The sequence below is a fragment of the Bradyrhizobium sp. 956_D2_N1_4 genome (assembly GCF_052076025.1).
Taxonomy (GTDB): domain Bacteria; phylum Pseudomonadota; class Alphaproteobacteria; order Rhizobiales; family Xanthobacteraceae; genus Bradyrhizobium; species Bradyrhizobium barranii.
This window is the reverse complement of record NZ_CP197237.1, coordinates 918,883-976,174: the sequence shown is the minus strand read 5'-3', so window position 1 is coordinate 976,174 and position 57,292 is coordinate 918,883. Positions and strand designations below refer to the sequence as shown.

The window sequence follows — 57,292 nt, the reverse complement described above, 5'->3', positions numbered from 1 at the left end:
AGCGTGCCCTGCTTCCATTCCAGCGCGACGCGGCGGTCGGTGAGGTTCACGCGCGCCAGCGTGACGTCGGGGATGGCCGACAGTCCGCGCTCGATCTTGGCCATGCAGCCGGCGCAGTGAACGCCCTCGACCGCGAGATCGATGTGCTTGATACCCTCGCCCGCGGCCCGGACGTAATGCGAAAAATCCCGCGTGACCTGCATGACGAATTCCCTCAGTTCAGGATCACGCGGTTGCGCGACATGAACACGCGTGTTCCCCGCGCCGCGCCTTCGATCACGAGATCCCACTGGCCCGGCGCAACCGACGCGGCATTGCCGCGATAGATGCCGATGCCGGCTTCCGACAGCTCGACTGCGAGATCGGCGCGCTTGTCGGTCGGCCGCTCCAGGCGTCCGCCGAATTTCAACCCGCTCATCGGCTGGCCGCTCGCATCGCGCGCCTCGACCTGAAGCGAGGCAGCGCCATCGGCGCGGCGCTCGATATGGGCGTTGACCTTCCAGTTGCGCGCGGCCTGGTCCTGTGCTGCCGAGATCTCGCGGTCATAGGTGAGGCCCGCGGCATAGGGGCTGTCGACGTCGGTGCCGGGCAGCGTCGCGATCGCGAGCTTCATCATGGTCACGTTCACGCCGATCACGAGCCCGAAGAAGGCGACCAGCATCAGGAACACTTTTGTTCCGGTCAGCGGCTTGGTGGCCATGGCAGTCTCCTGATCCTAGGGCGAGACGAAGTTGTCGGTGGCGGTGGCGACCTCACCGAGCCCGATGTCGGTGACGTGGAAGCGAACGGGAACCGACTTTTCCGGATTGCTCTCCGCCGGCGCAGTGACCAGCAGGCGCAGCTCGCTGGTGGAGTCGCGCGGGATCACGATCATCGGCCTATCCGGCGTCACGGAATCAATGCCGACGACGTGCGTGGTCAGGTTGGCCGGACCGTTCGCGTCGATCGCGATGACGCGGTCATAGCCGCTCTTGTTCAAGAGCCGCACCGTATAGGCATTGCGGATCGAGCCATCGCTGAGCCTGACCGCGACCGGGTTGCGGTCGTGCAGCACGTTGACGTCGAGCAGGCTGCGGGTCGCGAGCGTGTAGATCATGATGCCGCCAACCGCCGCGATGATCGCGCTGTAGGCGACGGTGCGGGCCCGGACGATGCGGTAGAGCGGCGCCTTGCCTTCCTGGCGGCGCTGGATGTTGATGTCGTTGTCGTAGCCGATCAGCCGCTTCGGCCGGCCGATCTTGGTCATCACGTTGTCGCAGGCGTCGATGCAGAGCCCGCACTGGATGCATTCGAGCTGCGGCCCGTTGCGGATGTCGATGCCGGTCGGGCAGACCGCGACGCATTGATAGCAGTCGACGCAGTCGCCGACGTGTTCGCCGAGCGCGCGCAGCTCGATCGCCTTCTTCACCGAAGTGCGCTTCTCGCCGCGGTCGTAGCGATAGGTGACGTTGAGCGCCCATTCGTCGGTGAGCGCGGCCTGGATGCGCGGCCACGGGCACATATAGGTGCAGACCTGCTCGCGCATGAAGCCGGCCAGGACGTAGGTCGTCGCGGTCAGGATGCCGATCCAGATATAGGCGATCATCGGCGCCTGGAACGTGACGAGCTCCTTCACCAGCGTCGGCGCGTCGTTGAAATAGAGCACCCAGGCGCCGCCGGTCCACCAGGCGATCAGGAGCCAGAGCGAATGCTTGAGCACGATCTCGGAGATGCGCTCCAGCTTCATCGGATCGGACGACTTGTCCTTCTTCATCCGCTCGCGCCGGTCGCCCTCGACCAGCCGCTCGACCGCGTAGAACAGATCGGTCCACACCGTCTGCGGACAGAGATAGCCGCACCAGATGCGGCCACCGACCGAGTTCATCAGGAACAGCGCCACCGCGGCGACGATCAGCAGGCCGGTGAAGTAGTAGATCTCCTGCGGCCACAGCTCGATGAAGAAGAAGTAGAAGCGGCTGTTGGGAAGATCGATCAGCACCGCCTGGCTGGGAGCACCGATGCCGCGATTCCAGCGCACGAACGGGAGGAAGTAGTAGACGCCGAGGCAGAACGCCATCAGGCCCCATTTGATCCGGCGGAACGTACCGGAGACGCTCTGGGGATACACCTTCTTCTGGGCTACGTAGAGCGGCCCGTTGTCATCGTTCGATGTGAGGTCGTTCGGGTTCACGGTCTTGTTCATCGCCAAGAAGCTTCTCGAAAAGGTGCGATTAAACCTAGACCCGACGCGAGCGCGTCAGTTGATCCAGCTCAAGCGGGGGCACTTTATGTTCGCCCCCGCATGTCGCGAGCAGGCTATTTTCCACCGCCCAGCGAGTGGACGTAGACCGCCATCGCCTTGATGGTGGCGGGATCGAGCCGCCCTTCCCAGGCCGGCATCACACCGGCGCGGCCCAGGCTGATGGTCTCGACCAGGCTCGCTTCGTCCGAGCCGTAGAGCCAGATCTTGTCGGTCAGGTTCGGGGCGCCCATCTCCGGGTTGCCCTTGCCGCCGTCACCGTGGCAGGCGACGCAATTCTCCGCAAAGATCTTCTCGCCCTTGGCAGCATCAAAGCCCTTGCGGGTCGAGAGGCCCGACAGCGACCGCACGTAATTGGCGACCGTGACGATCTCGTCGCCCTTCAGCACGCCGTCCTTGCCGAAGGCGAGCATCTGGCCCTCATGCGCCTTGGCATGGCCGGAACGCGCGCCGAACTGGATGGTCTGCATGATCTGGTCGAGCGTGCCGCCCCACAGCCAGTCGTCGTCGTTGAGATTCGGAAAGCCCTTTGCGCCGGCGCCGCCGGAGCCGTGGCATGGCGCGCAATTGTCGCCGAACACGGTCTTGCCCTTGGCCCGCGCAAGCGCCAGCAAGGCCGGGTCCTTCTCGATGTCGGCGAGCGAAGCGGCGCCCAGCGCCGCCATCTTGTCACCCCGGACCTTCTCGAGGTTGGCGAGCTCGACCGCGACGTCGGCACGCGAGGAATAGCCGAACAGGCCCGTGGTATTGCTGGAGATCAGCGGCCAGGCCGGATAGACGATCCAGTAGCCGATCGCCCAGACGATGGTGAGGTAGAATGAGATCACCCACCAGCGCGGCAGCGGCGTGTTGAGCTCCTTGATGCCGTCCCACTCATGTCCGGTCGTGGACTTGCCGGTGACGGAATCGATGTCGCTATGATGGTCGGTCATGATCTCTTACTCCTCCCGCAACGGCAGGCGCGCCGCTTCGTCGAAAGCGGCCTTGTTGCGGGGCCATAATGCGTAGGCGATGATCGCGAGAAAGATCGCGACGAACACCGGCGTCCAGATCGTGGTCACCAGACCAGACGCGAGATTGTCGAGTGTCAGGATGGCTTTCATCGGTGATGCCTTCTCAGCGAAGATTGGCTTTCTCGTTGTAGAGCTTGAAGTCGACCAGCGTGCCGAGCATCTGCAGGTACGCGATCAGCGCGTCCATCTCGGTCGGCGTGCCGGCCTTGCCGTCGAAATTGCGCACGACGGCCTTGGCGTAGCGCTTGCCGAAGGCGTCGGAGCCGGCATTGTCGGGATCGGCCTGGGCCTTCAGATCGGCGCCTGCGTTCGCGATCTGGTCGTCGGTGTAGGGCGTGCCGATGGCCTTGAGCGTCTTCATGTGGTCGGCGATCGTATCGGGATCGACCTCGGTCTGGCTCAGGAACGGATAGCCCGGCATCACCGACTGCGGCACGATCGCGCGCGGGTTGGTCAGATGGGTGACGTGCCAGTCGTCGGAATATTTGGCGCCGACGCGGGCGAGGTCCGGACCGGTACGCTTCGAGCCCCACTGGAACGGGTGGTCGTACATGCTCTCGGCGGCGAGCGAGAAGTGGCCGTAGCGCTCGACCTCGTCGCGCAGCGGGCGGATCATCTGCGAATGGCAGAGATAGCAGCCTTCGCGGACATAGACGTTGCGGCCCGCAAGCTCCAGCGGCGTGTAGGGCCTGACGCCGTCGACCGCCTCGATCGTGCTCTTGAGGTAGAACAGCGGAGTGATCTCGACGAGACCGCCGATCGCGATCACCAGCAAGATGCCGACGATCAGGACGATCGAGTTCTTTTCGAAGATTTGATGGCGTGTCCAGAACGACATGGAAGGCTCCTCATTCCGCCGGCTGAAGCGCGACGGGCATCTGGACTTCCACTTCGCCGACGCGAACGGTCATCCAGAGATTGTAGGCCATGATCAGCGCCCCGATCAGGAACAGGCCGCCGCCGGCGGCGCGGATGATGTAGAAGGGATGCATCGCCTCGACGCTCTCGATGAAGGAATATTCGAGGAAGCCGAGCGAGGTGTAGGCGCGCCACATCAGGCCCTGCAGGATGCCGGACACCCACATCGCCGAGATGTAGAGGACGATGCCGAGGGTGGCGATCCAGAAGTGCCAGTTGACGAGCTTCAGACTGTAGAGGCCCTTGCGATTCCACACCCACGGCACCAGGCAGTACAGCGCACCGAACGAGACGAAGCCGACCCAGCCGAGCGCGCCGGAATGCACGTGGCCGATGGTCCAGTCGGTGTAGTGGCTGAGCGAGTTGACCACCTTGATCGACATCATCGGGCCTTCGAAGGTCGACATGCCGTAGAAGGCGACGGAGACGACGAGCATGCGCAGCACGGGATCGGTGCGCAGCTTGTCCCAGGCGCCCGACAGCGTCATCAGGCCGTTGATCATGCCGCCCCAGGAGGGCATCCACAGCATGATCGAGAAGGTCATGCCGAGCGTCTGCGTCCAGTCAGGCAGCGCCGTGTAGTGCAAATGGTGCGGGCCGGCCCAGATGTAGAGGAAGATCAGCGCCCAGAAGTGGATGATCGACAGCCGGTAGGAATAGATCGGCCGCTCCGCGCGCTTCGGGATGAAGTAGTACATGATGGCAAGGAAGCCGGCGGTCAGGAAGAAGCCGACTGCGTTGTGGCCGTACCACCACTGGAACATGGCGTCCTGGATGCCGCCCCAGGCGACATAGGATTTCGAGCCGAACACCGAGACGGGGAGCGCGGGATTGTTGCCGAGATGCAGGACCGCGATCGTCACGATGAAGGCGAGATAGAACCAGTTCGCGACGAAGATGTGCGGCTCCTTGCGCTTGATGATCGTGGCAAGGAAGACCAGCAGATAGGCGACCCAGACGATGGTGAGCCAGAGGTCGGCATACCATTCCGGCTCGGCATATTCCTTCGACTGGGTGACACCGAGCAGATAACCGGTGCCGGCGATCAGGATGAAGAAATTGTAGCCGATCACGACGAACCATGGCGCGAGGTCGCCCGCAAGGCGCACCCGGCAGGACTTCTGCACGACATAGAGCGACGTGCCGATCAGCACGTTGCCGCCGAAGGCGAAGATCACCGCGGAGGTGTGCAGCGGACGAAGCCGGCCGAAGCTGGTCCAGGGCAGATCGAAGTTCAGTGCGGGCCACGCCAGCTGCGAGGCGATGATGAGGCCGACGAGGAAGCCGGCAATGCCCCAGAACATCGCCATGACGGCGGTGAACTTGATCGGACCCATATTGTAGTTGGGGCGGCCGTTGATCTCCGTCGGCGGCAGCGCCGCCGGACGATCGAAGTAGCGGTTGATGATGCCAAAGACCACAGCCAAGCTCGCCGCTGCGCTGAGCGCGGCATGGAAGGCAAAGGCCGAATCGAGCGCCTTGGCTGAGGCGATCACGCAAAGGAAGGCGGTGACTGCGAACACGATAGCCAGGCCGCTTTCACCGATGGTCATGGATTTGGAGATGGAGGGCTGGCTCATGCGGATTCTCTCTGAAAGAACACGCCGCCAGAAACCACATTCGACCTCGCGGCGAATTGATTGAAATCAAGACAGGTGGATTTCTATTCGGGTGAGTGACGCGGCGCCCGTCAGTTGAAGTGCCCTCTCCCCTTGTGGGAGAGGGCAGCGAGGACGGTGCCGCGCACTCACTTGGGTGAGGGGTTGGCTCCGCACGGAGAGTCTTTCGGTGGAGAGAACCCCTCATCCGGCGCTTCGCGCCACCTTCTCCCACATCCGCCTTCGCCAAGGCTTCGGCGGACATGAGGGGAGAAGGAAGAAGTCACTCCTGCGCCGTCGCCTTGAGCGCCTTGATGACGTCCTCGCGGGCGATGATTCCGACCAGCTTCTCGGCGCCGTCGAGCACGATGATGCTCCTGATGCGGTGCTCGACCATGATCTGGAGCACGCGCGTCAGCCGCGTGTCGGGGCTGACATAGATGAACTCGGGCGTCATGACGTCGCCGATCCTGCGGCTCATCAGGTCGCGATAGTGCGGCAGCATCTGGCTCGGCGAGAACGCGAAACACTTCAGGATGTCGAACTTGGTAACGATGCCGACCACCTGCCCGTCGTCCTCGACCGGATAGGAATTGAAATCATCACGCTCGAACATCTCGCTGAGCGCGAGCAGGTCGTGGTCGCGCCGCACCGTCGTGACGTTGCGCGTCATGTAGCTGTCGACGGTCTCTTCAAGAAATTTGTACACGGCGCGTCCTCCTCGATTAGCTTTTGGGCCGGGCGGCCGTCAGTGCGACAGCAGCACGCTGCGGGCGGATTGGGTGACCAGATATTCGGTGACGCCGCCGAGGATCAGCTCGCGAAAGCGCGAATGACCATAAGCGCCCGCCACGATCAGGCCGGCCCCAAGGTCGCCGGCGACCTGCTCCAACTGCGCGGCAGCGGTTGCGTTCCGCACGGCCTCCGAGACGCGTGCGCTCGCGGTAACGCCGTGACGGGCGAGCCAGGCGGCAACGTCGGTGACGCCGGCCATCACCGCCGAACGGTCGTCATCGCGCTCCGGGATTTCGACGATGGTGACGTCCCTCGCCTTGCGCAGCATCGGCAGCGCATCCGCCACCGCGCGCCGCGCCTCCGGCGTGTCCTTCCACGCCACCAGCACGCTGCGCAGGTCGAGCCAGTTGACCTTATCGGGAACGACGAGAAGCGGGCGGCCGGCCTGCATCACCAGGTCCTTGGGGCTCGCGAGCGCGAACGCGTCGGAGAAGGCCGGGCTGTGGCCGCCGCTGACGATGATGTCGGCACATCGTGCCTGCGCCAGCACGAATCGCGCCGGAAAATCCATCGCGCCGCGCCACTCCACGCGGCCGCCGCGCGCCTTGGTGGCGGCGCGGAATTGCGCCTCCAGATCGGCAAGGCGCTTCCTGATCGAGGCTTCCTCCTGATCGATCAGGCTCTGGGCTTCAGCGCCGTCGGTGAAATAGAGCGGCGGCGCGAACTGCCCTGCGGCAACCCCGATAATGGCCGCCTCGAATCGCTCGGCGAGCTCGCCCGCGACCTGAAGGCGCGCCTCGTTGGACTGATCGAGCGCCAGGCTGACCATCACGGTCGCGTAAGTCATTGGGATTCTCCGCACAGCTATGAACTGGCGCGAAATCTAGCCTCGCCGTGACGGGGCAGGATGAGGTAGATCAAATCGCCGGGCGCGACCTTGCGGGAAATCCGCCAATGGAATCAGACATCCGAACTTGCCTCGGGCCGGTCCATGGGCGAAATTGCGGTCATGTTCGCGGCACCACGCCCGCCGCGCGAAGATGGGAGTCATCGATTGTCGCCGACCCGCGTAACGCATCCGCCAGACGACAGTCGCGGCGAGCATTTCCGGGTCCGGATCGAGGGATTCGGCGTCGGCACCTGGGATCTCGACCTCACGACGCGCGAGCTGGAGTGGTCGGAAACCGCGAGGACGCTGCTCGGTATCGAGCGGGGCCAGCCGGCAAGCTACGACCTCTTCCTGTCGCGCCTCGAGCCCGGTGACCGCGCGCGCATCGAGAACGCGATCAAGCAGGTCTCCGAGCATGGCGGCGGTTTCGACGTCTCCTTCAGGATTTCCGCCAATTCCGGCCGCGGCAAATGGATCAGGGCCCGCGCCGGCTTGATCCGAGACGAATCCGGCGTCGCTCGCCATCTCAGCGGCATCTTCCTCGATATCGACGAGGAGAAGCAGGTCGAGGAAGCCCTGCGCACGCGTGAGACCCACCTCCGCTCGATCCTTCACACCATTCCCGACGCCATGATCGTCATCGACGGTCGCGGCATCATGCAACTGTTCAGCACCGCCGCCGAGCGCCTGTTCGGCTGGTCCGAGCAGGAGGCGATCGGCCAGAACGTCAGCATCCTGATGCCGGAGCCCGACCGCACCCGCCACGACAGCTACATCGCGCGCTATCGCAGCACGAACGATCCGCACATCATCGGCATCGGCCGCATCGTGACCGGCAAGCGCCGCGACGGCACGACCTTTCCGATGCACCTGTCGATCGGCGAGATGCAGTCCGGCGGCGAGCCCTATTTCACCGGCTTCGTCCGCGACCTCACCGAGCACCAGCAGACCCAGGCGCGGCTCCAGGAATTGCAGTCCGAGCTCGTCCACGTCTCGCGGCTGACCGCGATGGGCGAGATGGCCTCGGCGCTGGCCCACGAGATCAACCAGCCGCTGGCGGCGATCAGCAATTACATGAAGGGATCGCGGCGGCTGCTGGCCGGCAGCACCGACCCCAACACGCCGAAGATCGAAAGTGCGATGGATCGCGCCGCGGAGCAGGCCTTGCGCGCCGGCCAGATCATCCGCCGCCTGCGCGACTTCGTCTCCCGCGGCGAGTCCGAGAAGCGGGTCGAGAGCCTGTCCAAGCTGATCGAGGAGGCCGGCGCGCTCGGGCTTGCCGGCGCGCGCGAGCAGAACGTGCAGCTCCGCTTCAGCCTCGATCCCGACGCCGATCTCGTGCTCGCCGACCGCGTGCAGATCCAGCAGGTGCTGGTCAATCTGTTCCGCAACGCGCTGGAAGCGATGGCGCAGTCGCCGCAGCGCGAGCTCGTCGTCGCCAACACCCGCGTCGATGACGACATGATCGAGGTCGAAGTGTCCGACACCGGCTCCGGATTTCAGGGCGACGTCATTCCCAACCTGTTCCAGACCTTCTTTACCACCAAGGAAACCGGCATGGGCGTGGGACTGTCCATCAGCCGCTCGATCATCGAGGCTCACGGCGGACGCATGTGGGCCGAGAGCAACCCATCGGGCGGCGCGACATTCCGCTTCACTCTCCCGGCAGCCGATGAGAATTGATCCATGACGACCAAGGGACATGTCTACGTCATCGATGACGACGAGGCGATGCGGGACTCGCTGAACTTCCTGCTGGATTCCTCCGGCTTCGGCGTCACCCTGTTTGACGATGCGCAAGCCTTCCTCGATGTCCTGCCCGGCCTTGCCTTCGGCTGCGTCGTCTCGGACGTGCGCATGCCTGGTATCGACGGGATCGAGCTGTTGAAGCGGATGAAGGCGCAGCAAAGCCCGTTCCCGATCCTGATCATGACCGGCCATGGCGACGTGCCGCTCGCGGTCGAGGCGATGAAGTTGGGGGCGGTCGACTTTCTCGAGAAGCCGTTCGAGGACGACCGCCTCACCACCATGATCGAGACGGCGATCCGCCAGGCCGAGCCGGCGGCGAAGAACGAGGCGATCTCGCAGGACATCGCCGCCCGCGTCGCCTCCCTCAGCCCGCGCGAGCGCCAGGTCATGGAAGGGCTGATCGCGGGCCTCTCCAACAAGCTGATCGCCCGTGAATACGACATCAGCCCCCGCACCATCGAGGTCTACCGGGCCAACGTCATGACCAAGATGCAGGCCAATAGCCTCTCGGAGCTGGTCCGGCTAGCGATGCGCGCCGGGATGTTGAAGGATTGAGGCAAATCGGATTGAGGCAAGTCAAAATCATTCTCCCGGGCCGTGCTAGCCAGATGGGATGATCGAGATCGGCTCGCACCATCAGCGGCTTCCAGTGACGTCATCCGCAAAGCCCACCGTCTACGTGGTCGACGATGATGCCGCCGTGCTGGGATCCCTGCAATTCCTGCTGGAAACCGACGGCTTTGCCGTGCGGACCTTCAGGAATGCCACGGCCCTGCTGAATGCCAGCGGCGCGCCCGGCGCGGACTGTTACGTGATCGACTACAAGATGCCCGACATCAACGGCATCGAGCTGGCCGGCCGGTTGCGCCAGTCCGACGAGGGCACGCCCGTGATCCTGATCACCGGCTATCCCGATGGGAATATCTCGGCCCGGGCGGCAGCCGCAGGCGTCAAGGACGTGATTTTGAAGCCGCTTCTCGACGAAACCCTGGTCAAGTCCATCCGCCACGCCATCCAGGGCGGCCGCGGCAACTGACCTACGGGGTTCTACGTAGGTAACCTCCCTTAAGATATCTCGCGAAATTTTCGAAGCGCCCGAACCCGCGTACCAAAGCGTCATCACAACGGAGATGGCGCAGATGCTGACCGAGACACTCAACACCCAGGCGATCAACACCCAAGTTCGTGCCAAGATTGCCCCTGCCCATCCCGTCTCCGACCAGTTCGGCGCGATCGCCGGCCTCGTCGCCACGGAGTTCTCCTACCGCAAGGACGAGGAGATCTACGGCGAGGACGAGCCGGCCGAATATGTCTACCAGGTCATCACCGGCGCGGTGCGCAGCTACAAGCTGCTCTCCGACGGCCGCCGCCAGATCGGCTCCTTCCATCTTCCCGGTGACGTGTTCGGCCTCGAATCCGGTCCCAGCCACCGCCTCGCCGCTGAAGCCATCATCGACACGACCGTGCGCCTGGTGAAGCGCGCGAGCCTGGAGAAGGCCGCCGGCACCGATGTGCAGGTCGCGCGCAAGCTCTGGGCCATGACCGCCGGCGAACTACGTCACGCCGAGGACCACATGCTGCTGCTCGGACGCAAGACCGCGATGGAGCGCGTTGCAACCTTCCTGCTCGAGATGGACCGCCGCCTTGCGGTAGCCGGCATGATGGCACTGCCGATGTGCCGCCGCGACATCGGCGACTATCTCGGCCTCACGCTGGAGACCGTGTCGCGCGCGCTGTCGCAGCTTCACGCCCAGGGCATTTTGGGATTTTCCGGCGCCCGCCAGATCGTGCTGCGCAACCGCCAGCGCCTGCACAATCTCGACGCCTGATTTCTGTCTTCCCCACCCAATTTGGCCGGCTGAATTCGTTCAGCCGGCCATTCTTTTCGGCGCGATCATGCCGGTGCGCCGGGTTTCCGGCATCACAAAGAGGATCAGCAAAAGCCCGGTCGCGGCGACGCCGGACAGCCCGATGAAGGCGGTGGCATTGCCGAACTTGTCGCTGACATAGCCGCCAAGCGCCGTGCTCAAGGACGCCCCGATGCCGGTCGCCGTCCCGACAATGCCTTGCGCCAGATTGAAATGGCCGCTGCCGAAGGCGACGTCGGCCACGATCAGCGGGATCATCACCGCGAACACCGCCGCCGTGATGCCGTCGAACACCTGCACCGCGACCAGCAGATAGGGATCGCGCACGGTCGCAAACAGAAGGCCCCGGATCGTCAGCGCAGCGAATCCGATCAGCAGCAGCGGGCGCCGGCCCCAGAGCTGGGCCTTGCGCCCGACCGTCGGCGACAGCAGCGCCACAATCGCCTGCGGCACGACGATGCAGAAGGCGACGAGCACGGTTGCCCACTGGCTCGACCGCGCCGTCACCGCGCTCGCCATCAGCGGCATCATCGCGGCGTTCGCCAATTGCAGCAGCAGCACGCTCAGCGCGAAGACGATGAGCGGGCGTTGCCGGATCAGGTGCCAGAGATTGGTGTCGCCTGGAACCGGCGCCTCGCGCGGCATCTCGCCGTGACAGCGCGCGATGTCGACTTCCTCCTCGCGGATGCGCGACAGCGCGATCAGGGTCGGAATCGCGAGCAGGAAGGTGACGAGGAACACCGAGCGGCTCGACAGGAGATAGCCGGCCGTGCCCATCACGGCGGCGGCGACGCCGTTGCCGAGGGACGCAAAGCGCGCATTGCGGCCGAGCCGTTCGCCGATCGCAAGCGGACCGACCAGGCCGAGGCTGATCGCCGCGATCGCCGGCCCCAGCACGCAGCTCGCCGCCGCATGCAGCGTGGCCGCAGCAACCACCACGGGGAAGATCGGCATCGCCGCATAGGCGAGCGCGCAGAAGCCGATGGTCGCTATCGCAAGCGCTGCGACCAGCCGCTCGGACTTCGCGGCATCGATGATCGCGCCACCGGGCATCTGTCCGATCAGCGCGACGATGCCACCGATCGACAGCACGAGGCCGATCTCGACCTGAGTCCATTTCTGCGTCGTGAGGTAGACCGCGATGAAGGGACCGAACCCGGTCTGAACGTCGGCGAGGAAGAAGATGAACCAGTCGAGGCCGCGCAGGCTCTGGCGCGACGGCGCCGGAAGGCCCGCAGGCGGCGGCGCGGCAACCTTGTACCGTTCAACGCGGCTATCGCGATCTGCGTGGTTCCGCTTCCTCGACAACAGCACCGGCGGCCATCCCTCCCCGCGCCTCACTGAATCGCTTGCAGCGGCTGCAGGCTGCCGGACGCGCCGAGCACCACCATCGGCGTGTCTTCCTTGTATTCCGGCGCGGCTGCGACCTGCGCCTTGGTCAATTCCAGCGTGATGCTGTCCTTCTTGTTGGCAATCTTGCCGAACCGCATCGCGTTCCAGTCCACCACGATCTTGCGGCTGCCGACGCCGAGGAAACCGCCGAAATCAATCACGGCGGCGCGCACACGGCCGGCGCGGTCGACGATGATGTCGACAATGCGGCCCATATCCTCGTCGGCGGCGCTGCGCACGTCACGGCCGAGCACGCCATGGGCGTCGCTCGCACCGATGATGGTCACGGACGGCGGCGGAGCGGCGTCCTTCGGCGTGACCGGCACGGTTGAAGCCGGCGGCTGCACCGTGGCCGGCGCGTTCGCTTCGCTGGGGGGCGTCGTTGGGCCCGCGGGCGGCTCCTCCGCGGCACGCGATGCGGCGACCGTCAATCCCGCGACGATCGCCGCGCTCAGAACCAACCATCCGGCGGTACGCATGAACCCTCCTCCCGGCGCGCCGCTAGCGCGCCAGCACGATCGAGACCTGGATCTGGCCGCGCGTGCGCAAGACCTCCAGCGCGACGTCGTCGCCGTGACGGCTGACGCGCAGATCCACGCTGGAACTGCCCAGGCGCAGATCGCGCAGGATCACCTCGTTCAGGAACGCCGGCAGATGCGGATTGCGCAGGCGAATCTCGCCGCGCGCGACGTCGAACTCGATGCCGAGCGCGGCCTCCAGCAGCGTGAATGGCGTCGCGCTGGCCCAGGCCTGCGGCGCGCAGGCGACCGGATAGAGCGTCGGGCCGCGCCGCTTCTCGCGCCGGAAGCCGCAGAACAATTCGGGCAGCCGCCGCAGGTCCATGTAGGTCGCCGCGTCGAACAAACCCTTGAAGAGATGTGCCACCGAATGCTTGAGCCCGTAGCGCGCGAGCCCGAGCGCGATCAGCGCATTGTCGTGCGGCCAGATCGAGCCGTCATGATAGGACATCGGATTGTAGCGCACCTCGCCTTGCGCGACCGTGCGGATGCCCCAGCCCGAGAAGAAGTGCGGCGCCATCAGATCGGCGGCGACGAGACGTGCGCGGTCCTCGCGGATCATGCCGCTGAACAGCACCTGCCCGGCATTGGACGTCCGCACCTTGCAGGGCCGCTTCCTGCCGTCGAGCGCGAGCGCATAGGTACCGAGCTCCTCGCACCAGAATGCCTTCTCGAACCGCTCGGCCAGCGCCTTGGCCTCGGTCTCGAGCTTTCTGGCGAGGTCCGGCTTGCCGAGCCGCAGCGCACAACGTGCGGCGAGCTGCTTGGCAGCAAAGACGTAGCCCTGCACCTCGGCAAGGGCGAGATTGCCTTCCGCAAGCTGGCCATCGGCATGGAAGATCGCGTCATAAGAGTCTTTCCAGCCCTGGTTGGCGAGGCCCTTTTCGGTGGCGCGCTGGTATTCGACGAAGCCGTCCCTGTCGGGGTCGCCCGGGCCGTCGATCCAGGCCAGCCCCGCCTCGATCGCCGGCCACAGCTCGGTCAGGGTCTTTTCGTCGCCGGTGCGCTCGAAATAGCTTCCGGCGAGCAGCACGAACAAGGCGGTCGAATCCACGCTGCCGTAATATTGCGCGAACGGCACCTCGCGGAGCGCAGCCATCTCGCCGCCACGCATCTCGTGCAGGATTTTTCCGGGCGCCGCATCGTTCAGCGGATCGACCGTCTCTGCCTGAAAATGCGCGAGCCGCCGCAGCACGCCCTTCGCGACCCGCGGATCGATCCACAGCATCTGGAGCGCGGTGATCAGGCCGTCGCGGCCGAACGTCGTCGAGTACCAGGGAATGCCGGCATAGGGATAACGCCCCTGCGGCGTCTCCGTCATCAGCATGTTGAGGTCGGCCATGGCCTGGCACAGCACCTGGTTGAAGATGTTGTTCGACGTCTCGATGTTGGCCATGCCCATCGTCGACCGGCGCATCTCGCGGCGATGGGCGAGCAGGCCCCTGAAAAAGCGCGCGGGCTTCTCCGCGATCGGCCGGTTGCAGGACACCGCCACGAACAGGGATTTCGACTGGTGCGGGTCCAGATCGAGCTGCCAGGTCGCGGCATTCACCGACAGCCGCGTCGGACGCGGGTCGAAATGCAGGCCGGTGGTACGCACGGCATCGTCAAGGCCGCGATAGTGGAACAGCACGTCGGTCGGCCCGAGCAACTTGCTGGTGCCGGTCCCGCGGTGCGGGCGCCGCTCGCCGCGCACCTCGAACAGATCGGCAAAATCGCAGTCGAACAGCAGCGTCAGCTCCAGGCTGGCGCGACGGTCGCCATGGTTCTGCACGCCGATGCGCTGATAGGCCGTGCCGCGCCACAGGAAGATCGTGCGCACGATGTGCAGCAGGTCCTTCTGGAGCACGATGCGGCCCTGCCGATAGATATCGGGATTGGTGAGATCGACGGTCAGGGCCGAATTGTCGTCGCGCAGATTCGAGCCGAGCAGCAGCGGCTGGAGGTCGTCCAGCACGAGCTCCAGCCGCGCCAGATAGCGCGTGTCGTGGTTGAACAGGCCGTCCGGCCCGCCCGCGGAGGCGCCGATATCGCCATGGCTGTCCAGCACGATGAAGGTGTCGTCGTGCTTGAGCGACCGACGGGGCCGCGCGGCGGGCCCCGTCATCGGAATGTAGAACGCCTGCTCCGCGACGGCCTCCTCCGTCTGCGCTACCGAGATGATCTGGGTTACGGCTTCGGCTGCCATGAGCTGCTCCCCTGCGGCCTATTTTTCGAACGCGACCAACGCAAACGCAACTGTTGGACTTACGCGGCGAACTTCGCCAGCCGGCTCATCTCCTGCGTCACCAGCTCACGGTAGGGACCGTGGCCCTGCATCAGGCGGTCGGGCGCGCCGTCCTCGATGATCTTGCCATTCTTCAGCACCAGGACGCGATCGAAATTGCGCAGCGTCGCCAGCCGGTGCGCGATCGCGATCACGGTGCGGCCGCGCATCAGGCGCAACAGCGCCTCGCGGATCGCCTCCTCGGATTCGCTGTCGAGCGCGGCGGTGGCCTCATCGAGCAGCAGGATCGGCGCGTCCTTCAGGAAGGCCCGCGCGATCGCGATGCGCTGGCGCTGGCCGCCGGACATTTTCACGCCGCGGTCGCCGACCATGGTGTCGAGGCCCTCCGGCAGGCTATCGATGAAATCGCAGCGCGCCGCGATCGCCGCGCGCAGCACCTCGTCGTCGGTCGCGTTCGGACGGCCGTAGCGGATGTTCTCGCGGATCGAGCGATGGAACAACGATATATCCTGCGGCACGACCGAGATGGCTTCACGCAGGCTTAGCTGGGTCACCTTGGAAATATCCTGGCCGTCGATGGTCACGCTGCCTTCATCGACATCGTAGAACCGCTGCAGCAACGTGAACAGGGTCGATTTCCCTCCGCCCGACTGGCCGACCAGGCCGACGCGCTGGCCGGGCTGAAGCCGCAGGCTGAACCGTTCAAAAATCTTCTCGCCACCGGGATAGCCGAAGGTGACGTTGTTGTATGCGATCGCGGCGCCGCTCTTCATCAGCGGCTCGGCCTCGGGATGATCGCGCAATTCATGCGGCATGAGCAGGGTCGCGATCGCCTCGGTCAGGCGCGCGACGTGCTGGGTGACATCGACCAGCGCCACCGCGAGGTCGCGCGTCGCGTTGAGAATGGAGAGGCCGAGCGTACAGACCAGCACGACATCGCCGGTGGTCGCCTCGCCCTGCTGCCAGAGCGTGATTGCCCAGGCCATCAGCGCCACCGTCAGGACGACCGTTATGCCGGCATGCGTGAGCCGCAGCTTTTCCAGATAACGCAGGCTACGGCCGCGCGCGGTCAGTTCCCGGTTCACCGTCGCGTCGAACCGCTCGTGCTCATGGCTGATGCCGCAGAAGGCGCGGACCAGCGGCATGTTGCTGATGACATCGATCATCTCGCCGTCGACGACGGCGGCCTTGTCGGCAAAGTCGTCATGCAGCGGCTTGCCGGCCGCGGCCAGATGGAACATCGCTATCACCATACCGCCCGCGACCACGATCAGGCCGAGTGCCATATAGGGACTGACGGTTCCAATCAGCCCGATGGCCGCAATTGTGGCGATGCACGGCGGCAACACATTCCAGACGAACATGTTCTCGACCGTGAACACCGCGTTTGAGGTCGCGGTGATACGGCTCGTCAGCATGCCCGGCATGCGATCCGAGAAATAGCTCGGCGCGTGTCCGGTCAGATGACGAAATATGTCACGGCGTAAATCACCCGTGACACGAACGAAGGTGAAGCTCGCGGTCCAGCTCGCGATCCGCCACAGGAAATTGTCCGCCGCGATCAGCGACATGAGTAAAATGAATGCCAGCCATACGCTGCCACCGTGCGAAGTTCCAGCGGACAGGCTGTCGACCAGGGATTTGACGCCGTACTGCGTGCCCACGGAACAGGCAACGGCTGCAACGACAGCGGTCAGGATCACGAGATGCGATGCCGGCCGTCGTCGCAGATAGCGCAAGACAAAGGCAAATGGCCTGCGCGCGTAACCAGAAAGATGATCCATGTGACTGCGACCCCGTCGTATTGATTTCGATTTTTCTATTAGCCGATTGAACATCGACCGCTTCGCCTCGGTTCCCGGGCCGGGCCATCACGACATGCGGATGCGGACGATGTGAGAAGAGGAGATGGCAGCATCGCGGCCGACTGAAGTGTGTCGAAGAAGTAACGTTCGTTGAAGGAACTTCGCAATTGCGAGAACGTTCCCTCGTCTGGCATGCCGGTGCCGAGACACGGCGGGGGTTTAACTTCTATGATCACAGAGGAGATGGCGAGATGCGCATCGCGCAGGTAGCTCCGTTGACTGAGGCTGTTCCACCCAAGCTGTATGGCGGCACCGAGCGGGTGGTGCACTGGTTGACGGAGGAGTTGGTTGCCCTTGGACACGATGTAACCCTGTTCGCCAGCGGCGACTCGCAGACGTCGGCGAAGCTCGACGCACTTTGGCCGCGGGCGCTTCGTCTCGACGGTTCCGTGCGCGATCCCAACGCGCTGCATATGGTGCTCCTGGAGCGCGTGCGGCAGAAATGTGACGACGAGGAGTTCGACTTCCTCCACTTCCATCTCGATTACTATCCGTGGTCCCTGTTCCACCGGCAGCCGACCCCGTTCGTGACCACGCTGCACGGCCGGCTCGACCTGCCGGAGCATCAGCCCGTGTTCAACACCTTCTCGAAAATGCCTGTCATCTCGATCTCGAACGCGCAGCGCAGGCCGGTGCCGCAGGCGAACTGGGTGACGACGATCCACCACGGCCTGCCGGAGAACTTGCTGACGCCGAAGCCGGCGAAGCAGGAATATCTCGCCGTGCTCGGCCGCATCGCGCCCGAGAAGGGCGTCGACCGCGCCATCAAGATCGCGATGCATTGCGGCATCCCGCTGAAGATCGCGGCCAAGGTCGATCGCGCCGACCAGGACTATTACGACGAGCTGATCAAGCCGATGATCCAGAACAATCCGCTGGTCGACTTCATCGGCGAGATCGGTGACCACGAGAAATCCGACTTCCTGAGCGGCGCGCTCGGCCTCCTGCTGCCGATCGACTGGCCGGAGCCGTTTGGCCTCGTGATGATCGAAGCCATGGCCTGCGGCACACCGGTCGTCGCTTTCAACCGCGGCTCGGTGCCCGAGATCATCGATGAGGGCCTCACCGGCTTCGTGGTCGAGGACATCATCAGCGCTGCCGGCGTCGTCAAGCGCCTGCCGCAACTCGATCGCGCGGCCATCCGCAAGCAGTTCGAGAAGCGCTTCACGGCGCGGCGGATGGCGCTGGATTATCTCGCGGCCTATCGCAGCCTGACGGAAGCGCAGGCGCCGCGGATCAAGCTGGTGAGCAGCGCGGAGTAAGGGCCGCTTTCACCTCACGACACACTGTCATGCCCCGGCTTGACCGGGGCATCCAGTACTCCGCGACTTCTCGGCTCAAGCACTGCGGTCTCAGGAATACTGTCATCGCCCGGTCAAGCCGGGCGATGACAGCGAGCGTGCGGAGGGCGATGCCAGCAAGAACGTGGCGGCGGCGGCGCCCTAACTCACCACCGCCCGCTTCGGCTCGACGATCTCGAACATGCGCGGGAATTCGTCCATCAGGCCCATCAGCTCGGCAAGCCGCATCGGGTTGCCCGCGAGCTTGATCTTGCCGGCGGCGACCGCTTCCGGAAAGCTCGTCAGTTTCGCGATGACCTCATCGAGCGTTGCGCGCGCGAGCGTGAAACTGGCGTCCGCGCCTTCCGCCTGCACGCCCTCCGTATAAGTCAGCGCGCAATTCTCCAGGTTGAGCACGAAGATCTCGCCGGTATCGGAAAAGCTCCAATTCAGCACGATGTGCTTGCCCTCGGCCTTGGGGCCGTTGAGCCGAATGCCGAGCACGTCCCAGAGCTGCTCGGTGCGTAGCGCGGCCAGCGTCTCGCGCGGCATTGGCGGACGCGGCGGGGTCTTGGGCATGCCCTGACGCAGCTCCTGCGCGCCGAACAGATAGGCGTTGCGCCAGGTCGAGCTCTCGGCGGCATAACCGAGCTGCTCGAGCGTATCCGCGAGCAACAGACGCGCCGCTTCATTCTCCGGCTCCGCGAAGACGAGATGGCCGAGCGCCTGCGCGACAAAGCGGAACTCGCCTTTGTCGAAGTCCTTGCGTGCGCGCGCGAGGATGGCCTCGGCGCCGCCCATGTACTCGACATACTTCTTGCCGGATTCCACCGGCGGCAGCGGATCGAGATTGACCGGGTTGGCATCGTACCAGCCGAGATATTTCTGGTAGATCGCCTTCACGTTGTGCCGGATGTGGCCGTAATAGCCGCGGCCGTGCCAGGCGCCCTCCAGGCTCTTCGGCAACTGGATCGTCTCGGCGATCTCGGCGGCGGTGAGGCCGTGGTTCATCAGGCGGATGGTCTGGTCATGCGCGAACTTGTAGAGATCGCGCTGCTGGCGGATCATCGTGCCGATCCGCTCGCGCCCCCACACCGGCCAGTGATGCTGGCCGCACATCGCCTCGGCCTTGCCGTCCCAGAGCCGCAAGGCCTCGTTGAGGTACTTCGACCACGCCAGCGCATCGCGCACGTCGGCGCCGCGGAACGGCAGCAGATTGTGGAAATTGTGCGTACAGTTCTCGGCGAGGTTCAACAGTCTGTAGCGCGGGATGAAGAAGTGCATCTCCGCCGGCGCTTCGCTGTTCGGCGCCATCTGGAATTCGAATTCGACGCCGTCGATCACGCGCCTGTCGCCGGTCGCCATGATCAGGTCGGTCGGACGCAGCAGTGCCACGGCGCCCGCCGCCATCGACTTGCCGAGCCCGTTGTCGACCTGCCCCCGCACGCCTTTGGCGAGGAACGGCCCGAACTGGTATTGTGCCCGCCGCAGCATCGCCGGCCCCGCGATGATGTTCTCGGAGACGGCATGCTCCATGAACAGGTTCGGCGCGATGATCGGCACGGCGCCGGTTGCCAGCGCGTCCTCCTCCAGCACGCCGCGCGCGCCACCCCAATGGTCGGTATGGGTGTGGGTGAAAATGACGGCGGCCACCGGCTTCTGGCCACGATGCCTGTAATAGAGATCGAGCGCGGCACGTGCGCCCTCGATCGACGTCAGCGTGTCCACGACGATGACGCCGCTGTCGCCCTCGATCAGCGTCATGTTGGCGATGTCGAGCCCGCGCACCTGGTAGACGCCGGGCACCACCTCGAACAGGCCGTGATGCATGTTGAGCCGCGCCTGTCGCCACAAGCTCGGATTGACGGTCGGCGGCGCCGTCTCGCTGGAGAGGAAGCCATAGGGCTTCAGGCTCCACACCGTCCGCCCCTGCGGGTTGGCGATCTCCGCATTCTCGATCGTACCAAGGAAGCCACGTGCGGCATCGTCGAAATCCCGCGTGTCGGAAAACGGCAGCGCATTCAGCATCGCATCATGCTGCGCGGTGACGGAGGGTGTTGCGTCCTTCGGCTCGTTGCTGGTCATTCTTGTTTCCTCCCGGCCTGTGCGAACATCTAACCGCATCTCGCGGGTGATTGCTATCGGAGGAGACTGCCGAAATCGAGCGAGATGCCTCTTCCCTTCTCCCCTTGTGGGAGAGGTGGCGCGAAGCGCCGGATGAGGGGTATATCTCCGCCCGCAAGACTGTTTGTGCGGAGAGAAACCCCTCACCCGCCTCGCCGCTGCGCGGCGAGCCACCCTCTCCCACAAGGGGAGAGGGTGCACCGTCCGCGTGGCTTACGCAGCGAGCTCTTCCGCCAAGGTCTGGCCCGATGCGGTCGCATCCGCCATCCGCAAATCCCGCGCCAGCACATAGCCGCCGCGTTCCTGCTTGGCCCGATATAGCGCCTTGTCGGAGCGCGACAACAGCGCCTCGGCAGTGCGCCCGTCGTCCGGCGCGACGGCGACGCCGACGCTGACGCCGAGCTCGATCATTTGTCCGTCGATATCATAGGGCGCGCTGATCGACTGCACGATGCGCTGCGCCATCGCTTCCGCATCAGCCGCCGCACGCTGCACCAGGACGAACTCGTCGCCGCCCATCCGGACCACGAGGTCATCCTGCGCGGCGAGCGCCTTGAGCCGCCCGGCGACCTGCTTCAGCAGTGCGTCACCGACGGGATGGCCGAACCGGTCGTTCGCCTCCTTGAAGCGGTCGAGGTCGAGCGTATGGACGGCAATCATCCCGGCCGCCAGCATCTGCGGCAGGTCCGTGGCCAGCACCGAACGATTGGACGCGCCGGTCATCGGGTCCAGGCGCGAGAGCTGCTCGAACTGCCGCTTGAGCGTGATCTGGTTGATCGAGGCATTGAAGCTCAGCCGCACCATCTCGAAGCTCGCGGCCACATACATCAGGATGAGGAGCCCGAGCCCGACATGGCGCAGATCGGGTTGCATGAAGGTCACGATCGCAGCAGGCGCTGCGATTGCGACGAGATCGAGCAGCGCCGCGACGGGACGCAGCGCCAGCCGCGCCACCACGCCGGCGCCAAAGCCGAAGCCGATGCCAATCGCCATCACGGAACAGAGTGCATCACCCAGCACGATGCTGCGCGCGGCAAACACGCCGAGCACGGATGCCGTTGCAACGGTGCCGGCAACATAGCGCCGCTCCCAGCGCGCGGCCTCGGCCCGACCGAGCTGCGGCGGACATGAGAGGCGGCGACGGAAAGCGAATATCTCGAACAGGCGGACAATGGCCACCACCACACCGGCAACCGTCAGGCCGGCCGTCACGATGTCGCCGGTCTCATAGGTCGTGATCGCACCGACCATCGCCTGGCAGGCGGCCGCAAGAATGGTGGGCATCGTCGTGCCGTGAAGGCCCGTGATGACTTCCATATAGACGGCGTCCGAAATCGACGCCCGTCCGGATTCCATTCTGTTGAAGAACATGCCAGCCCCATCCGCTGGCATGCTTCTACCGCAGACCCGTAAAATGGGTTCCCAGCACAGCGATGGCATTTGAGTGTGCGGGTTTACCGCGCGTTAGCCATGTCCCGGTCGTGCATAGGCTAATGCATCCCCAGCACCCGCGGCAGCCACAGCGTCAGATCGGGCCAGTAGGTCACGATGACGAGGAAGCCGAGCATGGTGATGAGCCACGGCAACACGGCGACCGCGAGCTCGGTTATTCGCATGCGCGCTATCATCGAGGCGACGTAGAGATTTAACCCGACAGGCGGATGGCAGAGGCCGACCTCCATGTTGACGTCCATCACGATGCCGAAATGCACGAGGTCGATGCCGAGCTTCTTGGCCGCCGGCGCCAGGATCGGCGCCATGATCAGGATGATCGAGTTCGGCTCCATGAAGTTGCCGGCGAGCAGTAAGAGGATGTTGACGACCAAGAGGAAGCCGACCCAGCCGAGGTTCTGCGCCGCGATCCAGTCGGCCAAGGTCGCCGGCAGGTTCTCGTTGGAGAGCACGAAGGAGAACAGCACCGCGTTGGTGACGATGTAGAGCAGCATCGCGCTGGTGTTGGCGGCGCGCAGCAGCACCCGCGGCACGTCCACGATCTTGATCGCCTTGTAGACAAACACCGCGATGACAAAGGAGTAGACCGCAGCCATCGCGGCCGCCTCGGTGGCGGTGAACAGGCCGCTGTAGATGCCGCCGATGATGATGACGACCAGCATCAATCCCCAGATGCTCTCGCGGAAGGTGCGGACGGTCTCGCCCCAGCTCGCCTTCGGCAGGCGTGGATAGTCGCGCTTGCGTGCGAGCCACCAGGTGACGATGCAGAGCATCGTCGTCAGCATGATGCCCGGCAGCAGGCCCGCGACGAACAGCGCGCCGATCGAGGTATTGGTGGAGACCGCATAGACGATCTTCGGTATCGACGGCAGCATCAGGATGCCGAGCGAGCCGGCAACGGTGATGATGCCGGCGCCGAAATGCATGGGATAGCCGTGGCGGACCATCTCCGGCAGCACGATCGCGCCGATCGCGGCAACGGTCGCGACGCTCGAGCCGCAGACCAGCGCGAACATCGCGCAGGCGACGATGCCGGCAAGGCCGAGACCGCCGTGCCAGTGGCCGATCAGCGAGGTCGCGAAATTGATCATGCGGCGCGCGACGCCGCCATGGGTGAGGAAATTGCCGGCGAGGATGAAGAACGGGATCGCCATGATCTCGAACCCCTCGATGCCCGTGAAGAGCTTCATCGAGACGGCTTCGATCGGCACTGTGGTCAGCGTGAACAGGAACGTCATCACGGTGAGGCCGAGCGCGATCGAGACCGGGATGCCGGTCAGCATCAGCGCGATCAGCAGCGCGAACACGGTCGCGGCACGCATCCAGTGCGGCAGCACCACAACGCCGAACTTCTCGGCGAGACACATCGCGAAGATCAGGATCGGCGCCATGATCAGGATGACGCCGAGCGGCGACACTTTTCGCGCGGCCGCCCTGGTCGCCGCGCCGGCGGGCTGCGGATGCAGCGCGGGCGAGACGTCGGCCTCCACGCCCTCGACATGACTCTCGTCATGATGCGGCAGATGGCCGGTCCAGTAGTAGGACCACGAGACCTGGAGGAAGCGGAAGCACATCAGGCCCGAGCCGAGCGGGATCGCCAGATAGACGAACCACATCGGCGCTTCCAAATCATTGGACTGCTGGCCGGTCTTGAACATCTCGGCGACGAAGGAGGCGCCGAAGGCCGCGATCATGCCCGTGAACAGCGCGCCGCACAGCAGCGAGAACAGGATCACGTGCTTGCGCGAATGTTCGGGCAGGCGGTTGACGAGCAGGTCGACGCCGACATGGATGCCGGTGCGCACGCCATAGGCTGCGCCGAACTTCGCCATCCAGATGAACATGTAGATGCAGAGTTCCTGCGCCCAGGACAGGTCGAGCTCGGACAGGAAGGTGAACACCGCCATCGACAGCGTCGCGAGCCAGTTCATCCCGTGCGCAGCCGCCCATCTGGAGAGGACGATCGATTCGCCTGCGCCGTAACGGTGCACCACGGCGATGAAGATCAACCCGGTTGCAGCCGCGATGAGCGTCGCGATCAGCCATTCTTCGAGATGGTTGAGCGCCTGATTGAGCACGCGAAGCAAATCAAAGTCCCCCTATCGATGCGAAACGGCCGGAAGTGCGCACACTCCCGACCGTTCGTATTGTCCTTGCGGAAAACGCGTCAGTTCATCTTGACGTCGAGTTCCTTGGCGACGAGATCGAGCACCTCCTGCCCGACCCGACCCTTTGCCCATGTATAAGTCGGCCGCATCGATTCCTGCCACGCCTTGCGGTCGGCGTCAGTCAGATAATGCAGCTTGGTCTTGCCCGCCTTCTTGATCTCGGCCAGCGCGTCCTCGTTCTCCTGGTGCGCGATCTGGTTGGTGTACTCGGTTGCATCCACCATCGCCTTCTCGAGCTGGGTGCGGATGTCGGGCGGCAGGCCGGACCAGAATTTCGAGTTGACGATGACCGCATATTGCAGATGCGCGTGATAGGACACTGTGATGTCCTTCTGCACCTCGTAGAACTTCTGGGTCAGGTAGTTCGACGCGGTGTTTTCGCAGCCGTCGACCACGCCGGTCTGGAGCGCCTGGTAGACTTCGGAGAACGCCATGATCTGCGGGATCGAGCCCATCAGGCGGAAATACTGGTCGGCGATCTTCGATCCGGAGATGCGGAATTTCAGGCCCTTGAAATCCTCAGGCTTCATCAACGCGCGGTTCGACGACACCATGTGGAAGCCGTTGTCCCAATAGGCGAGCCCCGTGATGCCCTTGGCCTCGAGCTTCTGGAACAGCCATTTGCCGATCGTGCCCTTCATCGCGCTGGAATAGGTCTCGTCGTCCTTGAACAGCCAGGGCAGATCGAGCGCCTCGAACTCCTTGATGCCGAGCGGCGCGAATTTCGCAGTCGAGGGCGCCAGCATCTGCACCGAACCGAGCTGAAGCGCCTCGATCTCCTCCTTGTCCTTGTAGAGCGAGGAGTTCGGATAGACTTCGATCTTGACCTTGCCGTCGGTGTACTTCTCGGCGAGTTCCTTGAACTTCAGCGCGCCCTTGCCCTTCGGGGTGTCGTTGGCGACGACGTGGCTGAACTTGATGACGATCGGGCTCTGGGCCTGTGCCACCGCTGGGGTCACAAGAATAGCTGCGGCGGCGACCGCAAGAAGCAGCTTGCGCATGAAGTAACCTCCCAACAACCTCTAAAACCGGGTTCTTTTTGTTTTGCAGCCCGGTTTGCAGCCCAGTAGTGGCAGCAATCCACCACCCGAACAACTAGACCTAAGCCCAATTTGCCGCAGGCAAGCTAGCTTGATGGCTGTTGTCCGCGCAACCCGGGACCCGCTTCCAGTCCCGGGTTGCGAACGGTTTATGTCGCATTGCGGCAGTGCGATCAGCCCTTGCGCTGGGCGACCATGAACAGACGCCGGAACGGAAACAGCGTCTGCCCCGCCGCATTCTTCGGATAGGCCTTCGCCACCCGCTCGCCATAGGCGGCCTCGAACGCGGCCTTCTCGTCGCCCTGCAGGATGTCGAGATAGCGCGTCAGCCAGGTCCCCTTGGTCCATTCCTTCACGGGATTGTCGCCTTCGAGCACCTGCAGATATTCGGTCTCCCAGATGTCAACGTTCTGGGAAAGCGGCGCGAGCAAATCATGATAGAAGGCCGGCCCTTCGACCGGCGGCGGGGTAACGAGATGCTCTACCTTTGACCGCCACGGACCGTTCAGCGCCGTCTCGCCGATCAGCACATGCGATGGCGCGAGGAAGTTGCGCGGCATCTGCACCGCAAGCATGCCGCCGGGCGTCACCTTCTCCATGACCGACGGAAACAGCGCCGCATGATTGGGCAGCCAGTGCAGTGCGGCATTGGAATAGATCAAATCGTATTGCCTGGCGGGGCGCCAATGGCCGAGATCCTCGTGCGACCATTCCACATCCGGCGCCGCCTTGCGGCCGGCGGCCACCATCTCGGCCGAGCCCTCGACACCGGTCACGGTCGCGTCCGGCCAGCGCTCCTTGATCAGTTTTGTCACGTTGCCGGCCCCTGCCCCGAGATCGGCGATCGCGCGCGGGGCGAAATCCGGAATCCGCATCAAGAGGTCGACGGCGGGCCGAAGCCGATGGCCGGAGAATTTCAGGTATTGCTGCGGATCCCAGACCATTGCTCAACGCCTTTTCTTTTTCGTGTTTCCTTCGTCGAGGCTCTTGGTTACCACTGCTCGTCCCGCTCAGGCAATTCGCGAAGCCGGCGGGACGGGCAGGAAACGAACGACAAGAAGCAAAAAGCAAACAAGAGAGCGTGTGACCATGGACCTCGGGCTCAAATCGAAAACCGCAGTCGTGACAGGAGCGAGCATCGGCATCGGCCGCGCCATCGCCAAGGGCCTGGCTGCCGAAGGCGTCCGCGTCGTCGGCGTGGCGCGGCGCACTGATCTCCTTGCCGAGCTGGTGAAGGAAGTCGGCTCCGGCCTGATCACGTCGTTCGAGCAGGACGTGATGGCGAAGGACGCCGCGGAGAACATCGCGGCCTTTGCGCAAAAGGAGCTCGGCCATGTCGACATCCTCATCAACAATGCCGGCGGCAGCCGCCCCCTTCCCGTCGATGCGCCCGACAGCAAATGGGACGAGGCGATCGCGCTGAACTTCACCAGCTACCGCCGCATCGCGCATGCGCTGCTGCCGCAGATGATCGAACGCAAATGGGGCCGCATCGTCAACATCACCGGCAAGTCCGAGCCGGAGGGACTCAACGCCGCCTTCGCCGCCAAGGCCGCCGTGCACGCCTGGGCCAAGGGCCTGTCGCGCGAGATCGGCGAGCACGGCATCACCATCAACTGCATCCCGCCCGGCCGCATCATGAGCGAACAGATCCGCCGCAACTATCCGCCGGGTTATCGCGAGCGCTTTGCCGAAGAAGAAATCCCGGTCGGCTATTGGGGCGAGCCGGAGGATCTGGCAGCGCTCGCGGTGTTTTTGGCGTCGCCGGTGGCGCGGTACATCACGGGGACGGTGATCCCGGTGGATGGGGGGCTGCGGCGGTATCAGTTCTGAGGGCTTGCCCTGGCTTCGCATACATTGCGCCCCGCCGCTCCGCTCCTGCGGGAATAGCGCGCGACGAACCCCATCGACAGCAACCAGAGAGGTCTCGATGATTGAGAGATACTCAGACCACGCGGCAAACGAGCGGACTTTTCTCGCCTGGGTCAGGACGGGCATCGCAATCATCGCGTTTGGCTTTGTCGTCGAGAAATTCAACCTCTTCGTCCGAACTATCGCTGAAGCCAACAGGACGGAGATCGGGTCCCGACTGCAATTCGATCGCTTCACGGGAGCGTTCAGTCACTATGACGGCCTCGCGCTGATCGCGATCGGGATCGCAATCATCGTGATTTCGCTCTTTCGCTTCATCAGGACTGGCCGAATGATTGACGACGCACAATCTCATTCCGCCGGCGGCATCAAGACAGAACTGGTGCTCGCCGTTGTGCTGGGCCTGATCGTTACAGCGATGACCGTCTATTTTGCGCTCTGACTTTGGACCTAGCGGTGGCGCCGGCTTCCATCGACAACGTCTGGAGATCGCTTTGCATCACCATACGGGTCTGGGCATCGAGAGCGCCGAACGGCTCGTCCATCAGGATCACATCGGGGCCGACCTCGGTGTTGACTGACGTGATGTTGCGGCCGCGATGATGGACCGCATGTCTATACATATTCCAAGCCGCCGAAATGAGCAAGCCGAGGCCAATGGTGAGAATTTGGGCTTCGCGGGTTGAATGAAAGGCAGGGCCGGCTGCGGCATCGCCGCGGCGGCGCGTTGGGGTTGCGGCGTTCGCCGCACACTCGTCCAAATCTACTGGCGTCGCCGCCGTCAATGACGCAGAGGCGGTCCCTTTAAGAAACACGCTCGGAAGGTCGGCGGCCGGGCTCTCTGGTCATGCATCAGTCGACGTGACTGCATTTCCTGCCGTCGACAACGCGCGTGGATGAGAGGCAAGCCGGATGATGTGCGGCGAGGCTGCTCCGCTATAGAGACTGTCGAGAATGGCGGAACGGTTCTTCAGGACCCCGCGCTGATTGATGTAGCCCTTGTCCGTTGTCTCGCCTGCCGCGAGCGACAGCGGCTGGATCTGGATGGCAACGGCCGATATCCGCGCGTTGGTCGCTGCCGCTAGGTTATGCTCGGTCAAGACCCGATGGACGTATGCGCGAACGCCGGAATCCAATGAAAGGGTGTCACCGGAATCCGCGCCTGCTGCGCCGTTAGCATGTCGCCTTGCACGGTCCGGATTGAGCCATACCAGCGCGACGAGAGAATCGCGGCCCTCGCCTCCGATGACCAGATCCTGCAGCACGCCGCCCATCCGGTCCAGGATGGCGGCACGCAGCTCGCCGACGAGCACCCACGTGCCTGTCATCATTTTGAAATTCTCCGAGAGACGCCCGGAAAACCTCAGGCCGCGGCAGAGATCGGCGGGATCGATGAACGAGACCGCGTCGCCTACCCGATAGAAGCCCTCTTCGTCGAATGCCGCCGCAGACAATTCGGGTAATCCGAGATAACCGGGCATGACGTTCGGGCCACGGACCCGCGCCTCGTAACCGTCCATCGCCGGAACCAGCTTGAGTTCGATGCCGGGTGCCGGCAAGCCGATCTCTCCCGGCGCTTCGCACGGTCGATAAGACACGCAGATGGTCGGCCCGGCTTCCGTGGCGCCGTATCCGGCCAAAATCGGAACTCGCTCGCCGCGGACTTCGATTGCATATTCCTGAAGCGTTGCCATTACGGCCGCCGGGATCGCCGCGCCCCCGAAAATCATTCTGTCGATGCGATGGAAGAACTTCCGCCTCAGGTCTGGATCCTCGCCGAGCGCGGCGCATAACAACGCGTAACCGGTTGGGACATTGAATGAGGCCGTCGGAGAGACGTCGTGCAGATTGGCGATTGTTCGATGAAACGCTTCGGGCGTCGGTCGGCCATCGTCGATATAGAGAGAGCCGCCGTTCTTCAGAATCCCATTCAGTATGACGTTGCAGCCCATGGTATGATGCCAGGGCAGCCATTCGATCTGAACCAGGGGCTGCGAGACCGGCGTGACCTGAGCGGCCATCTGCAGCACGCTCGACATCATGCGATGGGTATTGATCACTCCCTTGGGAGAGCCGGTCGATCCCGACGTGAACAGGATTTTGCCGACGGTCTCCGGTCCGAGTGCTGCGAACGCCGCCTCAAACGCGTGACCCGGTGTCGCGGCGGATAGCTCCGACAGCGGCGTGGTATCCGCCGCCTCTTCCGCCGTTATCCATTCGGCCTGCGCAAAGCCGGGGATGGCACGGGCTTGCACGAAGGGATCCGCCTTCTGGGCAAACACAAACTTCGGCGTGAGGACCTTCGCGATGTCTTCGATGCGGCTGAGGCCACCTGGCAGAAGACTGTAGCTTGGCGAGATCGGCGCAACCTGCAGACCGATCGACATCGCGGCGAACTGGATCACCGCATTCTCGATCGAATTGCCGGACAGGATGGCCAGCGTATCGCCCGCTGCGCCACCCCGATCAATCAGCGCCTGCCCGACCGAGCGCACTCGAGACCAGAATTCGCCATAGCTGATCGACTGCCATGCATTGTCGCGGGTTCGTTGCGCGAGAAAGACGCGGTCCGGCGTTTCCTGAGCCCAGTGGGGAAGGTATGCGCAAATCGTCCCGCTCACTCCAGCGAGCATAATCCGCGATCGCAATATCAGGGTGCCGTCATCCCTTCTCGTGACCTCGATGTCGGTCGGTGGTGAAGGCATAGAACAATATGGCGTGGAAGCAGGATGGTCGAGAGCAGGCTGCACAGGCGTTCTCCTTTCGATATCCGCGAAGGCCCGGCTGAGGCGGCGGCGATCGATGCAAACGATCTGTAGTCCTCACGCGCAATGAGGCTCCTGCAGAACGTCGGGAGGGCAATATCTCGATGCTACGTTGCGTGAGAATTTCATCTTCGCGAGGATCGCGTTGCATTTGCAATGTCGCTGATCCGGCGTCACGGACACCAGTGAGGGTTCCAATGGGGGATTCACGGGTGCCGAGAGTTCGCGCAAGACGTCCGCCCGTGAGTTCACGCGCGATGCCCGGAAGCAGCCCCGCTGCTAAACGCGCTCGTCTGCTATGGACCAGTTGCCAGAGGCTGCGACCTATTCATGCAGCAGCGATTGCCAGTCCGGAGGCACCGCGCCGTCCGGCCCGGGCACCGGCTGGTCCAACGGATGCGCGTGCGGGCCTTGCAGCTTCGGGCCCGCGAAGGGCTGTCCCGTGCGATAGTCGTAAAACCACCGTTCGCCCGGCTCGAAGCTCGTGATGATCGGGTGACCCGTCGCCGCGTTATGCTTCGTTGCATGCTGATTGGGTGACGTATCACAGCAGCCGATGTGACCGCATTCGACACATCTGCGAAGATGAAACCACCATCCGCCAGCAGCCGAGCATTCCGCGCAACCCGTTCCGCTTGGCTTGGCCGCGAGGTTGATGCCATCCCTGTCAGACTTCATCGATCCACTCACTGAAAGTGATTGCGGTCATCGCAAATCTTCGCCGCCATCGCATTTTGCCAGTGTTTCGCCCGACGGGTCAACCTCGCGACATCAGGGAGCATCTCGCGGGAGAATTGGAGAGGCGTTCACACAAAGTTGCGGCGGCGATGCACAGGCGTGACGCGAGGCATCGTTCGGCGACGAAAAATCGGCGTATTCCAATCCCCAACAATCATTGCCCCGCTGCGGCCGCACCACAGACAGCGGAGGGACGAAACGTTCTGCCGATAGAAGCACCACAGGCCTTGGCTTTGCCAGTTCGTCACGGGAGACGTGCAACATGAACAAATGGGATCAAAAATCTCGAGGGCATCACGCCTGCCCCACCTGCTACGGCCCGCCCTCGTCGCGCCGCGGCTTCCTCGCGGGCGTTGGTGCACTTGGCCTGGCCGCGGCCGTCCCCGCCGTTGCGGTGCACGGACAGACCAAGCCGGCGCTGATCGATACTCACCTTCATTTCTATCCGCCTGAGTATCAAAAGCTCTGGCTTGGCTACGAAGACGCACGCAAGCAGCCGCACTTTCCCGGCCAGGTGGCCTGGACCCGCGAGAAGCTCGTCGAGGACATGGACCGCAATGGCATACGCACAGGCATCCTGTCGGTCGCCTCCACGCCAGGCGTGTGGTTCGACCTCGGGCCGGCGGAAGCCGGCCGGCTCGCGCGCGCCTGCAACGAGTACGCGGCGGACATGATGCGCGACCATCCGGGCCATTTCGGCCTGTTCGCGACCTTGTCGATGCAGGACGTCGATGCCACGCTCAGGGAGATCGAATATGCGTTCGACACGCTGAAGGCGGACGGGATCGGGCTGCAAAGCAGCTACGGCGACAAATGGCTCGGCAATGCCGCTTACAGGCCGGTGTTCGAGGAGCTGAACCGTCGCAAGGCGGTCGTTTATGTGCATCCGCTGGTCGCGAGTTGCTGTAGCGCGCTCAGTGTCGGCACGTTCCCGGCGGTGATCGAAGTCCCGCACGACACCACACGGACCGTGACGAGCCTTCTGCTCAGCGGCGCATTCGCCCGCCACCGCGACATCAAATGGCTATTCTCGCACGCCGGCGGCACGATACCGATGATGGCCGGGCGCATCAATTCATTCTATGGGGCGCGGCCCGACCTGAAGGAGTTTGCGCCGGACGGAATCGAAGGCGAACTACGCCGGCTTCACTACGACACCGCGAATGCGACTTTCGCGCCGTCCATGGCCGCGCTGCTCAAGCTCGTGCCCGCCTCGCAGATCACCTATGGCAGCGACTATCCGTACTTCAGCCTTGGCCAGTTCGCGCAGTTGCAGAAGCTTGGCCTCTCGACAGACGATCTCGATGCGATCGGCCATCGGAACGCGACACGTCTCGTTCCCCGGCTGCAGGGTTAGAGGATCATCCCGAAAAGCGTGGAGCGGGCTTCGGAGCCCGATCGGCCTGCGAAATCATGCTTCATTGCGCGATCGTTTTTGCCGGATCGGCCCATGACTGCGGCGCCGGAGGCATGGTGCCATAGACGCTGATACGGCCTGCTTCGCAGTGAAGGAATGTTGTGGCGACCGCGTCGGAATACAATCGCGCCGAGGTCCGGCTCAGCCGATCAGCCGACAACAGCGCACCCGTCGCGACCAAAGCGGACGACAATGCGTTGAACAGCCCCTGAGAGGCAATCGGATCGAACGCCATCGCCGCATCGCCCACTGCAATCCAACCTTCGCCCGCGGCCTCCGAGAGGAGGCAAGCCGACGCGTCCACGCTGAGCAGCGCATCTCCAGCCGGTGTGCCGGATCTGCGAATGCGCCAAGTCTGCACACGCCCTCGCGGCCCACTGATGCGGTAAGACCAGGTCGGTCCATCGCTGCTGTATTCGAGCCACGATGCGGAACCGGCCGTCGCGCCGTCAGCCGCATCCTCGACCAGTTCGGCGACCATGCGATCCCGGGCGGCCACGCGCGCGCCCCGGCGCCGCGCAATCGCGGCGGCGCGCCCCGTTGCATCGACAACGATCTCCGCAAGGACGAGCTTCGTCCGAGCGCTATCGCTCGCACGACAGATAACGCCGCGGTCCGGCGTGACGCCGATTGCGCGCAGCCCGTAAAATGTAACCCCGACGGCGACAGCCTCGTCGCGAAGGCGCTGGTCGAAACGGCCGCGATCGACCACATACCCGACGCGGCAGGGATGACGCAGAAAGTCCTCGTAGTCCGACGCGCCCGAACGGTGTGTTCGTCGAATCCCGAGACAGGCTCGGGCGATCGCCGGATCGTCGAGCAGATGTTCAAGTCCCACCGCCGCGACAGTGACGAGCGAGGCCGGAGCAAGCAGCTCAAGCCGCGTCGTCGGCGTGACGCCGGAATCTGCGACAATGACCGTGCGGCCCCTAAGGGCCAGCAGGCGTGCGGCGGTCAAGCCGGCAGGCCCCGCGCCGACCACGAGACAGTCGGTGCGCAGCACGTCCAAGGTCAGATCTCGCCCGGGCGATAGGTCCGCTTCGGCGGGGGAGCCGTCTTGCGTGCACCGCGCCGCTGCGCCAGGCCTGCCGTCGTCTGCGGCAAGAAAAGGCTCTCCATGTCTTCGACCGCGTGGTACTTCGGATCGGCCGTGACATCGATCGGCCCGCTGCTGTCGCGGCGTCCCTGCTCGACCCGCAGATCCTGCACCGGCAGAGATGCAGGCGCGTTCTTCACCGGCAACACCATGCCGAGCTCGGACCATTCCGCAATCATGTTCGACAGGCGGTCATAGTAATCGTTGCCGCGGATGTCGCGCAACCAGTCGACCCGGTTCATCAGGTGCTTGAAGGTCTGCTGTTGCGTCGCCTGGCCGAGAGGCGCGATGGCGGCCGCACGCAGATAGTTTCCGTCTGCCAGAACCTGATCCGGGGCACGCGGTCCCCAGAACGTCGGCATCGACAGGAACGTCGACGGGAAGTAGTCGGCCGCCGAATTGCACGAGGTATGATCAGTCTGCCACGGCACGCCAAGGAAGCGGGTGAGGCAGCCGGCTGCGACACCATCGTGCGGACCATTCGCGCCGGTGCAGACCGCCGGAGTGAGAGTACCCCCGAAGTCCTGCCGCGCTGGTTGCTCACCGGCCAGGACCTTCAGCCGATACGCCGATGCCCACATCAGCGGAATCCGCATCACCCATGTCATCTCCATCGCGGGATGGAATGGGCCGCCGAGACAATCGTGCAAGGATGCGCGCTCGAGATGCTTGACCTGGACCTCGGGAGGCAGGGCATCGAAGTCCTGCGCCTGCGGCGGCTGGTGCGACGGCCCGTCGGCGTCGAATGTTCCAGCAGCCCAGCGCTTGAGGTGCGCGTACTGGGTCTTCGTCACGGCAAGCAGCGAATTCGAAGGCTTCGGCGGACCTTCGAAGAATTGGTCGACCGCATCGCCGAACACCTGCGCTATCTGATCTTCGATCAGTGCGCCGCTCGCGCCTGGATCGCGAAACAACGCCAGCACGGCCGCGCGCCACGCCGCATTCGCAGCAGACGCGTCGTTGAGCTTGGCGAGGACTTGCGCATTCTGCGCGTCGAGCGGCGAGCCAAAACCATGAACGACGAAGAGCCCGTGGTTGACCCATTGCAGTCCGGTCAGGCGCTGAAAGATTGGTTGCACGTCGTTGACGAACGAGGTCTTGACCGGTCGTGGAATCCAGCCCTTGTCGTAGAACACTTCCCGCACCACGTCGTCCATCGTGACGAGACCGAACAGCCCCGGCGCGTAATTCGGCGGCGTAACGCAGACATAGCCGGGCTCCGCATCGATCGGTGCATGCCCCGCAAATGTCACTTGCGCCCGCACCGGCCCGTCGCTGACGTCATCGTGCCAACCTGGATTGTTGGCGAAAGTCAGGGGCCGGGTCCCTTTGCGGAAAGGCCGCGAAACTCCATTGCCGCCGAGGAAGATCAGCCGCCCCTCCTCATCGGTACGAAGCTCGCCGAGATAGACCGGCGAAGCCCAGAACGCGCCATCGTCCAGCCTGATCGGGCCAGCCCCCTGCCCCGCGATGCTTCGCGGGGTTGGCGTGATGTCGAGCTTCCACCTGGCGTCCGGCAAAACCAGCTCGCGATTTCGCTGCAACGCGTTCTGGCTCAGCGGGCCGAGGTCCATTGCCTGGTTGAACTCGTACCAGCCGGCCTTGAGGTTTGCGATGCAGACGCGCCACTCGATCTTCGCGGATGCAGCGGTCACCTCCTGCACGCTGCCGTCCTTCATGTGGGCGTAGATGCGGAAGCGCGCGGCTTGCCGCTTGATCTCTCCGTTCGCGGTGCGAAAGTCCTCGACAAAGCGAGCCGGCTGTTCCGGCGTCGTGCCGGGCAAGGTCGACGCACCGCCGATCATCTCGGGGCCGATGACGTAGTCGCCGGCGCCTTGCGCGTTGCCAACGCGGGCGACGCCGATGGGCGGATAGACTTTCAACGCTGCAATTGCGTTTGGATCGATCATCGTCTGACCTCGATATCAAAAGGGATTGTCCAAAAACGGAGGCGTCGCACGAGACTTGCCGCGAGGCCATCAGCGCGGATGGTCCGGCTCGTCGATCGGCTGTCCGTTCAGGCTGCGCCTCAGGGCGGCGGGCTTCTCGCCGGCCTCGATCCGCCGCCTCTGGAATTTGTCGATGAACGAGGCGCGGATGTCCTCGATCGGCTCGAACTCCGAACGTGGCGGCGCGGTGCTCTGCGGAGCAGCTGCCGCGCCGAGCCCACGCGACTGAAAGCGATGCAGCATCGAACGTCCTCCGCGCAAATAATTCGCCGCAGAACTTGCTGTGCGGGGGCCTTTCGCAACCGGCTCCGACAACAGGCTATGTCAACCGCGCTGCGTCCAAATGACCGATCCGCAGGGTTGGCTTTGTTCAATTATAGCGAGTAGTATAGTATCAATGTAGACCTAAAGTCCACGCGACAAAGCGAAGCTCGCGTTACGGGTCATCAAAGCCGGAACAACACCATGTGCATGATGTGCGTGCATCGCGGCTCGGGCGTTCCCAGACTCAAACCTCGCAAGCGCCGCCCGCTCGGCCTCGCTCAGCCGCAGACCGGCGTGCAGGTGCGCGGCGTCGAGATCGTCCAGTGCGTTCAGGACGTGACGAATTCGGTGCCGCTGGTCGCCGATAAGGCGACGCTCGTTCGCCTCTATCTTGAGCCGACTTCGGTGTCGCAGCCCGGTCAGATCACCGCGGAAATTGCGTGGAGCCGGAGCGGCGGAGGCGACACGTTCCTCCCGGCCCTCAACTCGCTTCGGGTAGACCCGGGCTCGCCCTTCAGTCTCCGCGAACAGCGGGAAGACATCGACAAGAGCCTGAACTTCCGCCTGCCGGCCGCGGCCATCGGCGCGGGCACACTCAACTTGCGCATCAGCCGCATCTTTCAGCCCGGAGGCGGCGACCTTCCGGCGGCGGCGTTCAACATCGCGCCCGTCACATTCGCGGCGGCGCCGCCGCTGCGCATCCGGGTGATCGGCCTTCGATACAAAGCGGGCACGACGACCGTCACACCCGCTGCGGTCCACTTTTCGTATCTCAGGTCGTTTCTCAATCGCGCCTATCCTGTCGCCGCGCTCGAATGGTCCCACATGGTGGTGGACGCGGATTTTGCCGCACCGTTCGACGACTCGACGGTCGATCTCGCCAATGCCCAGATCGCCGCGCTGCGAAGCCGCGAGGTGAGCAGCGGCGTCGACCCGCGCACGCACTATTACGGTCTCGTCGACGATAACGCGTCCAACAACTTCATGCGAGGAAAGGCGTTCGCGATTCCGGGCACGCCCCAGCCGGACACCGTCGCTTCCGGACCCGCGGGCGTGCCGAACGGATTTGCCGGCGATCGCGACGCGTCGTACGCCGACTGGTACGGTGCTCACGAACTCGGACATACGTTCGGCCGGTTTCATCCGGGATTTCCCCCCGCCGCGCAGGACGCGAGCGATCCGACATTCCCTTATGAGAACGGCTGTATCAGCAAGCCGGACAACAAATATGTCGGTGTCGACACCGGGGATCACGAACTCGGCCTGCCGGCCGCTGCGTTGCCGGGGCTCACATATCACGACGTGATGACCTATGCAGACAACCAGTGGCTATCGGCGTACACTTACCAGGCGATAATGACCCGGCTTTTGGAAGAGGACGCCCTCGGTCCGCCGGTCGCCTAGGAGGATCCGATGAAGACCGAAATCAAGACCGGATCATTCGTTCACGTCGTCGCCACCATCAACAAGACCGCTGGTGACGGCAAGATCATGTATGTGAACCCGTCGGTCTCCACCATCGCGTCGGACGCCGCCACCGACAAGGACGTGGAACTCGTAGCCTACGACGGCACCGGCAAGGAAGTCTACCGTGAGCCAGTCGTGATCCGCCGGTCATCTGCTGAACCCGACCGGCCGAACGAAGTCGGTCTGATTCAGGCGGACCTTCCGCGGGTGAGCGGCATGAAGTCGGTAAGCCTCCAGCTCAAGGGGAAGGAGATCAGCCGGTACGAGGCCGGGGCGGCACCCTCCGGGCCGACCGCAGGCGCCACCTTCGGACTTGAGCTTGCCGGGGCTGCAGCAGCCAGCCGGCGGCCATTGAGGATCGACCAACTCGGCGGTTTGCAGCCCGTCGCCGGCGTAACCTACTCGGTCCAGGTCAAGCCGGACAACAAGTCGACGTGGGACACGATCGCAGTGAGTCGTCCCACCCCGGAGGTGGACGTCGATCGCAATCAGTTCGCCGGCGCCAAACGTGCCGCGGTACGCGTGTTGCGGACGACCGGATTCGACGAAGAAATCATCGCGGAAGATACGGTCGACTTGAAGTAGTCGCCCGCCACGAGCCTGCGCGTGCTTACCGACGGCATCGCACATTGATCCCGTCGAGGTCCAGGCCGGATACGCCGTCGACGCTTGATCTGGATCAAACCCGCCGCGGCATTGCCATCCCGGAATGGGTACGGCCGCGCAGAAAGCGCCGCCCGTAAGCCAAGGAGATGATCGATCATGACATCCTCGAATTCCCTGCGTACCTTCGTTCTCGCCGGAGCCGGCGCCCTGCTATCAGGCACAATCGCTCAGGCCGGGCCGATCCCGACGCATCTTTCGACGATGAAATCGATGGTCGATCAGACCACCACCGAAGTGCGCTGGGTCGGCGGCTGGCGCGGCGGCGGCTACGGCTATCGCGGCGTCGGCTGGGGCTACCGCGGCGGCTGGGGTTATCGCGGCTACGGCTATCGCGGCCTCGGTTACGGTGTGGTCGCCGGCGCGGTCGTCGGCGGCGCAATCGCGCGGAGCGCCTATTACGGCGGCTATGGCGGGTACTACGGTGGCTACTCTGGCGGTTATCCCGCCTATGGCTATGGCTACCCGGCCGCATCGTATTACGGTTATGGCGGCGGCAACTACGGCTATGGCTACGGCGGCGACAATTGCCCGCCCACCGGCAGCTACTGGGCCTACTAGCGGGAAACGTATTCGCCGCTTCGGAGGATGGCTCGCCACGGGCCGCCATTCTCCGATGAGCCAATTCACCCCTGTGCCCGCGGGCGAGTGCACCTCATCCCTCGCCCGCCGGCGGGACGACATACAGCGTCAGCGCAAACACCGCATAAATGAAGATCATCAGGGCGCCGACGAACCATGCCGAGCGTCCACTGGTGGTGATGAAGGTCGCCGTGACTGTTGCGATCATCACCATGGTGACGGCGCCAGGCCAGAACTGAAGGTTCATTGGCGTCGGTCCCACGACATAGCTGAGCAGCACGAGCGCGGGTGCAACGAACAGCGCGATCTGGGAGGCGCTGCCGAGCGCAATGCTGACGACCATGTCGAGGCGGTCCTTGCGCGCAGCGGCAAGGGCAACTGCAAATTCGGCAGCGGCGCCAACCAGCGAAACGATGATGAACCCGACGAAAGCCGGACTCATGCCGAAGGTCTCCGCCGCCTTCTGCACCGATTCCACGAAGATCTCGCTCACCAGCGCCACCAGCACGGTGACGGCCAGCAGCGTCCCAACGGCTAGCCCGATCGGCCAGTGCGCTTCCTCCTGCTCGCCGTGATCGGCGCTTGCGAACAATTCCTTGTGCGTCCCGAGCGAGAACCACAGGCCAAGCGCGTAAGCCGCGATCAGCAGGACTGAAATGCCGACGCTAAGCTTGTGAATGACGCCTCCGTCCTGCGGCAAATGCTCGAGGTCGGCGACTGCCGAGGGGGCCAGCAGGGCGACTGTCGCCATCAGCAACAGGCCGGACGACAGGCGCGCGCCGGCACGGTTGTACTCCTGCACGTGGTAGCGCAGGCCGCCGAGCAGCAGGCAGGCGCCGAGCATGAATGTCGCGTTGGTGACGATGGCGCCGGCAATCGAGGCCTTCACCAGCATGTACTCGCCTGCCCGCAGCGCCGTGATGGCGATGATCAGCTCCGTCAGATTGCCGAGCGTTGCGTTGAGCAGTCCACCCACGGCATCGCCGGTTCTGGCGGCGACCGCTTCGGTGGCGTGGCTGAGCAGCGCCGCCAGCGGCACGATCGCAAGCACGGCGAGCACGAACAGCAGCGTGTGGGAATGCGGGGCGACCGCGTCCGCCACCAGCACGATGGGCACGAAGACCAGCATCCAGAGCAGAGGTGTATCCCGGATTTCCCTGAGCAGGGTTGTCATATGGGCCGCCCTTTCCATGGATGCGTTGATGGAAAGGTCCGGCGGCGCCGCGGGGTGAGTCTTGATCTGGCTCAAGCGGGCCAGAGGAGACGGGCCACTGGACGTCAGGAAACGGACGTCGCGCATGATGAGAATGCGCCCTTGTCCCCGACCGCTGGCACGATAGCATCATGCCAGTGTTTTGCCCGACGGGTCAACGTGATCACTGTCACGAAGGTCGTCGCGACGCGCTCCGAAAATCCCTTATCGATCAAGGAGCCTGCTACTGTGCATGGGGTTGTTTTTCGAGTTTTTGTGTTGGCCCCCAAAAAAATCGCAGGCATCCGCGACGATGGCTCACTCCGCCTGCAAGATCTCCGCGATCGCAGCACCTGCCGCGATGGTGCCGAGCTTGCCGCCGACGTCGCGCGTCGCTCTGCCCTCGCCGATCGCTTTCGCCACCGCGGCTTCGATCGCACGCGCCGCTTCCTCGTAGCGGACGGCGCCGCTCTTCTCGCCGTGCCAGGCCAGCAGCAACGCGGTCGACAGGATCAGCGAGACCGGATTGGCAACGTCCTGCCCCGCGATGTCGGGCGCCGAGCCGTGCGCGGCCTGCGCCATGGCGAAGCGATCACCGACATTCAGCGAGCCGCCGAGGCCGAGGCTGCCGGAGAGCTCGGCCGTGAGATCGGACAGGATGTCGCCGAACATGTTGGTGGCGACGATGACGTCGAAGCGATCGGGGTTGCGCACGACATGCGCCATCATGGCGTCGACCAGGATGTCGTCGACTTCGAGGCCGGGATAGCCCTTCGCCGCCGTGCGGCAGATGTCGAGGAACATGCCGTCGCCGAGTTTCAGCACATTGGCCTTGTGCACGATGGTCAGATGCTTCCGCCGCTTCATCGCCAGACGACAGGCGGCGTGCGCGATACGCTCGCAGCAGAGGCGCGTGATCCGGCGCAGCGAGATCACGACGTCAGGCGTGACCAGCATCTCGCCATTGCCCTGCTCCATGTTGCGGTCGGCGTAAAACCCTTCGGTGTTCTCGCGCACGACGACGAGGTCGAACTCGCCGAGCCGGCCGGGCCGCCCCGCATAGGTGCGCGCGGGCCGGACATTGGCGTAGAGGTCGAGACTCTTGCGAAAGTGCCTGGACGGGTTGATCTCGCCATGCGCCTCGTCCTTGAAGTCAAAGGTCGCGGTTGGCCCCAGGATCAGGCCGTCGGCGGCGCGGACGATGTCGAGCAGCTCGGGGCGTACCGTCGTGCCTGATAGCTTCAGGCTCGCATGCCCGACCGCGTGCTCCTCGAGCCGCAGATTGAGCTGGAAGCGCTCGGAGGCCGCACGCAGCACGCCCGATGTCGCGGCCGTGATCTCCGGTCCGATGCCGTCACCGGGCAGAACGACGATTTGCATGGTGATCCCCCAAGATTGCAGCAGCTGGCGCAATCATACGCCAGCCGCCGGCCGCATCGCCTCACCTTCGCGCATACACAGCATGCAAGCATATGCCTGTGGAAGCGGCCTTCGGCGTAGTACATGCCGAAAGTCCCCTTTCACCACGCCGCCGGAGCAACGCGCCAGGCAATGACAATCACGTTACCTGCCGCCGCGCGCGAGCCCGATCATCCCATTGCCGACGGCCTTCCGGCCACGCAGCGGCGCTGGGCGATCGCCGCCATCTTCACCGCGCTGGCGATGGCCTCCCTCGACACCGCGATCGCGAATATCGCGCTGCCAGCCATTGCCGCCGATTTGCACGTCACGCCGGAGCAATCGGTCTGGGTGGTCAATGTCTACCAGATCGCGCTGGTGGCCACTTTGCTGCCGCTCGGTGCGCTCGGCGAGATCGTCGGGCACCAGCGGATCTATCTCGGCGGCCTGATCCTGTTCACCATCGCCTCGCTGTTCTGCGCGGTGGCGTGGTCGCTGGACAGCCTGCTGGTCGCGCGCACGCTGCAGGGCCTGGGGGCCAGCGGCATCATGAGCGTCAATACGGCGCTGGTGCGCTTCGTCTATCCCGGCCGGATGCTCGGCCGCGGTTTTGGCCACAACGCGCTCGTGGTCGCGACCGCCTTCACCATCGGTCCATCGATCGCCTCCGCCATTCTCGCAGTCGGCCCATGGCCCTGGCTGTTCGCCGTCAACATTCCTTTCGGCCTCGTCGCGATCGGGATCGGCTTTGCAATGCTGCCGAAGACGCCGCGCGCCGATCATGGCTTCGACTTCCTCGGCGCAGTCCTTGCGTCCGCCTGCCTCGGCCTGTTCATCACGGGAATCGGCAGCGCCGCGCACAATCTGTCGCCTGTTGTCGTGGGCATCGAGCTGATCACGGCCCTCGCACTCGGCTTCATCCTGACGCGCCGGCATGCCGACCATCCCGCGCCGATGCTGCCGATCGACCTGTTCAGCCGGCCGATGTTCGCGCTGTCGGCAGCGACCGCGGTGTGCTCGTTCGCCGTGCAGGGCCTCGCCTTCGTCTCGCTGCCGTTCTATTTCGAGGACGTGCTCGGGCGTTCGCAGGTCGAGACCGGCTTCTTCATGACACCCTGGCCGCTGGTGGTCGGCATCATGGCGCCGATCGCAGGGCGCCTCTCCGACCGGCACGCGGTCGGCCTGCTCGGCGGCATCGGGCTCGTGCTGCTCGGCCTCGGCATGGCATTGCTCGCGATGCTCCCGTCCAATCCTGCCATTCCCGACATCATCTGGCGGATGGTGATCTGCGGCATGGGGTTCGGCTTTTTCCAGGCACCGAACATGAAGGCGGTGATGTCGAGCGCGCCGCCGCACCGCAGCGGCAGCGCCTCCGGCATCGTCGCGACCGCACGCCTGACGGGCCAGACCACGGGCGCGGCGCTAGCCGCCCTCTGCTTTGCGCTTGCCGGCCACGACGGCGCAACCGTCGCGCTGGCCCTCGGCGCCGGCTTTGCCGCGCTCGGCAGCGTGATGAGCTTCCTGCGGCTGGCGGTGAAGTAAGCCTTCAGGCCAGGTGCCGGGCTGCGGTGGTGTCGAGCGTCGCAGCGGTCGGGATGACCGTCTCGTCATCGAGCGCAGCGAGGCGCCCGTCGATGGCTTCGATGATCTTGCGCGAGAACGGCCCGAGATGCGCATAGGCGGCAATCATCTGCACCGCGATCCGTGCCGATGACGTGTCGCGCTTGGCGCAGTTCATGAAGGTCTGCCACAGCGGCCCGCGCGCTTCGGGAAGGGCGGTGACAACGCGGTGCACCGTCTCCATCGCCCCGACCCGCGAGCGGATGTCGCCCTCGGCGAGCTCGGGGCGCTGCCTGGATCGGTCGAGCAGCGTCATCAGGCGGTCGACGCGTCCTGCGTAGGCGGCGGGGCTGTAGATGTGCTCCAGCACCCGCTTGTAGTCCGTCAGGATGTCGCGCAACGGGCGGACCGGATCGAAGTTGATGCCGTCCGTGCACTGATCGGCGCCGATGGTCGGCGCCAGATCGTGGCCCGGATGCAGCCGGCCTTCACGCTCGAGTCGGCGCGTGAGCTGCGTGTTCGGCAACGCATAGAGCAGGCCGACCATGGCGACGGGAATCGCGGCCTCCTCGATGAAATCGATCATCGCTTCCGCCATCGAGACCTTCTCGGTGTCGAAGCCGACGATGAAACCCGCGGTGACGAGCATGCCGGCGGCATAGATCTTGTGGATGCTCTCGGCGATGTTGCGCCGCGTGTTCTGCTTCTTCCGCATCGCGACCAGCGTTGCAGGGTCCGGACTTTCGATGCCAACGAAGATGCCGAAGAAATTGGCCGCGCCCATCAGCTCCAATAGCTCGGGATCGTCGGCCAGGTTGACCGAGGCCTCGGTGGACAATTCGAAGGGATAGCCGTGCGCGCGCTGCCATTCGGCGAGCTGGGGCAGGAACTGCCGCAGCGACTTCTTGTTGCCGATGAAATTGTCGTCGACGAAGTCGAGATGGCCGCGGTAGCCCATCCGGTAGAGCGTCTCGAGCTCGACAAACATCTGCTCGACCGTCTTGGTGCGCGGCACACGGCCGTAGAGCTCGATGATGTCGCAGAACTCGCAGGTGAACGGACAGCCACGCGAATATTGCACACCGAGGTAGAGATAGTCCTCGAACTTCAGGAGATCGAAGCGTGGCACCGGCGTCTTTGTTACGTCGGCCTGGAATTTCGGCGCAGTGAAGACGCCGGCGCGGGCCCCGCTTTCCCAGGCCGCGATGAACTCGTCGATGACGCTTTCGGCCTCGCCGAGCACCCGGAAGTCGGCCCGTTCGTAGACATGGGGGCTCGACGTCGGATCGGGTCCGCCGACGACCACCGGCTTGCCGGCGGCGCGGCAGAGTTCGATCAGGCGCAGCGTATCGGCCTGCTGCGGCAGCATGCCGCCGGTGAACACGACATCGGCCCAGGCGAGATCCTCGTCACCAAGGGGCTGGGTGTTGCAGTCGATCAGCCGGACCGTCCAGTCCTTCGGCAGCATCGCGGCCACCGTGATCAGGCCGAGGGGGGCCGCGGGTCGCTTCACACCCATCAGCTCGCAGGATTCGCCAAAGCTCCAGAACGACTCCGCCAAGAACAGCGGATAGAGCATCAATACGTTGCAACGCTGCGGTACGTTCATGGAATCCCTTTTTGCTTCGTCCCAGTGTACCAGAGCGCGTTCGTCTTGCACCCCGGTAAAAAGGACAAACTGTCGCCGCAATGCAGCGCCGACGGGGCCTGGAACCGGCAATCACAGCCGAAAGTCGTCTCAAACCGCGTATCTGGCGTTTAGGGCTGGAACCCGGTCCTGGGCAGAGCGGGCAATCAGCCGCGCTCGCTGGCAAGCATCTTCCGGCTGCTCGCCAGGACGTCGCTGCACCAGGCGAAGAACGCGCCGAGAAACGCCCGGCCGGCCGCATCGGTGCGGGCGTGCTGCCGCAGCGTCTCGAACCCCTGCTCCATCCGCGACGCATTGCGCGCGAGCAGCGCGCGGATGTCGCTGCGAACCTGCGGGTCGTCTTCCTGCTCCAGCATGTGCACGTCGAGCTGGGTGACGTGGATGAACGAATATTGTGCGTGCAGCACTGCGGTCATTGGACGCGGCCGGTCGACCACGATCGGGCTGGGATAGAGCTCGTCCTGCGGATTGCTGATGATCCGGATCGCATTCTCGTTGGCGACGCCGAATGCCCTCAGCTTGTGATGGGCCATTTCATGGACGATCGCCTGCGCGGTCGCGAGCGGGCAATTGACCGTGAGGCCGATGACGCCGAACCGCGCGTCGACCGAGTGGCTGGCCGAGCCGAGCCGACCGGGCCCCTCGGTCGGCTGCTCGGTGTCGTGATAGCACTGGATGGTGTGCACGATATCAGGCCATTGTTTCGCAGCGAGCGGCCAGCGGCGGACGTAGTGCAGCGCCTGCTCCAGCGCCCGGATGGCTTGCGCGTCGGGGACAAACCGCGGCGCCGGCAGCAGCGGATCCTCCGTGCGCAGGGCAACCCTGCCATCCGCAATGGCCGGCGCACCGTTCACCGGGGGACGCTGCGGCGGCAGCGGCCGCCACGGCGTCGGCTCGGTGTCGATCAGGCCGAGGGCGACGGCGGTATCGTGGCCGTCGGCCTGCGGTCGTGCCGTGCGTTCCCAGTCAATCGACGTCGCGTCCATGGCGATCTCTCCTTCGAACCGGTCAGTGCGGACGACCACTCGTCGTCGAGAGGGCCGCGGAGACGCGCCCTGCGCGTCCAGGCAGCAAGGCAAATCCCATCGATGCCGCAAGGGTGTCCATATCCCCAAGCCGGTGCAGCGATCGGTCGGTGCCGATCACGATCACCGATTTCGCGATCGCGCGGACAGCGGCAAGCGGTTCGCGGCCGCCAAGCCGTTCCGCATCGACGAAAGCGAGGTCGACGCCATCAGGTGCAAGACGCGACAGCGCCGCAATCGCCGCGATGCTGGTCCCGCCGAGTACCGGCAATGACGCACCGAGGCGCCGGCGCGCGGCTTCAGCTAGCGCGGCATCTTCCTCGGCACCGTATAATCTCAGCTTTGGCCTCGTCTGCGCGATCAATTCCAGCAGCAATCCATCGCCGCATCCGACATGCACGGCCGATCCCGCGCGGCGCAGCGCAGCGGTCTGCTCCCAGACCACCGTGCTGAAGCGCGAGCGCATGGCGAAGGGGTTTTCGAAACCGGCCGCTTCAAATCCGCCGCCGAGTTCGGTGAGGATATCGGCGCTGTCCGCGGGCTCGACCGCTGCGGCCTTTCGCTTGTCCAGGTGCGTCGCCGCCGCGCGTTGACGAGGCCGCCGATGCGACGGTGTGCCCTCATCGGACAGCCATGTGCAGCGGAAGGTGGCCGTCGCAATCTCGGCAACGCCATTGACAAACGACGCACACACCGTCCAATCCGCCATCTCTTCGAGCCAACTCATTTCCGCGGCCAATCCCAGCTGGCGGCCGAGATCGATGAACTCACGCGAACGATCGCGCGTAGCGGAACAGTCCGCAGAACAAGGCCCGTGTCTCACCGGCCCCAGTCCCAGAACCGCGAGCGCGACATGGGCAGGCACGGCCGCTTTCTCCTCGCGCGCGAGGATGCCGGCCAACGGATCGCTTCCGCCACGCCGAAGATGGTCCGCCCAGGATCTTGCGCAGCATGCGGGATAGCCGAACCGTATCGCCGCCTGCTCCTGGCCGTCCGCCGCCGGCTCGGCGATCGATGTGTCGAGCGGCGCGGCGCCGATCAGGAACGCATAGTCGAGCAGCCGCTTCGGTTCGGCGATCGATGCCTCAAGCGGCCAGTCGACGGCATAGCCAAGCGACGCCTTGACCGGCTTGGCCTCCAGGCCAATCGCGCGCGCCCGCTCGGTCAGGGCGTCGATGCCATCATAGCCAGTCCACACCAGCGTGGCCGGGATGCGCTTCCGGCGCACCATCTCGAATTCGATCGCTAGCGCCGCATGCCTGAGGCGATCCAGACGCGGCTGCCAGAGCGCGCGCGCCTGCGGTCCGGTGAAGCTGATGCGCTGAGTCGCTGCCTTGGCGACGGCTGGCTCCCGCGGCGCGGCCGCGAGCGGAGGACGGGGCCAGGTCAGCCAGCAGGTCGGCCAGGCGGACGTCATGGTGCGTCCGCCTGCTGGAGCAACGAATGCAGGGTCGGATTGTCGCCGATCGACCAGGCGGCGATCATCTTCGCTTCGAGATCGGACCGGCGCTCCAACCGGCTGATCGCGACCTCATCGTTCGCCTGAAGCTCGGTCTCGATGTCCTCGAACAGGCCGAACCACACCGGGCAATCGATCGAGCGCATCCGCCAGTCGCCGTCGATCGCGGTGCCCGGACAATTGCCCTTGCACGCCAGGAAGAACCGGCACCCCTCGCATCCGCCATCGGCCTGCGGCGTCCGGTAAAGCGAGAGCTGGCGCTCGAAGGCCTCGCGGCCGGCACGCAGATGGGTCACGCCATCCTTGTTGGTGCGGCCGCAATTGCCGAGCCGGCCATCGCTCTCGACGCCCACCACGGCGCGCGTTGCATAGGGATCGCAGGCGTGGAAGACGCATGAGGTCTGCGCGTCATCGCCCCTAAGCATCGCGGCCATCTCGGCGAAGATGTCGAACTGGACTGACAGCAGCTCCTGTTCGAGCCGGCGCAGTCGCCTCAAGGCCGCAAGGTTCTCCTGCGCGGTGAGCGCGAGACCCTCGCCCCCTTCCGTTTCGTCCTGCTCCAGCAGGTGCAGGCGCAGCTTGCGCACGCCGAGGCTACCGAGAAACCCGATCCACTCGCACAGCACGCCGAGCCGAGCCGGCGCGGCATTCATCCGGTTGAGCGTCACGATCACGTTTGGCGGCATGCCCTCCCGGCACAGCGTCTCGATCGCCGCCTCGATGCGCGCCGTCGCACGCCGCGTCGCCGCCAGGCTGCCGGCCCAGCGAGCATCGTTGAGCGGTCCCGGCCCGTCGATCGAGATGCCGACGCGCACGTGGTATTTCCTGAAGAGCTCGATGTCGCGCTCCTCGATCAGCGTGCCGTTGGTCTGCATGCCGACGCCGCCATGGCGGTCGAAGCCCAGCTGCATCAGGCGTTCGAGATCGGGCCGGCGGGTCAGCATGATCTCGCCGCCGAACAGGCTGAAGGGTTCCGCCAATCTGTCCAGCGTCGCCATGATCGCGTCGAGATCGTAACGCGTCGGCACGTTGCCGGCGGTGCGGATGCCCTCCTGATAGCAGTAGCGGCACTTGATGTTGCACTTGTCGCCGAGGGGGCGGACTTCGACGGTCATGGCTGCACCCGTTCGAGGCCTGCCGGTTCATCGCTGGCGTTCATCAGGGCCACGTGCAACCCGTTTTCTTCCGGCGGGGCGATACGCTCGCGTGGCAAAACGAATCCAAGCGGAAATTCGGCACGGGCGTCGGCGTCAAAAATCTCGCGGCCGGCCTCGGTGACGAGCGACAACACTCTGCCGTCGATCTCGATCGCAAACCGTCGCGCCAGAATCGCATCCAGTGCGGCCTCGACTGATGCCGCATCCAAACGATCGGCAAGCTGTTCAATGACGCTCAGTCGCGTGCAGGGATTGCGCAGCAGATTGAGCACGGCGATCTCGGCCGGTGTCGGACAATAGAACGGCTGGAGCGCGCATGCCCGGGTGTCGCTGACGAGATGCGCCGTGCCGACCGCCGTCATCGTCAATTGCGGCGCAAAGGGCTGATCGAACCAGCGCGCACGCCAGGCCGCACTCGCGGCCTTGAGCGACACCAGATCCTGCTCGCGCGCGGCATCGGGTGCGTCGCCCTCGAAGAAATAAGCGAGATCGAAGAGATCCTCGTCAGGGACATCGTAGATCGCGCCATAGGCCGGCATCGGCGTGACGTTGCGGAATCCGATCTCGGCGGCGCGCTCGAAATTGGGGCTGAACCGGTCGAGCCGGATCCGGCCGCAGCCGACCGGCGGCTGAAGGTGTTCGAGCAGCGGGACCATCTTGGCGACGGCGTCGTAGGCGTCGCGTGGCTCGCCGGGAAATCCGTACAGGATCGACCAGACCAGCCCGACGCCGAGCTCGCGGCAATTGCGCAGCAGGCGCAGGTTGAGCAAGGCGCTCACACCCTTGCGCATGAGATGCAGCACCGGATCCGACAGGCTCTCGATGCCGGGCTGCAACCAGACCGTCCCGGCAAGCGCCAGCTTCTCGAGCTGCGCCTCGTCCATATTGGCCTTGATCTCGTAGAAGAAGCGAAAGCCGTGCGCCGGGCGTTCGGCGAGCCTGCCCAGCACGCCCTCGATATGGGACATGCCCAGGATGTTGTCGGTCGCGGCAAAGCGGCCGATGCCGAACTCCGCATGCAGGGTCTCGATCTCGCTGAGCACGCGCGGCGCCGACTTGGCCCGGAACGCCATGCCCTCGCCGTTGAGGCCGCAGAACGTGCAATGGTGCTTCTGCCCCCACCAGCAGCCGCGCGAGGACTCGAACGGAATCGAGGGACGCACGCGCGCAGCTTCAGACATCCAGGGCAGTTGCGCGAAATAGTCGGCGTAGTCGGGGATCGGCAGCGCATCCATCGCGGTCGGACCGGCTGCTGCGCCAGCAGCCGGCTGGTCGCGGGACAGGCATCCCGGTAGGCCGCGAGGCTCTTCGCCGCGCAGGATTGCCTCGACGGCCGGCCCGAACACGGTATCGGCCTCGCCGTTGAAGACATAGTCGATCTGCGCAAAGTTCTTCAGCAGCACCGCGCCCATCGGCCCATGGCAATTGGCGCCGCCGAAGCAGACGACGACGGACGGATCACGCGCCTTGACCGCGGCCGCGATCGCCAGCGAAGCGGCCGTCTGCTCGAACATCGAGGTGAAGCCGATGATCTTGGGGGTGCGTTCGAGCAGCCGGTCGGCCGCTTCCGCCACGAAGGACGGGATCAGGTTGCGGCGGATCTCGTAGAGCTGGTCCAGCCCCTTGCGCTCTATGGCGGCGCTGAGCTCGCTGAGGTGGCGCTGCGCCTGCGGCCGTCCGGGCCGCGTGCCCAGGCAATCGCCGAACAGCCAATCGCCGGCGAGGAGATGGCTCGGCAACTTCTCCGCAAGCTGCTCGTTCAGATCGAGCCCGATGCGGTCGGCGAAGAGCAGGTTCAGATAGAGCGTCTCGGCCCGAATGCCCTTCTGCCGCAGCAAGGCCTGCAACAGGCCGAGCGCCGCCGACGGCCGCACCACCGACATCACCGGCGCCGAGCAGAAGAGGACATCGACGCTCATTGTGCGGCCACGAGGTTGGCAGATGCGGCTTGTCCGTCCAGCAGGATCTCGCAGGTCTCGATCTGGCCGTGGCGCGCCTCGGCGGCTTCGCGCACGCGCGCCAGCAGCTCTGGCGAGCGGAAGATGCGGTCGCAGGCGGTGCAGATGCCGTCGAAATCCTCAACGCGCATCGGCACGGGATCGGCGGCCGTGACTGCGGCGAGGATGGCGACGGGTCCCTCCAGCCTGATCCATCTGTAGAGCGGATCGTCCGCGGCCGCCTGCATCGCGGCTTCGATCCCTTCCTTCGCGATGTGGCCCACCTTCAGCGAGTCGTAATGGGGAAGCACGCCGCAGCAGGGCCGGATGCCGCCCTCGTGATCGACCGTGACGGTGTGGAGAACGGACTCGCAGGGACCGCGATAGGCGGAGGCGTGGTGAACGCGGCCCGCCTGCGTGTCCTCGTCCGTGCCGTCGCCGCGACCGGTCGAGTTGGCGACGGTCTCATAGATGTTGATGCCGGGCTCGTCCTGAAGACCGAGATCGGCGCGCAGGCTGGCGGCGGTGATCTTCGAACCCGCCTCGACCACCACGGCGATCCGAAGCAGCAGGCCGCATTCGCGCGCAGCGGCGACCGCGTTGGCAATGAAATTCAGCGGCACGAACTCGGCGTGGGGATCGTCGTAAGACAACGTCATTTCGGTGAGCCCGGCCGCGCGCAATTGCCGAACAGCCGCCGTTGCGCGCGCGGGCGACTTGGCCCAGAACGCGCTCGTGGTGATGCCCGCGCGCAAGCCCAGCGACGCGGCCAGTGCCACGGCGTCGGCAACGATATCCGCATGCAGCATCGGATCACCCCCGACGAAATGGATGATCTCCATCGACGGATCTGTGCGGCCTGCTGAATACAACGATGAACGTCCGCGGCGGACAGGTGCCCGCCGTGAAACATGTCAGATGAAAAGCAGCAATGCGAACATTTGAGCGGGCATTTCAGAGTGACGTTCAGAACGAGATTGGTAGGCGTCACCCTGGCCGCGCGGAAATCGGATAAAAATTGTGCGCCGAACGCCATGGCCGACGACCCCATATCCCGGCTGCCCGGCGAACCGGTCAGCCGGCCATCGTGATCTGCAGATGCGGGATCAGAGGATGTCGATATGGATCGTACCGGCCTGTACGCCGCCGCTACGCGTGGCCAGCTTGTTCCGCAGCATCGACGCCGTCTGGTCGTCGAGCTGTACGCCAACGCTGCTCAGATAGGAGACCGGGTCCTTGCTGACGTCGCTGGCGAGGCTGAGCAGATCGGCGTGGGTAGTGAGTCCGGACGGTGACTTGGCTTTGAGATCGTTACCTGACGCGAGAACTTTTTCGAGATCGATCGTGACGATGCGGCCCATGGCGATTCTCCCTTAGGATGGACTAATGATCCATCAAACCAAAGGTTGTACAATACCCTCAGATAGTCAAACGAATTCGATGCGACCAAAGGCTGCGGATTTGCACCGCCGTTCACAACGCAACACCGCGCTCCCGACATTCTTCCCCGCGCATGCCAGCCTCGCTGTTGGCCACCCCTCGGACTATTGATTTGAACAGTTCCAATTTGCCAGACACATTGCGCCCTGAGTCCGATCGGTGGATTGGGCCAATCAGGGGACTTGCGATGGCAAACCTAACAATCAACGGAAAAACCTTCACGCTCGACGTCGAGCCGGATACGCCGCTGCTCTGGGCGATCCGTGAGAATGCCGGCCTGACCGGCACCAAATATGGCTGCGGCATTGCGCAATGCGGCGCCTGCACCGTTCACATGGACGGCGTCGCCATCCGTTCCTGCGGGATTTCGGTCAGCGAGGCCGAAGGCAAGAAGATCACCACGATCGAGGGGCTCGCATCCGGCGACACGCTGCACAAGGTGCAGGCAGCCTGGATCGCCAAGGACGTTCCGCAATGTGGCTATTGCCAGAGCGGCATGATCATGGCGGTGGCCGCACTCCTCGCCGAAAAGCCGAAGCCGACCGACGCCGATATCGACGAAGCCATCACCAATATCTGCCGCTGCGGCACCTTCCAGCAGGTGCGCGAAGCGATCCACACGATCGCCAGCGCCTGAGGAGCCGCCCCATGAACAAGCATGTTTCTCCCAAGATGAACCGTCGCGCCTTCGTCATCGGCACCGCCGCTGTCGGCGCCGGCCTCGCCATCGGGCTCGATCTCCCCTTCGGTGGCCCCGCCGCGGTCCGCGCGGCCGACGGCTCGCCGGAAGTCAACGCCTGGGTCGTGGTCAGGCCCGACGACACCGTCGTGATCCGCATCGCCCGCTCCGAGATGGGCCAGGGCTCGCTCACCGGCCTCGCCCAGCTGGTCGCCGAGGAACTCGAATGCGACTGGTCGAAGGTCACGACCGAATACCCGACTCCCGGCCAGAGCGTCGCCCGCAAGCGCGTCTGGGGTGATTTCTCGACCGGCGGCAGCCGCGGCATCCGCAGCTCGCAAGACTATGTCCGCAAGGGCGGCGCCACCGCGCGCGTGATGCTGATCGAGGCCGCCGCGAATGAGTGGAAGGTGCCGGCCTCCGAATGCACCGTCGCCAAGGGGGTCATCACCCACAAGGCGTCGGGCAAGACGACAACTTACGGCAAGGTCGCCGAAGCCGCCGCCAAGCTGACGCCGCCGGCCGACGTGAAGCTCAAGGATCCCAAGGACTGGACCATCGCAGGCAAGGGCCTGTTGCGGCTCGATACCGCCGACAAGACCACCGGCACGATGATCTACGGCATCGACGTCAAGCTGCCGGGCATGCTGAACGCCGCGATCAAGGACTGCCCGGTGTTTGGCGGCAAGCTGAAGAGCTATGACGAAGCCAAGATCACCGGCATGAAAGGCGTCAAGAAGGTCGTCAAGGTCGGCGACACCGCGGTTGCGGTCGTTGCCGACACCTGGTGGCACGCCAAGACCGCGCTGGAAGCGCTGCCGATCGTCTGGGACGAGGGCGAGAATGCCAAGGTCTCGAGCGAGTCGATCGCGAAGTGGCTGGCCGAGGGCCTCGACGATTCGCAGCCGGCCTATGTCGGCAACAAGAACGGCGACGTCAAAGCCGCGATTGCCGGCGCAGCGAAGAAGGTCGAAGCGGTCTACAACTACCCTTACCAGAACCACGCCACGATGGAGCCGATGAACGCCACCGCGCTCTACACGGCCGACAAATGCGAGGTCTGGTGCGGCACGCAGAACGGCGAGGCCGTCTTCGCGGCGGTGCTGGAGGCCTCCGGCCTGCCGGCTGAGAAGTGCGACATGTACAAGGTGATGCCCGGCGGCGGCTTCGGCCGGCGCGGCCAGACCGACTACGTCCGCCAGGCGGTCATGATCGCCAAGCAGATGCCGGGCACGCCGATCAAGCTGTTGTGGTCGCGCGAAGAAGACATGGCGCACGGCAGGTATCACCCGATCACCCAGTGCAAGATGACCGGCGCGTTCGACGCCAACAACAATCTGGTCGCGCTGCACTACCGCCTGTCCGGGCAGTCAATCCTGTTCTCGCTGCGCCCCGAAGCGCTGCAGAACGGTATGGATCCGGCCGCATTCCAGGGCGTCGCCCAGTCCGGCGAAGCCGCGTTCGGCTATTCGGTGCCGAACCTCCTGATCGAGCATGCGATGCGCAACCCGCACGTTCCGCCCGGCTTCTGGCGCGGCGTGAACGTCAATCACAACGCGATCTACATGGAATGCTTCATGGACGAGCTGGCCCAGGCCGCAGGCCAGGACCCGCTCGAATTCCGCCGCAAGCTGATGGGCAATCATCCCAAGCATCTGGCGGTGCTCAATGCCGTGGCCGAGAAGATCGGCTGGGACAAGCCGGCACCGCAGGGCGTCTATCGCGGCATTGCGCAGGTCATGGGCTATGGCAGCTATGTCGCCGGCGCCGCCGAAATCTCGGTGACCGACGGCAACAAGATCAAGGTGCATCGCATCGTCGCCTCCACCGATCCCGGCTACGTCGTCAATCCGGCGCAGGTGGAGCGGCAGATCGCCGGCTCCTTCGTCTATGGCCTGTCCGCGTTGTTCTACGGCGGCTGCACCGTCAAGGACGGCAAGATCGAGCAAACCAACTTCGACACCTACAACTCGATGCGCATCAACGAGATGCCGAAGGTGGAATCGGTGATGGTGCCGAGCGGCGGGTTCTGGGGCGGCGTCGGCGAGCCAACCATCGGCGTCGCGGCGCCGGCGGTGCTCAACGCCTATTTCGCGGCGACGGGCAAGCGCATCCGCTCGGTGCCGCTGCGCGACCAGAACATCACCTTCGCCTGAGAAACGCCGCGGCGGCTGCAACGGCCGCCGCGGCATTTTTGCCTGGATGATCCTGATGACCACGCGCCCGGTGACACGGCGGAATGCCGTGCTCGGCATCACCGCGGCCGCCGCAACGCTGGCGCGGCCATCGGTCCTGCGTGCGCAATCGGCAGCACGTATCGTCGTGGTCGGCGGCGGCTTTGGCGGCGCGGCCTGCGCCCGCGCGCTGAAACGCGCGCAGGAAAACCTGCAAATCATCCTGATCGAACCGAACGCGGTCTTCACCTCCTGCCCCTTCAGCAACGAGGTGATTGCGGGCCTGCGTGAGATCGACGCGCAGCAATTCGACTATGACAAGCTCGCCGCCGAGGGCATCACCGTGATCGGCGAGGCCGTGACCACAATCGAGCCGCAGCGGCGCAGCGTCGTGACGACCGACGGCGTCGCGCTGCCCTATGACCGTCTCGTGCTCTCCCCTGGCATCGACTTCCATTTCGAGGCCCTGCCCGGCTATGACGAAGCGGCATCCGAAAAAATGCCGCACGCCTGGAAGGCCGGGGCGCAGACTCTGCTGCTGCGCAGGCAGCTGGAGGCAATGGCGGACGGCGGCACGGTCGCCATCGCGATCCCGGCCAATCCCTCGCGCTGCCCGCCGGCGCCCTACGAACGCGCCAGCCTGATCGCGCATTACCTGAAGACGAAGAAGCCGCGCTCGAAGGTGCTGGTCCTCGATGCCAAGGACAATTTTTCGCAGCAGCGGCTGTTCGAGAAGGCGTGGAAGGAGCTCTATGGCGACATGATCGAGCGCATCGCGCTGTCGCAGGGCGGTCGCGTCACCTCGGTCGATCCTTCGACAAGGACCATCATCACCGAGTTCGGCAACTACACGCCTGATGTCGCCAACGTCATCCCGCCGCAACGCGCCGGCCGCATCGCCGAGATCGCGGGCGCGGCGGATGCGACCGGCTGGTGCCCGATCGATCCCGTGACCTTCGAGTCGAAGCTCGTCCCGAACATCCACGTCATCGGCGATGCCTGCCTCGGCGGCGGCATTCCCAAATCGGCCTCGGCCGCGAGCGCACAGGGCAAGGCCTGCGCCGCCGCCATCGTCAACCTGTTCGTGGGCCGCGCGCCGGAGACGCCGCGGCTGACCGGCGTCTGCTATACAACCGCCGCGCCCGGCTACGGCTTCTCGCTCGCCGGCAACTACCAGCCCAGGGGTGACATCTTTGCCGAGGTCGAAGGCGGCGCGACCAGCCCGGTCGATGCACCACGCGAGCTCCGCGCCCGCGAGGCGGCTGAAGCCGAGCGCTGGTTTCAAACCATCACGGCAGACACCTTTGGCTAGAGCATTCCTTCATATCGCGGCGCTGATCGCCGCCGGCCTTGCCCTGGCTTGCGGCGCAAGAGCCGACGAGCTCGTGCGCTACAAAATCATCGGTGACACCATCCCCGAGCCGCTCACGGGCGCGCCGGCCGATCCCGCGCGCGGACGCGCGCTGGTGGTGGTGCGTTCCACGACCTGCATCCTCTGCCATTCCGGTCCGTTCCCGGAGGCGCGGTTCCAGGGTGACCTCGCACCCGATCTCACCGGCACCGGGAACTGGTGGTCGGCTGGCCAGTTGCGGCTGCGGCTGGTCGATGCATCGCGCTACAACCCGCAGACCATCATGCCGTCCTATTATCGCAACGACGGGCTGGTCCGGGTCGGGCGCAATTTTGCCGGCAAGCCGATATTATCCGCCGCGGAGATCGAAGACATCGTGGCCTTTCTTGTAACGCTTCGGAACTAGCTTCATGCCAACCACGCGACGACAATTCCTGAGTATTGCAGGCGGCGCGACGGTCGCCGGGACGATCCCGATCGTCACGTTGCGACCGCTGGAAGCGACGCCGGCGATGCTCAGCACCGCGATCCGCAACGTCGTCGGCGAAGCCCAGATTCACACCGGCAAAGTCAAGCTCGACATTCCGCCGCTGGTCGAGAACGGCAACACCGTGCCGGTGACGGTGAGCGTCGCAAGCCCGATGACGGCGACCGATTACGTCAAGAGCATCCACGTCTTCAACGAGAAGAACCCGCAGCCGAACATCGGTAATTTCTATCTCAACCCCTCCTCCGGCCGCGCCCAGGTCTCGACCCGCATGCGGCTGGCCGACACCCAGAAGGTGGTGGCAATCGCACGCATGTCCGATGACACGTTCTGGCAGGTCGCCGCCGACATCGTCGTGACGCTGGCCGCCTGTACCGAGGAGATGAACTGATGGCCGCGCTCATCAACGTTCCGGCAAAGGCCAAACGCGGCGATGTCATCGAGATCCGCACGCTGACCTCGCACATCATGGAGACCGGCTTCCGCCACACCGCGGACGGCGCGCTGGTGCCGCGCGACATCATCACGAGTTTTACGTGCCGCTACAATGGCACCGAAGTTTTCCGCGCCGACCTGTTTCCGGCGATCGCGGCCAACCCATACCTCTCCTTCTTCACGGTCGCGAAGGAGAGCGGCAAGTTCGAATTCGAATGGATCGGCGACAACGGCTATTCGTCGACCGCATCGGCCTCGATCACGGTCGAATGATCTTTTGGCGCGCGATAGCGGCGGCAACATTGTTGGCCGCGGCCCCTGCCCTGCTCGCCGGCGAAATTCCGCCGGACGCGCGCCGCTCCGGCTATTCGTTCATGGGGCCGGACACGCGCGCGATGCAGGATGACGACACGTCCAATCCGGGCATGCTTTTCGTGCTCGACGGCGAGGCGCTCTGGGCGAAGAAGGCCGGCAGCGCCGACAAGGCCTGTGCGGACTGCCATGGCGATGCAACGACCAGCATGAAGGGTATCGCGGCGCGCTATCCGGCCTTCGACAAGGCGCTGGCGCGCCCCGTCACCCTCGACCAGCGCATCAACCTCTGCCGTGCCAATCATCAGCAGGCGCCGGCGCTGCCCTACGAGAGCCGCGACCTCCTGGCGCTGTCCGCCTTCGTCGCACACCAGTCCCGTGGCGTCGCGATCACGGCTGGCGATGATCCGGAACTGAAGCCTTTCGTGGCGCAGGGCCGCGACCTCTTCATGCGGCGCGAGGGCCAGCTCAACCTCGCCTGCACCAATTGCCACGACGACAATTTCGACAAGCGTCTTGCGGGCGCGCCGATCACGCAAGGGCAGCCGACCGGCTATCCGCTCTACCGCCTGGAGTGGCAGACGCTGGGGTCGATCGAGCGAAGGTTGCGCAGTTGCATGACCGGCGTACGCGCCCAGGCCTATGATTACGGCGCGCCCGAGCTGGTCGCGCTTGAACTCTACCTGATGTCGCGGGCGCGCGGCCTGCCGATGGAGACGCCTGCCGTGCGTCCCTGAGTCCCCAGATTAGGACTAGGCAGGCGTGGCACGGCCGTTAGTATCCCTCCCAAAGAAAATGAATCAGAGGGAGGGATTTGACGTGGCCAACCATAACATCTCGCGCCGCACGCTGTTGACGGGGACCGCCGCGGCTGGCGCGCTCAGCCTGACCGGACTACCGGCACGCGCCGAGGTCAACTGGAAGAAATACGCCGGGACCAAGCTGGAGGTGATCCTCGCCAAGGGTCCGCGCGGCGACAACCTGCAAAAAAACATCAAGGAGTTCACCGAGCTCACCGGCATCCAGGTGGAATCCGAACAGATCCCGGAGCAGCAGCAGCGCCAGAAAGTGGTGATCGAGCTGACCTCGGGCCGGCCGAGCTTCGACGTCGTCCATCTCAGCTATCACGTCCAGAAGCGGCAGTTCGAAA

At 64.7% G+C, this 57,292-nt stretch carries 53 protein-coding genes and 1 pseudogene (2 of these 54 running past the window's edge); 20 read left to right on the top strand and 34 right to left on the bottom strand.

Annotated elements, in window-relative coordinates; all coding sequences use genetic code 11:
* The 9 genes from AB7535_RS04630 to AB7535_RS04590 form a co-directional block, all read right to left on the bottom strand.
* Positions 1-203: the beginning of a cation-translocating P-type ATPase gene (locus tag AB7535_RS04630; RefSeq protein ID WP_085404455.1), read on the bottom strand. Its footprint begins 1,987 nt before the window's first position; the window shows 203 of its 2,190 coding nt (coding positions 1-203); it begins with the start codon at positions 201-203; the stop codon falls past the left edge of the window.
* 11 nt (positions 204-214) lie between these two features.
* The gene (locus AB7535_RS04625) at positions 215-700 is read right to left on the bottom strand and encodes a FixH family protein (protein WP_085404456.1); all 486 of its coding nucleotides are present in this window, start codon (positions 698-700) and stop codon (positions 215-217) included.
* A 15-nt stretch (positions 701-715) separates the two neighbouring features.
* On the bottom strand, positions 716-2,182 hold the full coding sequence (gene ccoG / locus AB7535_RS04620; RefSeq protein WP_439037230.1) for a cytochrome c oxidase accessory protein CcoG: 1,467 nt from the start codon (positions 2,180-2,182) through the stop codon (positions 716-718).
* 113 nt (positions 2,183-2,295) lie between these two features.
* Positions 2,296-3,171 (bottom strand): cytochrome-c oxidase, cbb3-type subunit III, encoded by an 876-nt coding sequence (gene ccoP, locus AB7535_RS04615; RefSeq protein WP_085404458.1) that lies wholly within the window; start codon positions 3,169-3,171, stop codon positions 2,296-2,298.
* Positions 3,172-3,177: 6 nt separating this feature from the next.
* On the bottom strand, positions 3,178-3,342 hold the full coding sequence (locus AB7535_RS04610) for a CcoQ/FixQ family Cbb3-type cytochrome c oxidase assembly chaperone (RefSeq protein ID WP_014497064.1): 165 nt from the start codon (positions 3,340-3,342) through the stop codon (positions 3,178-3,180).
* A gap of 13 nt (positions 3,343-3,355) precedes the next feature.
* A complete protein-coding gene (gene ccoO, locus AB7535_RS04605) occupies positions 3,356-4,090 on the bottom strand; it encodes a cytochrome-c oxidase, cbb3-type subunit II (protein WP_014497065.1) in 735 nt (244 codons plus the stop codon).
* A gap of 10 nt (positions 4,091-4,100) precedes the next feature.
* Positions 4,101-5,750: a cytochrome-c oxidase, cbb3-type subunit I gene (ccoN, locus tag AB7535_RS04600; protein WP_085404460.1), complete on the bottom strand. Its 1,650-nt coding sequence runs from the start codon at positions 5,748-5,750 to the stop codon at positions 4,101-4,103.
* Between the two features lie 301 nt (positions 5,751-6,051).
* Positions 6,052-6,477 carry a CBS domain-containing protein gene (locus tag AB7535_RS04595; protein ID WP_085404461.1) on the bottom strand — a complete coding sequence of 142 codons (426 nt, stop codon included), beginning with the start codon at positions 6,475-6,477 and terminating at the stop codon, positions 6,052-6,054.
* A 39-nt stretch (positions 6,478-6,516) separates the two neighbouring features.
* Positions 6,517-7,350: a universal stress protein gene (locus AB7535_RS04590; RefSeq protein ID WP_085404462.1), complete on the bottom strand. Its 834-nt coding sequence runs from the start codon at positions 7,348-7,350 to the stop codon at positions 6,517-6,519.
* Between the two features lie 207 nt (positions 7,351-7,557).
* On the opposite strand from AB7535_RS04590, the gene fixL reads away from it, so the two are divergent.
* The 4 genes from fixL (at position 7,558) to AB7535_RS04570 (ending at position 10,970) form a co-directional block, all read left to right on the top strand.
* Complete coding sequence (fixL, locus tag AB7535_RS04585; protein WP_085404554.1) at positions 7,558-9,075, top strand: sensor protein FixL; 1,518 nt, start codon at positions 7,558-7,560, stop codon at positions 9,073-9,075.
* Between the two features lie 3 nt (positions 9,076-9,078).
* Complete coding sequence (gene fixJ, locus AB7535_RS04580) at positions 9,079-9,696, top strand: response regulator FixJ (RefSeq protein ID WP_028150099.1); 618 nt, start codon at positions 9,079-9,081, stop codon at positions 9,694-9,696.
* 58 nt (positions 9,697-9,754) lie between these two features.
* Positions 9,755-10,177, top strand: a complete 423-nt coding sequence (locus AB7535_RS04575; RefSeq protein WP_135215071.1) for a response regulator — start codon at positions 9,755-9,757, stop codon at positions 10,175-10,177.
* A gap of 103 nt (positions 10,178-10,280) precedes the next feature.
* Complete coding sequence (locus tag AB7535_RS04570; RefSeq protein WP_085404555.1) at positions 10,281-10,970, top strand: helix-turn-helix domain-containing protein; 690 nt, start codon at positions 10,281-10,283, stop codon at positions 10,968-10,970.
* A gap of 39 nt (positions 10,971-11,009) precedes the next feature.
* On the opposite strand, the gene AB7535_RS04565 is transcribed toward AB7535_RS04570, so the two are convergent.
* Genes AB7535_RS04565 through AB7535_RS04550 form a run of 4 tightly spaced genes read right to left on the bottom strand, consistent with a single transcriptional unit; the run spans position 11,010 to position 16,930 of the window.
* Positions 11,010-12,323 carry an MFS transporter gene (locus tag AB7535_RS04565; protein WP_085404464.1) on the bottom strand — a complete coding sequence of 438 codons (1,314 nt, stop codon included), beginning with the start codon at positions 12,321-12,323 and terminating at the stop codon, positions 11,010-11,012.
* A 23-nt stretch (positions 12,324-12,346) separates the two neighbouring features.
* Entirely contained in the window at positions 12,347-12,880 is a 534-nt protein-coding gene (locus AB7535_RS04560) for a PRC-barrel domain-containing protein (protein ID WP_085404465.1), read from the bottom strand.
* Positions 12,881-12,902: 22 nt separating this feature from the next.
* A complete protein-coding gene (locus AB7535_RS04555) occupies positions 12,903-15,107 on the bottom strand; it encodes an amylo-alpha-1,6-glucosidase (protein ID WP_085404466.1) in 2,205 nt (734 codons plus the stop codon).
* A gap of 59 nt (positions 15,108-15,166) precedes the next feature.
* Positions 15,167-16,930 (bottom strand): ABC transporter ATP-binding protein, encoded by a 1,764-nt coding sequence (locus AB7535_RS04550; protein WP_085404467.1) that lies wholly within the window; start codon positions 16,928-16,930, stop codon positions 15,167-15,169.
* Between the two features lie 272 nt (positions 16,931-17,202).
* On the opposite strand from AB7535_RS04550, the gene AB7535_RS04545 reads away from it, so the two are divergent.
* Positions 17,203-18,273 (top strand): glycosyltransferase family 4 protein, encoded by a 1,071-nt coding sequence (locus AB7535_RS04545; RefSeq protein WP_085404468.1) that lies wholly within the window; start codon positions 17,203-17,205, stop codon positions 18,271-18,273.
* A gap of 180 nt (positions 18,274-18,453) precedes the next feature.
* Here AB7535_RS04545 and AB7535_RS04540 read toward each other — a convergent pair whose 3' ends face one another.
* The 6 genes and pseudogenes from AB7535_RS04540 to AB7535_RS04515 form a co-directional block, all read right to left on the bottom strand.
* Entirely contained in the window at positions 18,454-20,376 is a 1,923-nt protein-coding gene (locus tag AB7535_RS04540) for an alkyl/aryl-sulfatase (RefSeq protein ID WP_085404469.1), read from the bottom strand.
* 252 nt (positions 20,377-20,628) lie between these two features.
* Entirely contained in the window at positions 20,629-21,786 is a 1,158-nt protein-coding gene (locus AB7535_RS04535; protein WP_085404470.1) for a GGDEF domain-containing protein, read from the bottom strand.
* A 119-nt stretch (positions 21,787-21,905) separates the two neighbouring features.
* Positions 21,906-23,189, bottom strand: a complete 1,284-nt coding sequence (locus AB7535_RS04530) for a TRAP transporter large permease (RefSeq protein ID WP_321576422.1) — start codon at positions 23,187-23,189, stop codon at positions 21,906-21,908.
* A gap of 240 nt (positions 23,190-23,429) precedes the next feature.
* A pseudogene (locus AB7535_RS04525) lies at positions 23,430-23,774 on the bottom strand (TRAP transporter small permease); the annotation flags it as partial.
* A 260-nt stretch (positions 23,775-24,034) separates the two neighbouring features.
* Positions 24,035-25,036: a DctP family TRAP transporter solute-binding subunit gene (locus tag AB7535_RS04520; protein ID WP_085404471.1), complete on the bottom strand. Its 1,002-nt coding sequence runs from the start codon at positions 25,034-25,036 to the stop codon at positions 24,035-24,037.
* 212 nt (positions 25,037-25,248) lie between these two features.
* On the bottom strand, positions 25,249-26,019 hold the full coding sequence (locus AB7535_RS04515; RefSeq protein WP_028150111.1) for a methyltransferase domain-containing protein: 771 nt from the start codon (positions 26,017-26,019) through the stop codon (positions 25,249-25,251).
* 145 nt (positions 26,020-26,164) lie between these two features.
* On the opposite strand from AB7535_RS04515, the gene AB7535_RS04510 reads away from it, so the two are divergent.
* Entirely contained in the window at positions 26,165-26,908 is a 744-nt protein-coding gene (locus AB7535_RS04510; RefSeq protein WP_085404556.1) for an SDR family NAD(P)-dependent oxidoreductase, read from the top strand.
* 97 nt (positions 26,909-27,005) lie between these two features.
* Complete coding sequence (locus AB7535_RS04505) at positions 27,006-27,389, top strand: YidH family protein (protein ID WP_028150113.1); 384 nt, start codon at positions 27,006-27,008, stop codon at positions 27,387-27,389.
* Here AB7535_RS04505 and AB7535_RS04500 read toward each other — a convergent pair.
* From AB7535_RS04500 to AB7535_RS04490, 3 genes are all read right to left on the bottom strand, one after another.
* Positions 27,358-27,732 (bottom strand): hypothetical protein, encoded by a 375-nt coding sequence (locus AB7535_RS04500; protein ID WP_135215070.1) that lies wholly within the window; start codon positions 27,730-27,732, stop codon positions 27,358-27,360. The two genes, AB7535_RS04505 and AB7535_RS04500, sit on opposite strands and share 32 nt — an antisense overlap.
* Before the next feature lie 60 nt (positions 27,733-27,792).
* Positions 27,793-29,568, bottom strand: a complete 1,776-nt coding sequence (locus tag AB7535_RS04495) for an AMP-binding protein (protein ID WP_245344242.1) — start codon at positions 29,566-29,568, stop codon at positions 27,793-27,795.
* 468 nt (positions 29,569-30,036) lie between these two features.
* Positions 30,037-30,390, bottom strand: a complete 354-nt coding sequence (locus tag AB7535_RS04490; RefSeq protein WP_085404475.1) for a UBP-type zinc finger domain-containing protein — start codon at positions 30,388-30,390, stop codon at positions 30,037-30,039.
* A gap of 322 nt (positions 30,391-30,712) precedes the next feature.
* On the opposite strand from AB7535_RS04490, the gene AB7535_RS04485 reads away from it, so the two are divergent.
* Positions 30,713-31,807 carry an amidohydrolase family protein gene (locus AB7535_RS04485; RefSeq protein WP_085404476.1) on the top strand — a complete coding sequence of 365 codons (1,095 nt, stop codon included), beginning with the start codon at positions 30,713-30,715 and terminating at the stop codon, positions 31,805-31,807.
* 61 nt (positions 31,808-31,868) lie between these two features.
* Here AB7535_RS04485 and AB7535_RS04480 read toward each other — a convergent pair whose 3' ends face one another.
* From AB7535_RS04480 to AB7535_RS04470, 3 genes are all read right to left on the bottom strand, one after another.
* On the bottom strand, positions 31,869-32,870 hold the full coding sequence (locus AB7535_RS04480; RefSeq protein ID WP_354113194.1) for an NAD(P)/FAD-dependent oxidoreductase: 1,002 nt from the start codon (positions 32,868-32,870) through the stop codon (positions 31,869-31,871).
* 8 nt (positions 32,871-32,878) lie between these two features.
* A complete protein-coding gene (locus AB7535_RS04475; RefSeq protein WP_085404478.1) occupies positions 32,879-34,873 on the bottom strand; it encodes a LodA/GoxA family CTQ-dependent oxidase in 1,995 nt (664 codons plus the stop codon).
* Between the two features lie 69 nt (positions 34,874-34,942).
* Entirely contained in the window at positions 34,943-35,155 is a 213-nt protein-coding gene (locus AB7535_RS04470) for a hypothetical protein (RefSeq protein ID WP_085404479.1), read from the bottom strand.
* Between the two features lie 228 nt (positions 35,156-35,383).
* On the opposite strand from AB7535_RS04470, the gene AB7535_RS04465 reads away from it, so the two are divergent.
* From AB7535_RS04465 to AB7535_RS04455, 3 genes are all read left to right on the top strand, one after another.
* Positions 35,384-36,580, top strand: a complete 1,197-nt coding sequence (locus tag AB7535_RS04465; RefSeq protein WP_354114746.1) for a hypothetical protein — start codon at positions 35,384-35,386, stop codon at positions 36,578-36,580.
* A 9-nt stretch (positions 36,581-36,589) separates the two neighbouring features.
* Positions 36,590-37,228, top strand: coding sequence for a hypothetical protein (locus AB7535_RS04460; protein ID WP_085404480.1), 639 nt, complete (start codon positions 36,590-36,592; stop codon positions 37,226-37,228).
* Positions 37,229-37,405: 177 nt separating this feature from the next.
* Positions 37,406-37,867, top strand: a complete 462-nt coding sequence (locus tag AB7535_RS04455) for a hypothetical protein (RefSeq protein ID WP_085404481.1) — start codon at positions 37,406-37,408, stop codon at positions 37,865-37,867.
* 94 nt (positions 37,868-37,961) lie between these two features.
* On the opposite strand, the gene cax is transcribed toward AB7535_RS04455, so the two are convergent.
* Both cax and AB7535_RS04445 read right to left on the bottom strand, forming a co-directional pair.
* On the bottom strand, positions 37,962-39,062 hold the full coding sequence (cax, locus tag AB7535_RS04450) for a calcium/proton exchanger (RefSeq protein WP_085404482.1): 1,101 nt from the start codon (positions 39,060-39,062) through the stop codon (positions 37,962-37,964).
* Positions 39,063-39,398: 336 nt separating this feature from the next.
* On the bottom strand, positions 39,399-40,460 hold the full coding sequence (locus AB7535_RS04445; protein ID WP_085404483.1) for an isocitrate/isopropylmalate dehydrogenase family protein: 1,062 nt from the start codon (positions 40,458-40,460) through the stop codon (positions 39,399-39,401).
* 171 nt (positions 40,461-40,631) lie between these two features.
* On the opposite strand from AB7535_RS04445, the gene AB7535_RS04440 reads away from it, so the two are divergent.
* A complete protein-coding gene (locus tag AB7535_RS04440) occupies positions 40,632-42,020 on the top strand; it encodes an MFS transporter (protein ID WP_085404484.1) in 1,389 nt (462 codons plus the stop codon).
* A 4-nt stretch (positions 42,021-42,024) separates the two neighbouring features.
* On the opposite strand, the gene AB7535_RS04435 is transcribed toward AB7535_RS04440, so the two are convergent.
* From AB7535_RS04435 to AB7535_RS04405, 7 genes are all read right to left on the bottom strand, one after another.
* Positions 42,025-43,647 (bottom strand): B12-binding domain-containing radical SAM protein, encoded by a 1,623-nt coding sequence (locus tag AB7535_RS04435; protein WP_439037229.1) that lies wholly within the window; start codon positions 43,645-43,647, stop codon positions 42,025-42,027.
* Positions 43,648-43,832: 185 nt separating this feature from the next.
* Positions 43,833-44,672: an aKG-HExxH-type peptide beta-hydroxylase gene (locus AB7535_RS04430; RefSeq protein ID WP_085404486.1), complete on the bottom strand. Its 840-nt coding sequence runs from the start codon at positions 44,670-44,672 to the stop codon at positions 43,833-43,835.
* 22 nt (positions 44,673-44,694) lie between these two features.
* On the bottom strand, positions 44,695-46,128 hold the full coding sequence (locus AB7535_RS04425) for a hypothetical protein (RefSeq protein ID WP_085404487.1): 1,434 nt from the start codon (positions 46,126-46,128) through the stop codon (positions 44,695-44,697).
* Positions 46,125-47,285, bottom strand: a complete 1,161-nt coding sequence (locus tag AB7535_RS04420) for a radical SAM protein (RefSeq protein ID WP_085404488.1) — start codon at positions 47,283-47,285, stop codon at positions 46,125-46,127. Before AB7535_RS04420 ends, AB7535_RS04425 begins: the two co-directional genes overlap by 4 nt.
* Positions 47,282-49,246 carry a RiPP maturation radical SAM C-methyltransferase gene (locus AB7535_RS04415; protein WP_244623184.1) on the bottom strand — a complete coding sequence of 655 codons (1,965 nt, stop codon included), beginning with the start codon at positions 49,244-49,246 and terminating at the stop codon, positions 47,282-47,284. The genes AB7535_RS04420 and AB7535_RS04415 overlap by 4 nt, the downstream gene beginning before the upstream one ends.
* Positions 49,243-50,106: a radical SAM superfamily enzyme gene (locus AB7535_RS04410; protein ID WP_439037228.1), complete on the bottom strand. Its 864-nt coding sequence runs from the start codon at positions 50,104-50,106 to the stop codon at positions 49,243-49,245. Before AB7535_RS04410 ends, AB7535_RS04415 begins: the two co-directional genes overlap by 4 nt.
* Before the next feature lie 264 nt (positions 50,107-50,370).
* Positions 50,371-50,625, bottom strand: coding sequence for a hypothetical protein (locus AB7535_RS04405; protein WP_028150121.1), 255 nt, complete (start codon positions 50,623-50,625; stop codon positions 50,371-50,373).
* 266 nt (positions 50,626-50,891) lie between these two features.
* On the opposite strand from AB7535_RS04405, the gene AB7535_RS04400 reads away from it, so the two are divergent.
* The 8 genes in view from AB7535_RS04400 to AB7535_RS04365 are tightly spaced (at most 58 nt apart) and all read left to right on the top strand, a layout consistent with a single transcriptional unit that may run on beyond the window.
* Positions 50,892-51,341 (top strand): (2Fe-2S)-binding protein, encoded by a 450-nt coding sequence (locus AB7535_RS04400; RefSeq protein WP_028156974.1) that lies wholly within the window; start codon positions 50,892-50,894, stop codon positions 51,339-51,341.
* 11 nt (positions 51,342-51,352) lie between these two features.
* Entirely contained in the window at positions 51,353-53,539 is a 2,187-nt protein-coding gene (locus AB7535_RS04395) for a xanthine dehydrogenase family protein molybdopterin-binding subunit (protein ID WP_085404491.1), read from the top strand.
* Between the two features lie 46 nt (positions 53,540-53,585).
* Positions 53,586-54,869 carry an NAD(P)/FAD-dependent oxidoreductase gene (locus tag AB7535_RS04390; RefSeq protein ID WP_193560891.1) on the top strand — a complete coding sequence of 428 codons (1,284 nt, stop codon included), beginning with the start codon at positions 53,586-53,588 and terminating at the stop codon, positions 54,867-54,869.
* Positions 54,862-55,314 (top strand): sulfur oxidation c-type cytochrome SoxX, encoded by a 453-nt coding sequence (gene soxX / locus AB7535_RS04385; RefSeq protein ID WP_085404492.1) that lies wholly within the window; start codon positions 54,862-54,864, stop codon positions 55,312-55,314. The genes AB7535_RS04390 and soxX overlap by 8 nt, the downstream gene beginning before the upstream one ends.
* Before the next feature lie 4 nt (positions 55,315-55,318).
* Positions 55,319-55,786, top strand: a complete 468-nt coding sequence (locus tag AB7535_RS04380) for a SoxY-related AACIE arm protein (protein ID WP_085404493.1) — start codon at positions 55,319-55,321, stop codon at positions 55,784-55,786.
* Complete coding sequence (soxZ, locus tag AB7535_RS04375) at positions 55,786-56,103, top strand: thiosulfate oxidation carrier complex protein SoxZ (RefSeq protein ID WP_014497100.1); 318 nt, start codon at positions 55,786-55,788, stop codon at positions 56,101-56,103. Before AB7535_RS04380 ends, soxZ begins: the two co-directional genes overlap by 1 nt.
* The gene (gene soxA, locus AB7535_RS04370; RefSeq protein WP_085404494.1) at positions 56,100-56,879 is read left to right on the top strand and encodes a sulfur oxidation c-type cytochrome SoxA; all 780 of its coding nucleotides are present in this window, start codon (positions 56,100-56,102) and stop codon (positions 56,877-56,879) included. The genes soxZ and soxA overlap by 4 nt, the downstream gene beginning before the upstream one ends.
* Before the next feature lie 58 nt (positions 56,880-56,937).
* Positions 56,938-57,292 carry the 5' end (the start) of an ABC transporter substrate-binding protein gene (locus tag AB7535_RS04365; RefSeq protein WP_071915996.1) on the top strand. The gene runs 995 nt beyond the window's last position, so the window shows 355 of its 1,350 coding nt (coding positions 1-355); the start codon lies at positions 56,938-56,940; the stop codon falls past the right edge of the window.

Coding starts and splice junctions, on each gene's coding strand:
- AB7535_RS04625 (WP_085404456.1), bottom strand. CDS start 700: ATGGCCACCAAGCCGCTGACCGGAACAAAAGTGTTCCTGATGCTGGTC.
- ccoG (WP_439037230.1), bottom strand. CDS start 2,182: ATGAACAAGACCGTGAACCCGAACGACCTCACATCGAACGATGACAAC.
- ccoP (WP_085404458.1), bottom strand. CDS start 3,171: ATGACCGACCATCATAGCGACATCGATTCCGTCACCGGCAAGTCCACG.
- AB7535_RS04610 (WP_014497064.1), bottom strand. CDS start 3,342: ATGAAAGCCATCCTGACACTCGACAATCTCGCGTCTGGTCTGGTGACC.
- ccoO (WP_014497065.1), bottom strand. CDS start 4,090: ATGTCGTTCTGGACACGCCATCAAATCTTCGAAAAGAACTCGATCGTC.
- ccoN (WP_085404460.1), bottom strand. CDS start 5,750: ATGAGCCAGCCCTCCATCTCCAAATCCATGACCATCGGTGAAAGCGGC.
- AB7535_RS04590 (WP_085404462.1), bottom strand. CDS start 7,350: ATGACTTACGCGACCGTGATGGTCAGCCTGGCGCTCGATCAGTCCAAC.
- fixJ (WP_028150099.1), top strand. CDS start 9,079: ATGACGACCAAGGGACATGTCTACGTCATCGATGACGACGAGGCGATG.
- AB7535_RS04575 (WP_135215071.1), top strand. CDS start 9,755: ATGATCGAGATCGGCTCGCACCATCAGCGGCTTCCAGTGACGTCATCC.
- AB7535_RS04570 (WP_085404555.1), top strand. CDS start 10,281: ATGCTGACCGAGACACTCAACACCCAGGCGATCAACACCCAAGTTCGT.
- AB7535_RS04560 (WP_085404465.1), bottom strand. CDS start 12,880: ATGCGTACCGCCGGATGGTTGGTTCTGAGCGCGGCGATCGTCGCGGGA.
- AB7535_RS04555 (WP_085404466.1), bottom strand. CDS start 15,107: ATGGCAGCCGAAGCCGTAACCCAGATCATCTCGGTAGCGCAGACGGAG.
- AB7535_RS04550 (WP_085404467.1), bottom strand. CDS start 16,930: ATGGATCATCTTTCTGGTTACGCGCGCAGGCCATTTGCCTTTGTCTTG.
- AB7535_RS04545 (WP_085404468.1), top strand. CDS start 17,203: ATGCGCATCGCGCAGGTAGCTCCGTTGACTGAGGCTGTTCCACCCAAG.
- AB7535_RS04540 (WP_085404469.1), bottom strand. CDS start 20,376: ATGACCAGCAACGAGCCGAAGGACGCAACACCCTCCGTCACCGCGCAG.
- AB7535_RS04535 (WP_085404470.1), bottom strand. CDS start 21,786: ATGTTCTTCAACAGAATGGAATCCGGACGGGCGTCGATTTCGGACGCC.
- AB7535_RS04530 (WP_321576422.1), bottom strand. CDS start 23,189: ATGCGTGCCGCGACCGTGTTCGCGCTGCTGATCGCGCTGATGCTGACC.
- AB7535_RS04520 (WP_085404471.1), bottom strand. CDS start 25,036: ATGCGCAAGCTGCTTCTTGCGGTCGCCGCCGCAGCTATTCTTGTGACC.
- AB7535_RS04515 (WP_028150111.1), bottom strand. CDS start 26,019: ATGGTCTGGGATCCGCAGCAATACCTGAAATTCTCCGGCCATCGGCTT.
- AB7535_RS04510 (WP_085404556.1), top strand. CDS start 26,165: ATGGACCTCGGGCTCAAATCGAAAACCGCAGTCGTGACAGGAGCGAGC.
- AB7535_RS04505 (WP_028150113.1), top strand. CDS start 27,006: ATGATTGAGAGATACTCAGACCACGCGGCAAACGAGCGGACTTTTCTC.
- AB7535_RS04490 (WP_085404475.1), bottom strand. CDS start 30,390: ATGAAGTCTGACAGGGATGGCATCAACCTCGCGGCCAAGCCAAGCGGA.
- AB7535_RS04485 (WP_085404476.1), top strand. CDS start 30,713: ATGAACAAATGGGATCAAAAATCTCGAGGGCATCACGCCTGCCCCACC.
- AB7535_RS04475 (WP_085404478.1), bottom strand. CDS start 34,873: ATGATCGATCCAAACGCAATTGCAGCGTTGAAAGTCTATCCGCCCATC.
- AB7535_RS04470 (WP_085404479.1), bottom strand. CDS start 35,155: ATGCTGCATCGCTTTCAGTCGCGTGGGCTCGGCGCGGCAGCTGCTCCG.
- AB7535_RS04465 (WP_354114746.1), top strand. CDS start 35,384: ATGATGTGCGTGCATCGCGGCTCGGGCGTTCCCAGACTCAAACCTCGC.
- AB7535_RS04460 (WP_085404480.1), top strand. CDS start 36,590: ATGAAGACCGAAATCAAGACCGGATCATTCGTTCACGTCGTCGCCACC.
- AB7535_RS04455 (WP_085404481.1), top strand. CDS start 37,406: ATGACATCCTCGAATTCCCTGCGTACCTTCGTTCTCGCCGGAGCCGGC.
- cax (WP_085404482.1), bottom strand. CDS start 39,062: ATGACAACCCTGCTCAGGGAAATCCGGGATACACCTCTGCTCTGGATG.
- AB7535_RS04445 (WP_085404483.1), bottom strand. CDS start 40,460: ATGCAAATCGTCGTTCTGCCCGGTGACGGCATCGGACCGGAGATCACG.
- AB7535_RS04440 (WP_085404484.1), top strand. CDS start 40,632: ATGACAATCACGTTACCTGCCGCCGCGCGCGAGCCCGATCATCCCATT.
- AB7535_RS04435 (WP_439037229.1), bottom strand. CDS start 43,647: ATGAACGTACCGCAGCGTTGCAACGTATTGATGCTCTATCCGCTGTTC.
- AB7535_RS04430 (WP_085404486.1), bottom strand. CDS start 44,672: ATGGACGCGACGTCGATTGACTGGGAACGCACGGCACGACCGCAGGCC.
- AB7535_RS04425 (WP_085404487.1), bottom strand. CDS start 46,128: ATGACGTCCGCCTGGCCGACCTGCTGGCTGACCTGGCCCCGTCCTCCG.
- AB7535_RS04420 (WP_085404488.1), bottom strand. CDS start 47,285: ATGACCGTCGAAGTCCGCCCCCTCGGCGACAAGTGCAACATCAAGTGC.
- AB7535_RS04415 (WP_244623184.1), bottom strand. CDS start 49,246: ATGAGCGTCGATGTCCTCTTCTGCTCGGCGCCGGTGATGTCGGTGGTG.
- AB7535_RS04410 (WP_439037228.1), bottom strand. CDS start 50,106: ATGGAGATCATCCATTTCGTCGGGGGTGATCCGATGCTGCATGCGGAT.
- AB7535_RS04405 (WP_028150121.1), bottom strand. CDS start 50,625: ATGGGCCGCATCGTCACGATCGATCTCGAAAAAGTTCTCGCGTCAGGT.
- AB7535_RS04400 (WP_028156974.1), top strand. CDS start 50,892: ATGGCAAACCTAACAATCAACGGAAAAACCTTCACGCTCGACGTCGAG.
- AB7535_RS04395 (WP_085404491.1), top strand. CDS start 51,353: ATGAACAAGCATGTTTCTCCCAAGATGAACCGTCGCGCCTTCGTCATC.
- AB7535_RS04390 (WP_193560891.1), top strand. CDS start 53,586: ATGATCCTGATGACCACGCGCCCGGTGACACGGCGGAATGCCGTGCTC.
- AB7535_RS04380 (WP_085404493.1), top strand. CDS start 55,319: ATGCCAACCACGCGACGACAATTCCTGAGTATTGCAGGCGGCGCGACG.
- soxZ (WP_014497100.1), top strand. CDS start 55,786: ATGGCCGCGCTCATCAACGTTCCGGCAAAGGCCAAACGCGGCGATGTC.
- soxA (WP_085404494.1), top strand. CDS start 56,100: ATGATCTTTTGGCGCGCGATAGCGGCGGCAACATTGTTGGCCGCGGCC.